Genomic DNA, 42,133 nt, shown 5'->3' on the forward strand with positions numbered 1-42,133 from the left:
ATGTCACATGTGCCGCTTCAAACAAGAAAACCAATCGCAACAGTGGCCACACCCATGCTCGACTTTACTGGTTTGGGTATTTTGCAAGAAGCTCTCTTATTACCCGTCTTTCCTCGCCCATGTCGGCAAAGGCATTTCTGCTGACGCCAGATTTTTTAAGCGTTTATACAGCAGACAGGTTTCTAATAGATTGCTGATGCGTAGCAGAGTTTCTATCAGATCAAAGGGTTTGGTCAGAAAGTCTTTTGCGCCTAGCGACAAGGCGCGGCACTTGGCCTCTTGCGTGACATCTGCGCTTAACACCATCACGGGGCGAAATTCATCTGGTGGCGTACGTTTGGCCAATTGCTCCAGCACCGCAAAGCCGTCTAAGTCCGGCATCATCAAGTCGAGTAATATCAGATCGGGATCGAAAGCGGTAACCAGATCCAGGGTTCTGCGTGAGTCGGTAGTGCTGACGACATTACTAAATCCTTCGCGTGCCAGCATGTCTTCCAAGACGTTGATATTTTCTATTTTGTCGTCAACGATGAGGATGCGCATTACGAGTAAATCGGTAATATTCATGACAGTAATCGATCCAGAGTCGAAAAAAATAAGCTGACATCAAGTGGTTTAGTTAAGTACGCATTGGCGCCTACGGACATCATGTGCGTTATCGTTGAGGGTAATGCATCTGCGCTCAATATCACTATGGGTGTTCCCTGCATCGCTGGTGTTGCGCGGACAGAGGCGAGTACTTGTTCGCCGTCCATATCTGGCAAATGCAGATCGAGTAAGATCAGATCGGGACGGTGTGATATCACCAATGCCAGGCCTGCAGAACCGGATGAGGCGCTGATCAATGTGATGTTGCTGCGACGTGATAGCAGAATTTCGACCAGTGCCAGATTGGACGATTGGTCTTCTATATATAGCACCGTGCAGCTGCGTAGCAATCTCGGTTGAATAGGAGCCGGTGTTAAGGTCACCGGGTTGATGGCAATGTTGTCTGCGGCCGGTAAATCAATCCAGAACGTGCTGCCCTTTCCGGGGCTGCTGTTCATCTCAATGTCGCCACCCATTGCCCGTACAATTTGGCGCGATACCGCCAAGCCAAGTCCAGTACCTTCGCTGGAACGATGTTCTGCGCCAAGACGGTCAAATGGCGTGAATAAACGTTCTTGTAATTCGGCGGGAATACCTTTGCCCGTATCGCTGACTTGTATCCGTGCTCTGCGTCCTTGGACCAGGACGTGCAGGCTGACACTGCCATTGGGCTCGTTGTACTTGACTGCATTTGACAGCAAGTTGAGCATCACTTGCAACAAGCGTTTGCGGTCGGCCAGAACATAGATTTTTTTAGGCTGGTCTGCTGGATTTATTGGATTTGCTGTGTCGATGTCTTGGTTGAGCTTGATGCTAATGTTGATGCTGGTTTGATCGGCGATCGGTGTGATCAGCGCGACCGCTTCTCGCAGCAAGTTGTCCACCTCAACGGCTTGCAGGTCGATATCAATTAGCCCCGTTTCAATACGGGCGATGTCCAGCACTTCATTGATGAGTGCCAGTAAGTGCCGGCCACCTTTCAGAATATGCGCCACGCTGTCACGCGCTGCTGGTTCTTGCAGATCACGTTCCAATAATTGAGCAAAGCCTAGAATCGCGTTCAATGGCGTGCGTAATTCATGACTGGTGCGCGACAGAAACTCCGTTTTTGCGTGGTTGGCCTGCTCCGCTTCACGATAAGCTTTTTCTGCCTCGGCACTGCGTGTGGCTAGCAAATGACTCGCATGATCCAGTCTGCTAGCGAGTTGTCCAAGCTCATCTGTGGCAGGTTCTGCCGGTACCAGCGGCGCACCACGGGCCAGTCGCTCGGCGTTGTCGGCCAGACGATGCACCCGGCGGACGATACCGGTTGAAAATAACAGCACCGCTAGCAGCGCACCTAACGCTCCGGCGATACCTGCAATGGCAGTGGCAATCATCGCACGCTGATGAACTTGCTCTGCATATTCTTCACGTTGTTGTAGCAACAGCTCCTCGCGCGTACGCATGATGTCGATACTACGACGTAGTTCGTCCAGTACCATTTTGTTTGATACAAGGATAGGAATCAGGGTGGACGAGGGAGTATTGCTGCCTAGCTCAACCAGATGGTGGAGCCCTTCGCTTTTTTTGCGGCTAACGCTGCGACACGTTCAAGCAAAACGACTTGTTGTGGATCACGGATCTGTAGTCGCAGGCGTTGCAGCGGTTTTGGCAGATCGGTTTCTGCGATCCGGTAGGGCTCCAGAAAATTACTTTGCGCCGTCAGCAAATAACCCCGGACACCGGTTGCTGCCTCGGCCAGCAACGTATGCACCTCCTGAATATCATGCTGAATTTGCAGCGTGCGGTGTATGCCTTGTTGCGCTTGCCGGCTTTCAAGACTCATGACATAACCGGATACCAGCGCCGCCAGCAGCACCAGCACCGGTACCGCAATCACCACTAAACCTTTTAAGCGTAGCGGTTGATTTGACCACCACTGTGACATCTTGATTTGTATGCTGTGTTTCATGTCGCTCCCGAATTGCCAAAGCCAAGTTCTACTACACGTGCTGCCACTTGGGTGCGGTCGTTGAGTCCTAATTTATGAATAATTCTCTCGACATGCACCTTGACCGTGCCCGTCGCAATCCCCAGCCGTAAGCCGATGTCGGCATTTGTCAGTCCGTGAGGCAGCAGCACCAGCACTTCACGTTCTCGCGGGGTGAGTTGCTGGGATAAGGCTTTACTCTGCTTGCTACTAGCTTGCAAATTACTTGCTGGTAGAGATTGTGCCGACGATAATGCCAGCGCCAGCATACTGGCCAGCGTAGAGAGTGCTTGTAAGTCAGCCTCAACCGGAACGGGTATGGGTTTGCGATTAACTAATTGCAGAATACCAACCGGGTTGCCCGCAGCACGCAGTGGCAGTAAAAGTTCCAGACTCGCCATCGCTCCGGCGGGCAATAGCATACGGCTCACACTGTTTTGTCGCACCATCAGGTTTGCGTCGGACTTTAGTGCTGCCGCCAGTGTTCCCTGTGCTGAAAAACGCAATCCACCCGGCAGCACATCACCGCGAGACGCCTCAACCCGCAACGCACCATTGTCTGCCACCATGACCGTGCCAGATTCGAACGCACAAAACTCCAGCGCATAGCCCAATATGGCGGGAATAGCTGCGCTATTTGGGGAAGTTGTCAGCACCTGTCCGGCGTCAGATAGCAACCTCAGACGGGCAGTATTGGCTTGCTGATCGCGGTAGTGATTGCGCAAGGCGTGTGCAGTCGGGTGGGGAGTGTTTGGCATACGTAATAGTATATGCCGAGTAGCATACCTTTGCCTATGTCTGCAAGCGGATGTGGCGATTCTATTGCCAAGTCATAGTGTGTCATCGCAATCACAAGCTGCGACACACTTTTAATGACTTTTTGGAGATGTATATGAAATCCCTTGTACTCGCTATTTCACTGTTAGTTGGCTCATCTGCGTTTGCAAAAGACCTACCAAGAGTCTACGGTAACGAGGTAGTCGCGCCTGCCAATGCGGCAGAGCAAGAAATTTCCAAGTTATTTGATCGCTGGAACGCAGCACTCGGTACCGGCAAGCCCGCAGAGGTCGTCAAGCTTTACCACCCGAAGGCTATGTTGCAACCGACCGTATCAAACCAGGTGCGTACTACGCCCGCTGAAATTACTGATTATTTCGAGCATTTTTTGGTGCTCAAGCCAACGGGCGTCATCAACTATCGCCAGATTCGCTTGTTAGATGTAGACTCCGCAATCGATAGCGGCGTCTACACCTTTGATCTGACCAAAGATGGCAAGCACTCCAAAGTACAGGCGCGTTACACCTACGTGTATAAAAAAGTAGGAAACGACTGGCTGATCTTAAATCATCATTCATCCGCCATGCCAGAACAGGTTTCGATAAACTAATCGAAACTAATCAATCAGTTGATGATGCTGATCTGAAAAATCTGGGTTGAACATAACAGGCGTATCAAGGATTACTCCTTCATACGTCTGTTTTTTTCGATGGTTGTAGATGATATGCGGATGATCATGAGCAAACGAGGCGTGCTAACGATGTGATGAAGTCGCAGAAGTATAGCTAGATTCCGCATACCTTAACGGTAGCAAAATGTAATCTCTACAGTTACGATCTTTTGACCTAAAAACAGATTTTCATCTTTGTCAGCAGTGCGGCTGCCCCGGTATTGATGTTGAAGTAAATATACATACTAATAGTTAGTATATTTTAGTTGTCCATGTAATTATTGGTCAATAATGAGATTTCATTAAAAATAATAGGGAGTATATTGTTTTTGTGCCGAATATAGATCGGTAGGCCAAAGAAAACTATCTTCGTTATATCTAGGGGTGATCTGCAAGCATAAGGTTCGCTACAAATCTAGAGAAGTCACCAAAACGATTGCTCCGTTAATGTATTTACCAAGCTCTTTCCGAAAAATATAGTGCGAGCGTCCAACTTTTATAAGTTGTAGTCTCATCATTTGTCGCACTTTACGGTTCGATTTGATTATTAAAAGACATAAGTTATGTCTCATTAGGAAATGACCATGAATAGTGACTTTCAAGAGTCATACAAACAGCATCGCAAAAATGTCGAGGAGTTTTGGGACACGATGAAAGTCGACGAGGAAAGCAAAGCACAATTTATAGCTAATGCGGTTCAAAGTGCGATTGCTAAGAAAGATGAAAACCAAATCGAACTCCTGATCGACGCGACATTTGAGATAAGAAATAGCATTACTCAAGTTGACACGCTTAATCACCTTCTTGTGATAAAGGGGCACCATCGACATCAAGAAATCACCATGGGCATTCAGAAGTTTGCACATCCATCAAGCGTTAGTTTTATAAACGATGTTCTGAATGGCGGTTTCGATCATCTAGATTACAACTGCTCCGACTCAGATGTGATAGCCAAGTGGTTTAGTCATGCTTTGTTTAAAATTGGCACTGAAGAAGCTTTCGACTCAATTAGAAAATTCGCGAATAGCCATGATGAAGGTATTAGGAATGAAATGCAGTATCGTCTCAATAAAATTAAGACATAACAAGGCGATCGATAGGGAATCGCTAATAATGAAAACACTTCCATTTATACCTGTGAAGGCGATCCCTTCATCTCAACGTTAAGCAGTAAACAAATGACCCATGAAAATCCATCTGATGTTCATTTAACGATTACTGCCGATGAGGCTATCGTCCTATTTGAATTTCTCCAACGCTTCAGTAACACAGATAAATTGGTCATCGAAGATCAAGCTGAAGAACGAGCGCTCTGGAACCTTTGCTGTGTTTTCGAAAAAAACTTAGTTGCGCCATTCGATAAAAAATATACAGTGTTGTTGCAGGAAGCACGAGATCGGTTGCGCGATGAATCCTAGTCCTTTGCTTATCATGGCGCTCGACGCAGGAGCTGCGCAATTTGGTCTTTCGATGATCAGAATTTTTTCAACTAATTGCTGTTCGGTTTATGTGCGTCATGCGCAACTCCGTTCAACTCAGCGTTAGGTTTCAACTGAATGCGATCTGGGACACACTTCGAAATTGAGCTAAATGTAGCTAATACTGCCGCTGCGTGTGAAGTAGTTCGCACAAATAATGAAACAGAAGTTTTGTCTTTTGCAAACGAGCACCTTCAACTGAGCACGGAGCTCATTGTCGCTTGTATCGGAGAAGGCGTCGACTTTGGTAATCTAATTATTTGCGTAGATGCGAAAAGTAGCTGTAATTTGCGAGCGCTTGAACATCGTGGCTTCTTCGTTGAAGGAGTGTCAGTAGAGTTGGCGCTGTGTGCATTGGAGTATTGGTTGCCCGCGCAAGCGAGAACACCCAGCCTCGGATGGCAAGACGAATAAAACCTAACATTACAGTCGAAAATGACGCCGTGTTTACATTAACTCTTTGCGCTGGCGGCGATTTGCGGCGCATTTCACTTCTGCGTTAGGATGCATTCCATTCATTCGGGCGAGATGAGTTCAAATGATGAACACGGCTTTAATGAACTCACCGTTATTGCAGGCGGATCGTCACATCAAATATCCATGTACGGCGAATTTCGATCACGTCGTATTGACGCGCCAGGGCAGGCGTGAACGCGGGATAGGGCGCCTGGCTGGCTACGACTTTTCGTATTGCGTCGTCGATAGCGGCGACATCGCTGGAGACGACGAAAGTCACCTTTTCTACGGAGCCATCTGCACGGATTGCTACGGTCACTAATGGCTGGACGTGAGGCTGTTTTACTAATTCACGAACCATATCAAAGGCCATGTTTCTCTCGATTTTCCTGCTCATTGCCTCTGCGTAGAGGACGAGATCGGCGTTTGCATCGGCGCGTCCGAGTAGCCATCCACGACGAAGACTGCTTACTGTGGGCGGCAGCGTGCGTGACGGTTTTTTCAAAGCCGCATCGCGCTGAGCAGCCTCCTCGTTGAGTTGCCGCCCTATGGCGCGCAACCGCTCTTCACGCGTCGCCTCATATTCCGCCCGTTCCTGTTTTGCCTGTTCCTTTTGCAGACTCTCTCGTCGCAAACTCTCTTGCCGGGCAAGTTCCTGACGTTGGGCTGCTGCACCTTCCGTCTCTTTGCGCGCTGCTTCGTTTCTAGCAGTTTGCTCTGTGCGTGCAGCTTCTTGTTGCAGCTGTTCTTGCCGCGCTGTTTCGAGTTGTTTTTGCCTGATCTGATCTTGTCGCTCAGACTCTCTGCGAGCAGTTTCTAGTCGAGCCGCTTCTAGCCGAGCAGTTTCAGCTCGGGCCAGTTCTTTCCGAGCCGCGTCCTGCTGAGCTTGCTCGGTTTGCCTTGCCAATTCTTTTTGTGCTGCTTCTCTTCGCAGTTTTTCTCGCTGTGCAAGTTCGAGACGTTCTGTTTCAAGGCGTTCAGCCTCTTTGCGTGTGGCTTCGTTTCTGGCAGCCTGCTCAGAGCGTGCAGCGTCTTGTCGTAACTGCTCTTGCCGCGCTGCTTCAAGCTGGGCTTGTCTGGTTTGTTCTTGTTGTGCAACTACTTTGCGGCTCGCTTCTAATCTTGATGCATCAGCTCGGGCGAGTTCTTGGCGAACTGCCTCTTGCTGAGCCTGTTCGTTTTTCTTTGTTTGCTCTTTTTGCAGTGTCTCTCGTCGCAATTCCTCCTGCAAGGCAAGTTCCTGACTTTCGACCTTCTGGCGTTCGAGTTCCCGTTGAGCAGCTTCATTTTCAGCGATTTGTGCAGAGCGTGCAGAGTCCTGTCTGACCTGCTCTTGTTGTTTATTTTTTCGCTGAGCGGTCGCTATCAGTTCTGTTTGTTTCAATTGTTCTGTGTTTTGCTCCTCACGCTCAAGTGCTATCCGCTCAGGTTCTCGCTCTTGCGTATCTTGTTTGATCTGTTTTGACGATGCGCTATCCGAATTATCGGGTGAGGGAGTTTTAGTAACTTGAGTCGTCGCAGTTTGCGCTATGGGGGTTATTGGTACTGTAGTTGCTTGCAGATCGGGTTGTTTTTGTGTGGCTATGACCGGCTCCGTATGCGGAGCAGGGACGACTACCGGCGTCATCGCGGGTTCTGGCGGAGGTATCAACACGGGGTTGACCTCGCTATGGTCAACCGCATGATCTGGCATCATGGTTGATGTGGTCGTGCTTGATAAGGCGGGTTTGCCCACATCGGCTGGCGTCGACATGGATAGTTCGTTCGGTGCCGGAGCAGATGTCAATGTTGAGGATTGCGCTGGCTCGAGCAGGATGAGTAAATCATTAGCTCCCAGACGTTTTTCTTTCCAGGGAAAGTTAAAACCGGGAAGCCCGAATGTCTGACCTCCTAAACTAATACTCAACAGCAGGGCGTGAGCTATCAAGGAGAGCAGCAGCGCAGCGCTCAATCGTGAGGGTTCATTCTTAAAGAAAAGATCCGTTCTCAAATGTCAAACCCTTTGCGAAGGCACGGATGAGATTGCTTGGGTTTCTGCCCACTCATATTTGGTTTGTATGAAGCCAACTTATATCGATGTCATGGTCTATGAAAACAGCACTATAGGACTTTGGAGGATAAGGTTCCTGAATCTAGATTCAGGAACCTTTTTGATTACTTAGTTGTTGTCCCTCCAACTGGCATTAAATATTTATCCAAAAACTGCAGAATCTTTTCGCTGGATTCTGCCTGATTTTTCTTTTTGCTAAAACCGTGGCCTTCATCGGCGAAGACGACATACTCCACAGGCACCTTATTCTTTTTCACGGCATCAACGATTTCATCGCTTTCTGCTTTGAGCACACGAGGGTCATTTGCACCTTGAACGACCATGAGTGGTTTGCGGATTTCGTTAGCGTGGAATAGCGGTGAGGTGGCGATCAGAAAATCTTTATCTTTGACCGGATCACCGATTTCGTCATACAAGGCTTTACGCTGTTCTTCCCAGTACGGTGGAATACTTTCTAAAGTGCGTAACCAGTTGCTGACACCAAAAATATCGACCCCGACTTTGAAGGCTTCTGGGCGGAATGCCAGCGCGGCAAGCGTCATATAACCGCCGTAACTGCCGCCCATGATGCCGATGCGTGCCGGGTCGATATAGCCCAGACTAGCGAGGTAGGTTTTGGCTTCGACACAATCCCACAATGGCTCGCGTCCGTGCTTGCGATCGTCGGCGGTATTAAAGCTTTTGCCATAGCCAGAGCTGCCGCGATTGTTGATGCCGAGGACGGCATAACCGTGGTTGACCAGATACTGGATTTGCGAGCTGTAACCGCGCCGGGTCTGGCCGCCAGGGCCGCCGTGTACATACACAATGGCTGGGACTTTGGCATTGGCAGAGGCGCCTTTAGGTTTGTAAAAAATCGAAGGGATGACGGTGCCATCGAAGGACGTAAAGCGAACGACTTCGGCCTCGACGAGATCATCCGGGTTGATTTCTTTATTCAGGCTTTGTGTCAGCTGACGGGTTTGCTTGGTTTTAAAATCATGGACGTATAAGTTATTTGGCGACCGGTCGCCATTCACATAAAACGCCATGAGATTGCCGCTGGCAGAGAACGTCGTGCCGCGCATTTCACCACCTGGTAATTTAGGCAGAGCGACAGGTTTTTCTGCCGCGCCTTCGACTACGCGGATGACGGTACTACCATCTTGATTGACGACACTAATCCGGAAACGTCCGTCTTGTGAAAAGCTGGTACCGGTGATGTCCCAATCTGCTTTTTCATGTTCTTTCGTGATGCCGCTCGTTAGATCATACGTGCGGATAGAGGTAAATTCGCCACCGGCATTGGAGGCATAGAACAGCCGTTTTGATGCGGGATCAAAATTGGCGATGTAATGACCGGCAGCGCCTTGGTGTGGCGTAATCAGTTTAGTCTCACGCGTGACGGTATTGTATAAATAGATATCGCTGTCGGAGGTAGTATTTGTTTTGCCAAGCGCAATCCATTTACCGTCGTCGCTGATGCTATCTGGATTCATGCCAGTTTCCGATTTATAGATCAGGGTACGGGCGTAGGTTTTTGCATCGTATTTATACATGTCGAAGTACTTGGGGTCGCGCTCATTGCTGACAAGATAAAAACCGCTACCGTCATTGATCCATCCAGCAAATTCCGCTTTGAGTTTATCGCCGGGTGTCAGATCTTTTTCCGAACCATCTAACTCGCGTACGTACACATGGTTGTTTTCGTCACCGCCTTTGTCACGGGTGAACAGAATACGGTTGTCGGTATAAAAATAGCTAATCGCGTAGGTGCTGTCGGTGCTCGACTTAGTCAATGCTACCGGTTTGCCGCCTTGCACCGCGATGGTGTATGCATTAAAAATACCGGATTCATTGCTGTTGAATAGTATTTGTTTTTCATCCTTGCTAAACGATGCGCCGTTGATACTGGTGGTCGCCATAAACTGTTCTATCGAGTAGCGCTTATAGTTCTGCGTAGCTTGCCTGGCTTGTTTGCTTGGTTTTTGATCTTTACTGTCTTTGCTATCCTTGCTGGTATCGGCCGCGACCGGTGCTGCATGCAGAGCACTAAAGCCGAAAGCGGCACTGAGCAAAATGCTGAGGGTAGATATTTTTATGGCGTGGCGCATCAATTTCATACGATCTCCTGATTAAGTAGTGTGGACATGTGGTTCAGTAGAATCTGGACAAATTCTTTACTGCGATAGCACTGTAAATGCTGCTTGAAGATTTTTTGGTGATGATGCGACCAACTGCAAAATTCGATGATCGGACAACAAGTATGCAAGGATAGCCAGTGGCTTTCAAGCGATAAGTGATGCTAGTTGATAAATAATAAATTAACAACAGCAGGTTTGGAACATAAAGTTAAGTCAATCCAGTGTGTTCTGCGACTAGGTTCGAGCGGTTTTAATATTCTTAATAGATATCTCTGGTGTGTGTCGTCGAAAGGGCATCGGTTGATTGCTATCTGCTGATAAAACCTAGCATTTAATATACTCCCCTTAATTTTTTATAAATATGCTTAATTGTCCAGATATTGTATGGACAAATTAAATATACTGATAAGGAGTATATTTATATTGCAGGATGTGCTGAACATGTGAAATGCGCTAAAGCCGGCTAATCACATCGTGTAATGGGTGCCATAATTTATGGGCGGGATGTGCAAACATACTCATCAAAACAAAAATACTTTTTGCCGCAAGATATTAGCTGGCTTAAGTTTAAGTCCTACGTGTTGACCTTTAGAATGCTGACCCGTAGTTTTTTGATTCCAGAATAGCCCGCGATTATTCGAGAAATAAATTGTTACGTTTCGGTTCGCAATTGCGCAAAGTTTGAAAGAGGTTTCGTGTATATTGTGTCAATTCACGCAGTCTTTTTTTGCATTTGCTGCGCCGCGTGGTGATGGTATGAATTGTCTTCCGATTGATCCTTTTTATAGTCAAGCACATGATCCAATTTAGAATTTTTCCTTTAGTTAAAAGTCGCACGGTCAGAAGTCGCCTGATGACGGTTTCTGCTGCCTTATCAATTGCGCTTGTGCTGAGTCCGGCGATCAGCAGTTCTGCTTTTGCAGCGGGAGCAGATGTACCGGGTGCTGGAACTGCGCCCATCTCAACCACGCCAACAATCGTTGCGCCAGTAAAGTCGCCTGCTGTGCAATCAGCGGCGCCGTCTACTTTGCCGTCCACGACGGTATTGCCAGCGATGTTGGAGAATTCAGTAGTAAAGATTTTTTCTACGCTGCGTGGACCTGATCCATTTAAGCCATGGAGCAAAGCCGCACCGCAAGAGGTCACCGGATCTGGTGTCGTAATTGAAGGCAAGCGGATTCTGACCAATGCGCATGTAGTTGGCTATGCCAGTCAGGTACAAATCCAGGCGAATCAGTCTGGTGACAAAGTATCTGCCACGGTAGTCGCAATCGCGCGCGGGATTGATCTGGCGATCTTGAAGCTAGATGATGAATCGTTTTTTGATACTCATGCACCCGCAGCGCGTGCTAGCGTTTTACCCGATGTCCGTGATGCCGTATTAGCGTACGGTTATCCGATCGGTGGTAGTTCGCTGTCGATCACTAAAGGCATTGTGTCGCGGATTGAGTTTGTTAATTATGGTTATTCCACAGCAGGTTTGCGCATTCAGATTGATGCTGCAATTAATCCGGGTAACAGCGGTGGTCCGGTCATGGCAGGCGACAAAATGGTAGGGCTGGCATTTAGCGGTATCAATGGTGCGCAAAATATTGGTTACATCATTCCTAACGAAGAGATCGATTTGTTTTTAGCCGACATTGGTGATGGCGTTTATGACGGCAAACCAGCAATGCATGATGATATTCAAACTCTGGAAAATCCAGCGATGCGGATTTTTCTGAAATTAGATAAAACGGTAGAGGGCGCGATTGTGCATCGTCCTGCGCAAAGCGATGCATCTTATCCTTTGAAGGAGTTTGATGTTATTACGCACATCGGCGATTCACCGATTGATAATCAGGCGATGGTTAAACTAGGACCTAATTTGCGGGTGCAATTTCAGTATCGGGTGCAACAACTGGCAAAAAATGGCAAGGTGCCGTTGACAGTCATGCGTAGTGGCAAGCAGCTGAAGATTCAATTGCCCGTAGTTGCTTCGCGCCCATTGCTGATCCCCGATTTAAACGGCGGCTATCCGTCTTATTTTATTTATGGTCCGATTGCATTCTCGCGCGCTACTGCTGAGTTTCTGACATTTATCAGTTCTAATGCAAATGGGTTGAATGCGTTTGCGTTCAATGCAAGCCCATTGGTGACACGTCGGGGTGATGAGCCTGATGCTGCGCGTGAAGAATTAGTCGTCGTTACCGCGCCATTTTTTCCACACAAATTAACGTCGGGTTACAGCAACCGTTTTGGTGCCGTGGTGTATTCCATTAATAACGTGCCAGTGCGCAGCTTGCGTCATTTGGTGACTTTATTACGCGATTTAAAAGATGAGTTTGTGACGATCCACTTTGATCAGCGCGCTGGCGAGACCATGGTGTTGCCTCGTAAAGCTATGGTGGATTCGACAGAATCTATTCTGACAGACAGCGGCATCCGCGCTCAGGCATCGCCGGATATGCTGGCGGTGTGGCAGGGTAAATCGGGTAAATAAATAGACGTCATCGATACGGTCATCTTTTGCTAAGGCATCGCTGTTGCCATTGGAGTAGATGATCGTATCGCTCGTTCTGCTATATTGCAGAGAGTCAGCGCCGTTAGCGTAGTGCAGTTTGTTTAGGATTTTATTAGCGATTGTTGTGGCGTTAGCAGGCGATTACCTGACGAAATGATATAGCGCCATCCACCCGGCTAATAATGCTACGCTGAGTAAAAATAATCCCATTGCGCCGTTCGGTCGCAATACCCCAAGATAAGAAATGGCCACCGTCGCCACGCTTTTTTTTGCACGCCTCATGCCGCGCCAGCGCTGCAAGCCTTTTAAGCCGGACAGCACCAGCGTAAATGTCGCACACGACAGCAAAGTGACGCGGAACACGTTCAGCAAATTGAGTTCGCCCAGCGAGATTTTTTTATAGATCAAACCGATGATCGCCATGCAAATCGCAGCACCGATGGAGATCGCTACGTTCACATACATGGTCTTACGACTGGTGATTGCAGCATCTTCCAGCTCTGCTTTTAGCATCTCCACTTTTTCATTGATCAAGGTGGAAGTCTCATGCTTGATGGCGAGGATGCGCTGATCTAATGCGGCGCCAATTTGTTCGGTAGAATAATCAATCAAGGCTTTAATATCGTCCTTGGTCATGCTGCGCTGGTTGTGAATTTCTTCTGAGAGTACAGCAATATTACGATCAATCTGCGCGCCGGCTTGCTGGATAACTTGGGATAATTCCGTACTCACTTGCTGTATTGAGCGCTCAACTAAAGGCGCTACATTTTGATCAATCAAACGCTCCATCGATTTCTCAAAATCATTGGACGCTTGTTTTAAATTGAGTAAATCTAGGCCCATGGAGTTTCCTTAGTGACTAAGCATTCGCAATGCACATAAATAGCATTGAGTATCTTAAGCCGATTCTGAATTTTTCAAGCTTCAACTCAAGCTGCAACTCTGATGCAATCTCGTTAAATTTCGTCAGTGAGATCATGATTCAGATGTTCAATCTCACCCCATGAGATCAATTGCAAACCGTTTGCCAGCGTCGGGTCGTATCGAAAGCGGTTAATACTGGCGTTATATAAAGTGACTTCGCGCGGCGCATCTAGTGGCAGATTTTTAGCGGCGCGATAGGCGCATTCGAGTACGCCACCATGCGCCACCAAAGCGATTTTTTGTCCTTCAAATTGTTTCGCATAATGCAGGATATGTATCATGACCCGCGTGTGGAACTGACGTATGGTTTCTCCCTGATTTTCTCCGGGTGGAAACGGTGCATCAGGATCACGTGCTTGCCAGACCGCGTAAGCCTCCGGAAAGCGCAGTGGCAGATCGCTGTACAACAAACCTTCAAAGCCGCCAAAGCAGCGTTCGCGCAGACCAGCATCAATACGTGTGCTGATACCTTGCAGACGAGCGATTTCTCCGGCGGTTTGCACTGCACGTTGCAGATCGCTGGAAATAATGGCATCCAGTTTTTCATTTTGTAATTCCGCAGCAAGAGCTTTTGCCTGCCGCGTACCCTCTGCATTGACCGGAACGTCTAAGTGGCCTTGTAGTTTGCGGATCGCATTCCAGGCGGTTTCGCCGTGGCGGATCAAGAGAATATCGGTCATAAATAACGCTTCTGAATGTTGACTATACAGCGGGCTTCTTGGTTTGCAGCCAGAAAGTGACAGGGCCATCATTGGTCAGCGAGACCTTCATATCGGCGCCGAACTGTCCGGTAGCGACTTTGGCAATCTGGCTATGTTTGGTGCTGGCTTGAGTGACAAAGTAGTCAAATAATCTGCGACCATCTTCTGGCGATGCGGCCGGAGTAAACGAGGGGCGCGTACCAGAATAGGTATCGGCCGCTAATGTAAATTGTGGCACCAGCAGCAAGTCCCCTGCGGTATCGGTCAAGCTTAAATTCATCTTGCCAGCAGTATCTGAAAACACACGGTAGGCCAGTAATTTTTTAAGCAAGGCATCGGCTTGTGCTTCGCTGTCACCGCGTTCTGCGCACAACAACACCAGCAAACCTGCGCCAATCGAGCCTATGGTGTTGCCATCAACGACAACACTGGCATGACTAACGCGTTGTAGCAATGCGATCATGTTGTCGTTTTTTGATAGATGCGGTGAAGATGCCGGAAGTAATCAATACCGCAGATCATGCCGACAAAGTGATTTTGGCAAATTTACGTTTACCCACCTGCAGCACAAAGGTACCCGCCTCAATTTTGACGGCTTTGTCGCTGACAACTGCGCCATCCAGACGCACGCCGCCCTGATCTATCATACGCATCGCATCGGAGGTGGAGGGGCAGAGATTCGCTTGCTTCAATAGTTGTGCGATCGCAATCGGTGCGCCGCTGAGTGCGATTTCTGGCACATCGTCGGGAATGCCACCTTTGGAGCGGTTGACGAAGTCCGTCAGCGCGTCGTCTGCGGCCTGCTTATTATGGAAGCGCGCGACAATTTCTTGCGCAATCGCGACTTTAATATCGCGTGGGTTTTGTCCCTCGGCGACTGCTTTTTTATGGGCTGCAATTTGCTCCATTGAGCAGAACGACAATAATTCGTAATAGCGCCACATCATGATGTCAGAAATGCTCATGATTTTGGCGAACATCGTGTTGGCAGGTTCGGTGATGGCGATGTAATTATTTTTGGATTTCGACATTTTTTCTATGCCATCCAAACCCTCTAATAGAGGCATGGTCAAAATACATTGCTGCTCTTGTCCATAATCTTTTTGCAATTCACGACCAACTAATAAGTTGAATTTTTGGTCAGTGCCACCAAGTTCCAAATCGGAGCGCAACGCCACAGAATCATAACCCTGCATCAGCGGGTATAAAAATTCATGCACCGAAATGGGCGTTCCTGCTTTAAAACGTTTTGTGAAATCGTCACGTTCCATCATCCGCGCTACGGTGTATTTTGATGACAATTCAATCATGCCACGTGCACCTAGCGGATCTGACCATTCAGAGTTGTAACGGATCTCTGTTTTGCTCGCATCCAGCACGAGACTGGCTTGCTTAAAGTAAGTCTGGGCGTTTGCTTCGATTTGTTCACGGGTCAACGGTGGGCGCGTCGCATTGCGTCCAGAAGGGTCGCCGATCATCGACGTAAAATCGCCGATCAAAAATATGACGGTGTGGCCTAAATCTTGCAACTGCCGCATCTTATTCAACACAACAGTATGTCCCAGGTGCAAATCTGGTGCGGTTGGGTCAAGGCCAAGTTTGATGCGTAAAGGCTTGCCAGTTTGTTCACTACGAGCTAATTTTTGCGCAAATTCGGATTCGATTAACAGTTCATCCGCACCGCGCTTAGCAACTGCCAGCGCATGTTGTACGGCATCTGATAGTGGTAAGGCCGTGGATGATGTTGCAGATTTTGAAGAATGAGAGGGAGTTTGTATGGAGGTCATTATGATTTTATCTACATCAGTTTTTTGTAACACCGCTAGCCGATCGAGTGGTCTGCACCCATAATCAGTTTTTTTCGCAAGGTAGCTTTGCTATAATCCAGCGAGATTTTTTCGTGCATTCAGCCTCGGGCACTATACGAAAATGGTATGAAAATGAGACGGAACGATAGTCAGTAATTGGTATTAGGAATTACTTTTTATATCGTTCCGCATTGAACGTTTTATCGTTCCTGCACTCAATTCTTTATATCAATTTATTACTCAATATATTAATTTTAACTTATTGCATGCGTCTATCAGATAAATTCCATCAATTAACTTCTGGCAGCAGGTTGTTATTCGGAACTACGCGTACTTCGCGAATTGTTTCGTTTTGCGGTTTGTTTTTTGCAGTGTGTGCTTTTGGCGCAGTCGGTGTTGCACCGATGGCACCGGATGCCTCCGATTTGCCAGTCAAGAAAATCACTCAGCAATTAGATTTGCCTAAATTAGATGAGCAAGTTGCTGCCCTAGAAGAGAACGAACAGCATTTTATCCGCGAAGAAAAAGTCTTACGTGGTGATAGTTTGGGTTCTTTGTTATTGCGCTTAGGCGTTGAGGATGATGAGGCGACTAAATTCATTAAAACTGACGCGGTTGCCCGTTCTGTGATGCAGTTGCGTACTGGTAAATCTATTCGTGCTCAGACCAATGACGAAGGCGAGCTGGAATGGCTGCAAGCGACCATGGTCGACAGCAACGATAAGCCAGTTCACAACATCACCATCACCCGCGATGCAGCTGGTAAATTGATCTCTATCGATGCGACTGCCAAGTTAGAAAAACGAGTAGAGATGCGCTCTGGCGATATCCGTTCGACCTTGTTTGCCGCCACCGATGATGCACAAATCCCTGACAATATTGCGACCCAAATCGTCAGTATGTTTGAGACCAATGTGGATTTCCGTTACCTGCAACGCGGCGACCATTTTAACGTTGTGTATGAAAGCTTTTGGCAGAATGGTGAGTTCATCCGAACTGGTCGCGTGTTAGCTGGCGAATTCAGCAACTCCGGTAAGTTATTCCAATCCGTCTGGTTTGATGAGGCGGGTGGCGCAGGCGGTTACTATAGTTTTGATGGTAAATCCCTCAAGAAAGCATTCTTAAAATCACCGTTGGAATTTACCCGTATTTCTTCTGGCTTTGCGATGCGCTTGCATCCTATTTCTGGTCAATGGAAAGCGCATAAAGGCGTGGACTTTGCTGCTGTGGTCGGTACACCTGTCCGTGCATCCGGTGACGGCGTAGTGGAGACAGCAGGCATGAGCGGTGGTTACGGTAATTTGGTCGTTATCAAGCACTGGTCTAATTACAGCACGGCGTATGCACACATGAGCCGTTTTGCAGCTGGCATCCATAAAGGTAGCAAAGTCAGTCAAGGTGAAGTGATCGGGTATGTGGGCACCACTGGCTGGTCAACTGGTCCGCATTTGCACTATGAATTCCGGGTGAATAACGAAGCACGTGATCCTATGTCGGTGAGTGTGCCTAACGCACCGCCACTCGCCGGAAACGACTTGCCGCGCTTTAAATCTGTGGCGGACGATATGGCGCATCGCTTTGCCTTGTTGCGCCCACAAGGATCACCAACAACAATGAGACTCGCATCGAAGTAAATCTTCAGGAAGTTGCGAGCAGATCTACAAGTACAATAGAAGGCTGAACTCCATGTTCAGCCTTTTTTTTCAGCCTGATAAATAATCTGCTATAAAGCGTCGGTGTCGATGCCTGAATTTAACTTTGCTCCCCGCCATGAAAAATCTCACTAATAACTTGTATATCGGTTTAATGTCAGGCACCAGTCTGGACGGCGTAGATGGTGTTCTGGTTGTATTGCCAGAACACACAGACCCTGCGCAAGCCAACACCATGCAATTGCTGGCGAGTGCTTATATTCCGTTTGCAGACACCTTACGGGCTGATGTAATGGCATTGCAGCAGTCAGGTGCAGATGAAATTCATCGAGAGGCTTTGGCCGCTAATATGCTGGTCATACAATACGCTGCCTGTGTTAATGCCTTGCTTGAAAAAGTGACGTCAGTTGATCAGCATAGCGTGCGTGCCATCGGCGTGCATGGCCAGACCATACGGCATCGTCCAGAGTTAGGCTATACGCGCCAGACCAATAATCCTGCGTTGCTGGCAGAGTTGTCTGGCATCGATGTGATCGCTGATTTTCGTAGTCGTGATGTCGCGGCGGGAGGGCAGGGCGCACCGTTGGTGCCGGCATTTCATCGCGCGATTTTTGGCCAGGCTGGCGTATGTCGGGTCGTCGCCAATATCGGCGGCATCAGTAATATCAGTATCTTGCGAGCAGATGGTTCGACTACCGGTTTTGACACGGGTCCTGGCAATGTGTTGATGGATGCCTGGATCGCGCAGCATCATGCTAAACCGTATGATGAAAATGGTGCCTGGGCGGCGCAGGGGCAAGTGCATACCGGATTGTTGGCTGCATTGTGCGATGAGGCATTTTTACAGACGGCTCCACCAAAAAGTACGGGGCGTGATTTATTTAGTCCCGACTGGTTGAATCAAAAATTACAGTTGTCAGCGTTTGCGGATATCTCGGCGGTAGACGTACAGACGACGCTGTGTGCGTTCACTGCGACGACTCTGGTTGACGCTATCTTAAATTATGCAGCCGATGTTGCTGGCATCTATATCTGCGGTGGTGGGGCTTATAACCAATGTCTGATGCAACATATTGAGTCGACATTGCGTCGCAAGGGATCGCAGTCAACCGTCGCAAGCACTGAGGATCTGGGAGTTTCGCCACATCATGTTGAAGCCCTGGCCTTTGCTTGGCTGGCACAACAATTTGTTGATCGCTCGGCGGGTAATTTGCCCGAAGTAACTGGCGCAAAAGGTTTGCGGATTCTTGGCGCTTTATATCCCGCTTAGCGCGATTGCTTGGACTTTTGCACTGCCAAATTGCATATACTCCCCCTATTTTTTATAAAAAATGCCTTATTGTCTAAGTATTATATGGACAATAAAATATACATATCGGGAGTATATTTATTCGTTATGTGCGGATAAATTCGAAATGAGACATTTTGCGCTAGCCATTTCCCCTACTTTTTCTGATCGAATAAAAATCATTGCGCGATTCAGAGGCGCTGGTTATGATCGTTCATGAAGCACACGCTTCAACGTCGCTCGGACGGATCCGGGCGCTTACGTGAAAATACATCATGACCATTATTGCTAGCACTACTCCGCCGGGCCGGGGTGATACGACACCAAGCCGCAGTTATACTTTCTCCCGCATTAATCGCCTTCCACCGTATGTCTTCAATATTACCGCCGAGCTAAAAATGGCGGCGCGCCGTCGTGGCGAGGATATTATCGATATGTCGATGGGCAATCCTGATGGCGCGACTCCACCCCACATCGTTGCCAAATTGGTTGAGGTCGCACAACGACCTGATACGCATGGCTATTCCGCTTCCAAAGGTATTCCACGCTTACGTCGCGCGATTGCACATTGGTATAAATCCCGCTATGACGTTGACCTAAATCCTGACACCGAGGCGATTGTCACCATCGGTTCTAAAGAAGGTCTTGCGCATCTGATGCTGGCAACGCTAGACAAGGGTGACACTGTGCTGGTACCCAATCCCAGTTACCCGATTCATATTTATGGCGCGGTGATCGCAGGTGCGGATATCCGTTCAATACGCATGAGTCCGGGCGTGGATTTTTTTGCCGAACTGGAACGTGCTATCCGCGAGAGTTATCCAAAACCGAAAATGATGATCTTTGGCTTCCCTTCCAACCCGACAGCGCAATGCGTAGAGTTGGAATTTTTTGAGCGCGTCGTCAAACTGGCGAAAGAACATAACATCCTGGTGGTCCATGATCTGGCGTATGCCGACATCGTTTTTGATGGATGGAAAGCGCCCTCAATTATGCAGGTGCCGGGTGCGCGTGATGTTGCTGTTGAATTTTTTACGCTATCTAAAAGCTATAACATGGCAGGCTGGCGAATCGGATTTATGGTGGGTAATAAAGAGCTGGTATCGGCTTTGGCAAGGATAAAAAGCTATCACGATTACGGCAGTTTTACGCCGGTACAAGTAGCGGCGATTGCGGCGCTGGAAGGTGATCAAACTTGCGTCAGCGAGATACGCGACAAGTATCAGCGTCGTCGTGATGTCTTGGTAAAAGGCTTGCACGAGCTGGGCTGGATGGTCGATATTCCGAAAGCATCGATGTATATCTGGGCACATATTCCGCCAGCTTATCGTCAACTGGGCTCGCTAGAATTTGCTAAGCAAGTTCTTGAAAAGGCTAAACTTTGCGTGTCACCTGGTATCGGTTTTGGTGAGTATGGCGACGAATATGTACGCTTTGCCCTGATTGAAAATGAAGCACGGATTCGCCAGGCTTTACGTGGTCTGAAGACGATGTTTCGCGATGATGGTGTAGAAGCATAAGCGCAGTATCAAAGCGAGTTCACGCTGGCAAAGAACGTCATTGTTACGTTCTTTGCGTTTCTGAAATAATAGATTCTTTGCGCCGCTGACTGAGTTAGTTTTTGTGGTTGAATAAAGTTCTCCCTTCCCTTTTATTTTTTAAAGATTTTATGTCCACACCACGTATTCGTCTTGCCTCTTCCGGCCCAGAGTTTTCTCGTATTGCACTAGGTTTATGGCGTCTGGCAGATTGGGCGATGACGCCACAGCAAAGACTGCGCTTTATTGAGCAGGCTCTGGAATCAGGAATTACCACCACCGACCATGCCGATATTTATGGCAATTATCAATGCGAACAATTATTCGGTGAGGCGCTGGCATTGGCACCGCAGTTACGTCATAAAATCGAGATCGTCAGCAAGTGCGGCATCAAGCTGGTGTCTGATCAGCGGCCTGCGCATCAACTTCAGCATTACGACACCAGCCGTGAACACATCATTGCGTCGGCCGAGAATTCCTTACGCAACATGAGGATTGATTATCTGGATTTGCTGCTGATACACAGACCCGATCCTTTGATGAATGTAGATGAAATGGCGGAAGCGTTTCAGCAATTGCAGCAGAGTGGTAAGGTCAAATATTTTGGTGTGTCCAACTTCACGCCATCGCAATTTGAATTGCTGGCATCCCGTTTTCCGCTGGTGACTAACCAAGTGGAGTTGTCGGCCCTGCATTTGCCGCCATTACACGATGGTACGCTGGACCAGTGTCAGCGCTTAGGGATTGCGCCGATGATCTGGTCCGCACTAGCGGGAGGTCGTTTATTGCAAGATGATAGCGAGCGTGGTTTGAGGGTAAGCGCGGCGCTGAAAGTCATCGCGGATCAGTTGGATGTATCGATGTCTACTGTCGCAATTGCCTGGATTTTGCGACATCCGTCTAAGCCTGTTGTATTAACTGGCACGGGACGTATTGCCGCCGTGCGTGAAGCTGTTGCTGCTTGTAGTATCATTTTAAGCCGCGAGCAATGGTTTTCTGTGTGGTGTGCATCTGCGGGTAAAAACGTTGATTGATTGCGACATCCTTGTTCTACGCAAATTTTGTAGGGTGCGACAGTTGCTTGTTGGTGGCCTTTAATTCGTAGCCTTTAATTGCTAGCCTTAATCGATAGCAACCGATACCAAGCCCTAGTCAGAAAGCATGATCTTCAGAAATTTATGGCGTCAGAACAAACACGACCGTAATGTAAATTCTGGCTAAAGATGGAAGTGTTAAGTTTTTAAGAGTATAAATAACAACTTACTTATCAGTTTTCTTGAAAATAGTCTTTACCCTTTTTTAATCGGATGGGCAGCTTGACGACTTTCTTCCAATGGATACGCCGTAATATACATAAGCCTAAACTGGGGCAGGCTGACATACAACAATGGCGGGCAGAAGTGTTATCTGCCATTTTGTTTATGGGGCTTGTGCTGGGATCTGTTACGGCTATTCCCAGTATGGCTCTTGCGATTAAGCAAGGTCTCTGGTCGGTCGTCAGCATTGATCTTATTGCTTTGACCTGGCTCGGTTGTTTGTGGCGCTTGCCACAACTACCTTTCAAATTTCGCGCCTGGAACTTACTCATACTGCTGTATCTGTTGGGCGTTTGGTTCTTGATTAAAGTAGGGCCCGTCAGCCAGATTTATTTGACAGCTTTCCCTGTCATGACGGCGTTGCTGATTGGTTTTCGTCCTGCAATCATTGCTTTGGTCGTTAATGCAGTGACTTTGCTTGGGCTCGGTTATCTTGCCAACGCCAGCATTCACATTGATCATTTAAGCGACCAGCCATTAATACAATGGATTGTCATCACACTCAATTTCACATTTATCAGTTCCATCATTACGGTGTCGTGCGGTGTACTTTTGCAACGCCTGGAACAGTCTTTGATCGAGCAACTTGCGATAGCGACTTCGCTGACGGAGCAGCAAGCTAGTTTACATACCGCGAATGAAGCTCTGAGGCTAAACGCTGTTGCATTAGCACGTCTGAATGACATAGTGCTGATTTTGGAAGTTGTTTCTGACTCAAGCAGTCAGAACCAGATTGTTTTTGCGAACGATGCTTTTGAGCGAAAAACTGGTTATCACTTGTCGGAAATAATGGGTAAAACTACGCAAATGTTGCATGGTGTGAATACTCAATTTGATGAGCTTGATCGCATCACCGCAGCACTTGATCGTGGTGAGACTGTGCATACAGAGCTGATTAACTATACGAAATTGGGTGGAGAATTTTGGGTCGAGATTGATATTGTTCCAATCTCAGATGAACGGAAAAAAATCACCCATTGGGTTGCTGTTGAGCGAGATATCACTGATCGGAAAAATGCAGAAGAACATATTTATCGGCTCGCCTATTTTGATGTACTGACAGGTCTGCCGAATCGTCGTTTGCTGGTGGATCGTCTGGATATTTTGTTAGCGACCGCACGCCGCACCGGGTTGAATAGCGCAGTGTTATTTATTGATCTGGATCATTTTAAAAACATCAACGATGCCCGCGGACATGCGGTTGGTGATTCATTATTGTTGCATGTGACGCAGCGTCTTAAAACCTTATTACGCGAGGTCGATACTGTCGCGCGTATCGGTGGCGACGAATTTGTTGTACTGATTTCGAATATTTCAAATGATATTAATGTCGGTGCATTATCTGCCTTGGCCGTTGCCGAAAAAATCCGCAGTGCGATCGCCTTACCGTTTGAGATCGACGGGCAAACTTATAACTCTGGTTGCAGTATCGGCGTGACGTTGCTTCCAAAACCAGATCAAGACACTAACGACTTATTGCGCGAAGCAGATACCGCAATGCATCGTGCTAAAGCGGGCGGACGTAATCAGATTGCCTTTTTCGAATCCGCTATGCAGGCAGAAGTTGAGCAGCGTTTAATCTTAGAACACGATCTGGTTCTAGCATTAAGCGAGGGGCAGTTACAGATGGTCATGCAAGCACAAGTCAATCATCAGGGGCAGCCAGAGGGGGCAGAATTGCTGATGCGTTGGACGCATCCGCAGCGTGGTCCGATTTCTCCTGCGGTATTTATTCCCGTTGCTGAAGAATGCGGCATGATCGTGCAATTGGGTGACTGGGCGTTGCGGCAGGGTTGCCTCGCTTTAATCCGATTAGAGCAAGCAGGATGGCCGCTTTCTCTCTCGATTAACGTCAGTCCAAAACAATTCCGGCAAGCTAATTTTGTTGAAAAGGTCGCGTCGGTCTTAATGCAGACCGGTGCGCCAGCATCACGTTTAATTCTAGAAGTAACAGAAGGTTTGCTGATCAATAATATGCAAGAAACCATAGAGCGTATGCACGCCCTGACTAAGATGGGCATCCGTTTTTCTATTGACGATTTTGGTACCGGTTATTCCAGTCTTGCTTATCTCAAAAAAATGCCTTTGTATGAGCTGAAAATTGATCGTAGCTTTGTACAAGACATGCCCGCCGATCCGAACGACACTGCGATTGTGCAATCGATTTTGTCGATGGCAAATCACTTGGGTTTGCGGGTGGTGGCGGAGGGTGTGGAGACCAAAGAACAGGCCGACTTTTTAATCGCTAGCGGTTGTGCAACCTTGCAAGGATTTTTATACAGCCGCCCGACTGCAATTGAGACCTGGCTGACGCAGCAAGAAGAGAAAGCACAGGGCGAACTGAAGGCATTGAACGCACCGAATCTACCCAATGCACCTTAAGCATCCGCATATACGAGTAAATCTAGGGATGTCAGTATTTATATCGTATTCAAATAGGTCTGCTGCATCCAGTCGATAAATACTTGCACTTCCGGCCGCATAATTGCCTGTGCTTCATGCACCAGATAATACGCATGCGGTGGCGTCGCTAGTTGCGTGTCGAACAGGCGCACGACTTCTCCCTGCTCGATTAATTCCTGCGCAAAATGCTGACGCGTCAGGCCTACACCGTGACCATGTTTAATCGCTTCTAACAGCAGACCAAGATCGTCAATGCGCAAGCCTGTGGTAGGTTCCGCCCAATCTAGCTTTGCTACTTCAAACCATGGTTGCCAAGGTTCTAATGCTGAACGTAATAAGCTCGCGTGACGCAAATCGCTGGGTTGCAACAGCGGCGGTATGGTTTGCAGATAAGCTGGGCTGGCGACGGCAAACGATGGCTCGACGAATAATTTTTTAGTCACGAGATTCGGATATTCGCCCGCACCAAACCGTATTTCAACATCGCTCTCTGACAAGCTTAAATCGTATAGTGGTACAAATAAAAAAATCTCAATTTCAATTTCGGGATGCGCTTTGGTAAAGCTGGCTAAACGCGGCATAAACATGTAGCGCGCAAACGTCGGCGGCAAGGTGATTTTGACGCGTAACTGATTCTGCGTTGTTTTATTCGGTAATGGGAAGTCGGACAAAGTACGCAAAGCGACCCGCACCACATCCAGATAACGCCGGCCAAATTCGGTCAGTGTGACACTCCGTCCTTCACGCACAAAAACTCGTTCACATAAATGTTCTTCCAGCAAACGAATGCGGTGCGATAAAGCCGAAGGGGTAATACAAAGCTCTTCGGCAGCAACTGCAAATGAGGCATGACGAGCGGCTGCCTCAAAAGCAGACAGAGCGTGTACTGGAGGTAATCTTGTTGCCATTGTTTTTCCGAATTGTATGCATTGGCAGGCGAGAAATTCTCCTGCCTGAGGAGATAGGCTAGCTTTGCTTCATCATGATCCCAGATTTTCCATTAGACCGCTATCACTCCTTATCAATGCAGGTGTGGTATGAGGCGTTTAGGGAAATAACAACACTGCGATATGAGTGCAAGCGCTACAACGACAATTGCACCTTTGGCGAACTGCCTGGCGTTGTTGCTCCTCCTAGCAAGATGCAGCTTGCGTCGTCGTCACGTCTAGCCAGGCAGTCCGCCAAAGGCACACTTGTCGCTGTTCTAACGGAAAATCTGGGATGATGCGTTCTTTGATTTTTTGCCGTATCCTCCTGACATCATTCACTTAATAAATTTTTTGCTATGGGTAATCGACTTTCAAAAATTGCCACCCGCACGGGTGACGCTGGTACGACAGGTTTGGGCGATGGTAGCCGTGTTGATAAGGACGCTTTACGCGTACATGCGATGGGCGATGTGGACGAGCTTAATTCGCAAATTGGTGTGTTGTTGTGCGAAGATATTCCGCCGCAAATGCAGCGTGAATTGGTGTCGATCCAACATGATCTGTTTGATATGGGAGGGGAGCTATGTATCCCCGGTTACACCATGATCACCGATGCACAAGTAGCGCGCTTAGATACCTTATTGGCGCACTACAATGCCGATCTGGAGCCGCTGAAGGATTTTATTTTGCCAGGTGGATCACGTGCCGCAGCGGTTGCGCATGTTTGCCGCACCGTGTGCCGCCGCGCTGAGCGAGCTATTGTTAGTGTTGGTAAAGCCGAGGCAATTAATGATCAACCACGACAATATATGAATCGTCTGTCTGATCTGATGTTCGTTTTGTCGCGTGTGTTAAATCGGTATGCTGGCGGTAGTGATGTGTTGTGGGAGAAAGAGCGCGAGCGTTGATCAAGCTCGGTTTAAGTGTTTTGACTGCGGCTGTGTAAGTATTAATTGCCCTCCGTCCAAATTGAAAAACACCCGAGGTTAATAAAAACCTCGGGTGTTTTTTATGCGTTATGAATCGTGCATGAATTGTGCATGAATTATGCATTAATCGTGCACTAATCATATGTGATGTATCTCAATAAGGTCCGTTCGGTGCTTTTAATGCAGCGCAATCAGCGGGAGCGACGCAACTTTGATTATTTTCCCAGCCCCAACCACTGCTGGTATTTTTGCATAGCGCATAAGTTTTTCCATACCAGTTGCATTGGGTGGGAGCTTTGACCACGCCATAGGGCGATGGCAGAGCAGTGCAGCTAGAGCGGCCGACACAACTGGTATTGTTTTCCCAGCCCCAGCCATTGTTCGAGTTATTACAAATCGGGTACTTGGTGCCGTACCAGTTACATTGGTCAACAGTGGTGGTGCCGCCAGAAGAATTGCCGCCAAAGTTACTGGCTAATTTGGATGTCGCCTTAATACCGTTGCTACTGTTCACCAGAAAATTACCCCAAGTCGTGTATGAGCTAGCGACGAAATTATTGACGATATCGAGTTTTGTACAGCAGCTTCCGTTGCCACTCCAGCTCCAGCCCAAGTAGCCAATGCCATAGTCACGCGCGTATTGCATGATGGAGGTTTCATCAACATTGGCGCCGTTATTTTCTGTGCCAAACTCGCCAATAACCAGGGCATATCCTTTGGATTGGAAGCTGGATAAATATTGTTGAATGCGTGATGCATTGTTATACACCTCATACATATGCACAGAGAACACCAATCGATGCAGGGTATCTGCATTGTACAAAGTTGGCGCATTATCCCGCATGTAGTAAGAAGGATCTTGCCCCCAGCCTGGACCGTCGATCATGATCAAATGAGTCAGGCCAGCGTTGCGTAATTTTTTAATCGCGTTGGATGTGTCATTGACGAAGGTGGAGGCAGAGACATTGCCACCAAACGGTTCGTTAGCGATGTTTACAATCACATAATTCTCTTGTCCGACGATCGCGGATTTGATGTCGGAGCTGACCCAGTAATCAGCTGCTTGCGAAATGGTAGTCGCGTTAGCATTGTCACCCCAGCCAGTGGCTTCGTGTACTTCTAAAATACAGACCAATTTGTTGGCTTTGCATTGACTGATGATATTACTGATATCCGATCCACTGCTGCGCGTGCCGCCTTGCGTACCATTTTGTAAAACAATACGTGCCGAATTGGCGCCGGTTGCTGCAATGTCTTTTAAGCCTTGCGTGGTCTTGGATGTGAACCAGGCGTAAGGAAAATTAACACCGCGGAAAATGAAATTCGATCCGTTGGGATCGATAACCTGAGTGCCGCTGACACTCCAGCCAGCAAACGCTTGTGTTGCTATAAGGCTGGAGGCGAGCACTACCCCTGCGGTTTTTAGCATGCCTGATACAATTTTTTTGCAAAATGTCATTATCTTTACCTGGTTAGATGGCGGGAAAAAATCCTGGGATTGAAAATTAATATGTCATGTTAAATAAGCAAATGTTGATTAATTTTCATCAGTGTATTGATAATGATAGGCTTGTGCAAGTATCAAGTTTTGTTGGCATATGATTCGTTGAGATATAGTCAGTTTACTTTATAAAATTAACCGCCTAAACAATATACTCCCCATAAAATTATTTAAAATAGTCGATTTGTCCAAAAATTATCTGGACGATTAAAATATACCCTATTGGAGTATATTTATCGGGCGCTCTGGTAGCGTGCGTAATGTCACAAAAAAGCCACGCTGACCAAAAGGCAGCGTGGCTTTTATTTACATGTTTTTAACATTGTTCTGACTTAGGTCAGACGGGCTGTTTATTTGGCCGGGAAAGTCATACCCAGTTGGTCAAACAAAAATGCATACACGTCGGCAGTCTGGTTGGCTTTAATTGACAAAGAACTGCCGATGCCATGACCGGCATGTGAGTTGATGCTGAGGTAGACCGGTTTACCCGCAGTCGCTGCTTGCAAACGAGCGATCATTTTGCGCGAATGCATAGGGTTAACGCGGCCATCGGTTTCGCCAGTTGCCATGAAAATTGCCGGGTAGGTCGTTCTATCCTGAACATGGTGGTATGGCGAATAGGCGTATAAGGCTTTCAACTGATCTGGATTTTTGACGCTGCCAAATTCCGTGGTATTGAAGGCGCCATTGGGGTCTAGTTCTACCCGCAACATGTCGTAGATGCCGACTTGCGATACCACAGCTTTAAACAAATCCGGGTGTTGGGTAAACACCGCACCCATCAGCAGACCACCATTGCTACCGCCGATGCTGGCCATATGTTCGCTAGTGGTGTACTTTTGAGCGATCAGGTATTGTGCCGCTGCCGTAAAATCATCAAACACATTTTGCTTATTGGTCAGCGCGCCTTTGCTGTGCCATTCCTCACCAAACTCACCACCGCCACGCAGATTAGCGATCACGAACACACCACCCGCATTCAGCCACAGACGTGTAGCGGGACTTAAAAAGCGCGGCGTTTGATTGACGCTATAACCGCCGTAGCCATTAAGCAAAACAGGATTAGTCCCATCCAATTTAATACCTTTGCGGCGGACTATATTTAATGGGATTTTGGTGCCGTCTTTGGATGTTGCAAATTCTCTGACAACTTCTGTGTCGTCATAAGAAGTGGCGCTAGTTTGTGCTAATTTGGTGGCTTCTGACTTACCGGATTTCTCATCGTAACGAGAATAGTAGGGTGGTGTCAGATAGGTTTTAACTGAGTACAGTAATGAGCCGTCACTTAAGGTATCGATCTCATCCACGGTCGCTACATCTGGCAATGGCAGATTGCCTAAGGATTTTCCGTCATGATCATAGATCGCAACACGTGATGGTCCGCCGATAATTTCGCGCAGGTATAAAGCATTTTTTGTGACGATGACAGGGGAGCCGCCAAACTCTCCACCAGGTTGGATTACTGCCTCAGATTCCGGCACCAGCACTTTGGCGTGCGTCAGATCTAAATCGTTCAAGGCTAACTTCAAGAGCTTTCCGCGTGGTGCGTCTTTGCGGGAGACTAGATATATGGCGTTGTCCGAGCCAATAGTGGCTGCAACAATCTTGTCTTCAAACCGGCTGACTTGCTTGATCTTGCCATCCTGGCTGATCACGTAGTGCGCAAACTCGCCGCCATCACCGTTGGCAACTGAGGCGACTACATAATTGGGATTTTGATGGCTGTCGAGCGCGATTTCTGCCACTTTAGGAAAGTCTTTTCCTAAGACATACGCGTCTTTTGAAGGATCACTACCAATTTTATGGAAGTAAATCTGCTGGTAAAAATGCTGGCGATTCGCAGCCTGATCTTTGCCCGGATAGCGGGTGTACCAGAAGCCGGTACCATCGGCTTTCCACGCAACGCTACCGCCGCCAGTCGGGTACTGTACTAGAGGAATCAGCTTGTCGATTTGTTTGCCGGTAGCGACGTCAATGATGTGCACAGAGCCATCTTCGCTACCATTTTCAGACATCGATACAGCGACTTTAGAGCCATCGTGCGATGGCACAAACCAGTCAATTGCAGTCGTGCCTTTGGTATTGATGAGGTTTGGATCGAGGACAATTTTAGCTTGTGCAGGATCCGCCGCATTCGTCAGCACTGCAATCATAGGCTGCTGTTTTGGCGGCTGGTTATACATCGCAAACACTTTGTCGCCAGCGGTATGCAAATCATAGTAAGAGCTGGATGTGGCGGAGATTTGCGCCATTAGATTCTCAAATATGGGTTTGCGAAATGGCAGGCTGTCGAAATATTGTCGTGTGCGTTTATCTTGTGCCACGCTCCACTGATGTACCGCAGGATCGCTTTGTTTTTCTAACCAGCGATAGGGATCTTTCACGGTGATATCGCCATAAGTGTCAGTGACTTCAGCGACTCGCGTTGGCGGCGCAGTTTTATCTGCGGCAATTGCCGAGCCAGCAGAGATCAATAAACTCAAACCAGCAACTGCAAACGCAACATCAACCGCATTGATTTTTAATGAACATAAATTTTTTTTCGACATAAATTATTTCTCCCTTATTTAATACGCAAAAATTGTTGAGCTTGGTTTGACTGATTTGGACTTAATTTAATTGGAATAGTTTCAGACTAAAGAGTTTCATCTATCAGAAATAAAAAAGCGAAGCTTGTTGGCTTCGCTTTTTTATTTCGTTTCATTACTGATTATTTGCTACTAGCTTCAGTGCTTCTGCTCCGAAGCGTTTTTTGATTGAGGCCTCGATTCCCGCTGCATCCAGACCACAGCTTGCGAGCAGTAATGCCGGATCACCATGATCGACAAATTGATCTGGTAATCCGAGTATCAGCAATGGTTTGGTAATTCCTGCTTCTGCCATTGCTTCTGCGACTGCGGAGCCTGCGCCACCCATCACAGTGCCTTCTTCTATCGTGACTAACACGTCGTGGGTGTTGGCCAGTTCTGCCAGTAATGCCGTATCTAGCGGTTTGACAAAACGCATATTTGCCAGTGTGGCATCCAGATTTTCTGCAGCTTTTAATCCCGGCTGCACCATGGAGCCAAATGCCAAAATGGCGATGCTCTTGCCTTTACGTTTGATTTCGCCTTTGCCAATCGGCAGGGTGCTGAGTTTTAAATTGATGGCTGCACCAATCCCGGCGCCGCGTGGATAACGGATAGCCGCCGGGCCTGGATAATGGAAGCCAGTCGACAACATTTGACGGCATTCATTCTCATCCGAGGCGGCCATCACGACCATATTAGGGATGCAGCGCAGATAAGCCAGATCATAATTGCCGGCATGGGTTGCACCATCAGCACCGACCAGTCCCGCTCGGTCCAGGGCGAAAGTAACGTCCAGATTTTGCAACGCGACATCGTGAATTAACTGATCATAAGCACGTTGTAAAAAAGTGGAGTAAATCGCAACGACAGGTTTGAGCCCCTCGCATGCCATGCCACCGGCAAACGTAACAGAATGCTGTTCTGCAATGCCAACATCGTAATAACGGTCAGGGAATTTTTGCTCAAATTCCACCATGCCAGAACCTTCGCGCATCGCTGGCGTAATGCCAATCAAGCGTTGATCAGCGGCAGCCATATCGCATAACCAATTACCAAAGACTTGCGTATAAGTTTGTTTGGCAGGCGTAGTAGAGGGCTTAATGCCTTCAGCAGGATTGAATTTGCCAGGGCCGTGATAAAGAATTGGATCGGCTTCTGCTAATTTATAGCCCTGGCCTTTTTTGGTGACTACGTGCAGGAATTGGGGACCTTTGAGATTCTTTAAATTTTGTAGCGTCGGTACCAGAGAGTCCAGATCATGACCATCAATCGGGCCAATATAATTAAAACCAAATTCTTCAAACATCGTCGCCGGTACGATCATGCCTTTTGCATGCTCTTCAAACCGTTTGGCTAATTCCAATACTGGCGTTGGCAGTACCGATTTACCGACATTTCGTGCTGCTGCATAGAATTTACCAGACATCAGACGTGCCAGATAACGGTTAAGTGCACCGACTGGAGGCGAGATCGACATATCGTTGTCGTTCAGGATCACCAGTAAATTGATATCGTCGTAGACACCCGCATTATTCAAGGCTTCAAACGCCATGCCGGCGGTCATCGAGCCATCGCCAATGATGGCAACAGAATGGCGATCCTCGCCTTTGGTTTTTGCCGCCAAAGCCATCCCTAACGCAGCAGAAATCGATGTCGATGAATGCGCTGTACCAAACGTGTCGTATTCGCTCTCAACCCGGCGCGGGAAACCAGAGATACCATTTAACTGGCGCAAGGTATGCATGCGATCACGACGACCCGTTAGAATTTTATGTGGATACGTTTGATGACCCACATCCCAGACCAGACGATCTTCCGGTGTCTGAAATACATAGTGCAGCGCGATGGTGAGTTCAACAGTGCCTAAATTAGACGATAAATGACCGCCCGTTTTAGACACAGAATCAATCACAAAATGACGCAACTCGTCGGCCAGCGGTTTTAATTGGGCACGTGTCAGCTTGCGTAAATCGGCTGGAGAATTAATGCTGTCTAACAGAGTATTTGTATTATTAGTTGTGGTCATAAATTACGCCTTCCTCTGCACAATCAAATCTGCCAGGTTGCGCAGGATGTGTGCTTTTTCTCCAAAGGGCAACAACGCAGCATGGGCGTCGTCGCATAGTTTTTTTGCCAGCGCTTGTGACGCTTCCAGACCTAGCAAGGATACGTAGGTCGGCTTGTTATCTGCGGCATCTTTGCCAGCAGTTTTACCTAAGGTGGCAGAATCTGCGGTGGCATCCAGCACATCATCTACTACCTGAAATGCAAGTCCAATTGCGCTGGCGTATGCATCAAGCGCAGCGACTTCCGCCGCAGATAAAGTCTTGCCACACATCGCGCCCATGATGACTGAAGCACGCAGCAATGCGCCTGTTTTTAGGCGGTGCATCTGTTCTAGCTGGCCTACTGTTAAGGCGACACCGACGCTGGCTAAATCAATCGCCTGACCGCCGCACATACCGGTTGACCCAGCGGCTTGTGCCAGCAAACGTAGCATGGCAACTTGCCGTGAGGATTCACTCTGTGCTTCTGCCAAGACCAAAAAAGCTTGTGCTTGCAGCGCATCACCAACCAACAGGGCAGTTGCTTCGTCATATTTGACATGCACAGTCGGTTTGCCTCTACGCAGAGCATCATCATCCATACAGGGCATGTCGTCATGCACTAATGAATAAGCGTGAATCATTTCTAATGCGGCGGCGGCACGCGCCAATAAATCTGCTGGGGCATTAAACATAAAACCGGCGGCATACACTAACAAAGGGCGCACGCGTTTGCCGCCATCTAAAGCTGCGTAACGCATAGCCTCATGCAATTTTGCTGGTATAGCATCGGTGCTTGGTAGAAAACTAGCTAATAAGACTTCAAATTGCTGCTGAGTGGATTTCATCCAATCCTGAAAATGCGCGCTCATGCATCGGCCTCGCCAGAATTATCTGCAACGAAAGGTTTCAGCATGCCAGCTTCCAGTACTTTGACCTGCTGTTCTACTTTGTCGAGTTGGCCTGCGCAGTATTTAATTAATTCAGAACCACGTTGATAAGCCGTGACGGAAGCTTCTAAAGGCAGCTCACCAGCTTCCATCTGGGCGACCAGTTCTGATAATTCCGACATCGCTGCTTCGAAAGAAGTTGGCTGATCGTTCTGACCGGGTTGTCCGATGGAGGGTAATTTTTTTGGCATAGGTAGTCTTGAAGAGCAAATTGAGTCTAACCCTGCATTTTAGTGCAAACCCAGTTGATAATCAGCTTAGTTGGCATAATTAGCAGCTTTTTTAGAGCTATCCTTTCTGTATCGGGATTATTCACTTTTATGCGCTTATTGAATTTGTTTTTTTGATATCGCAAAAAAGAGAATTTACTTAAAAAAGCAGCTAAAATTGCGATTCAAACATTTCCACATGGAAATTAATCGTATATAGTCAATGTGCAGTCAAACAAATTGTAGTGTTTGTGTGATGCAAGTTTGTGCACAGACTACTCACAAAGCATTACACTACTTCATTCTTTCAAAGCAACTTCTGAGTATTTTATTTAGTTGGCTTATCGATCAGACTTCGGTTGCAGACGGTAATTCTTTACTAATAATTTATCTTAACAACGTGTTTTAACAACGAGTTCCATGTCATCACAGTCGCCCGATCATCGGCAGTCTCAGAAAGCACCATTAGCGCGTGCGGAGATTTTGCGTGCGCTGATTCCGCAGGCGACGCATTTGGTAGTCGCGCAATTAGATGCATTTGCCGCACGCTTGGCGAACGCTTTTTTTGCAGCATCCGAGCAAGTCAGTGATGCTCGTGAGGCTAATCTCAGTTTTAACTCTGGTCAGTTGTTAAAGAACAATGGCTATGCTTTTTATTACTTATGTTCGGCTGATATTGAGATCGCTTTCCGTAATGAAATTCAAGCTTTGTCTTTGGCAAATAAGCCTAAACAAGAACATTTTGAGCAACAAGATATCGCTCTGACACTAGTGTCATACGAAGAGATGGACAAAAAGCTAGCATTTGGGCGTGCTAGCCGTGCATTAGAGCTGGCGAGCGCTGAGCAACTAGCCGCATTAGGTATGCGTTTGGCATGTGTCACAGAGACCGATACTCTAAGCGTTGCGCAAAATCCATTCAGGCCGGAAGTATTTTTACGCGTGATCCATGCAGCGTGGTCTAAATTTAATCCTGATCCACATACGCATCCGTTAATTTTGCCGTTACTGCGGGCAGATATTCTGTTTGATCTGTCGCCAATTCTGCAGGCCTTAAATGAGTTTTTGGTACGTCAGGGCATTTTGACTGAATTGCATGAATCTTATCGGATTAAAAAGACCGAAAATATTCAATCTGCGATTGCGCCTGCGCAAGTTGATAAAAAAGATTTAAGTCAAAAACTGAAGAAGATTTTTTCAGAAAAAAATTCTTCTGATCCATCAGCTAATCAAAATGAAGACGATCAAAAAACTGATTTAAATCAGCCGCAATATCGCCAGCAGTTTTCTGCTAGCGCTCAAGCCAGCCAGCCAGAAACCGATACCCGACTTTTCCATTATCTGGAAAATTTACAGAAGACGATGGCGATTCGCCAGTTGGTGGCTGGTGCGCAAGACATGATGCGTCTGTCGCAAATGCGCGAGCAAATGCCGGAACTGACGAGTAACAACAGCGTAGAAAAAACTACTCTCGATTTGCTGTCTAAAATATTTGATACGGTTTTTCATAACCCATCAATACCGGGACAGATTAAAGAGCTGATTGGCGTCTTGCAAATCCCGGTGCTTAAAGCTGCGTTGATGGATAAAGAATTTTTCTTTCAAGAAGCGCATCCAGCACGCCGCATGATCGATCTGCTCACGCAGCAGAGCGTGGCTTGGGATCAAAGCAAAGGACAAGCTGATCCGCTGTTCCAGGCAATGCAGCACAATGTGAGCCGGGTACAAAACGAGTTTGACCATAAAATAGGCTTGTTTGACGAAGTGGTTTCTGATTTAGAAAACTTTGTCGCAAAAAAAGAAGAAGCCAGCGCAAAAGCTTTACAAGAGCCGATCAAACGTGCGCTGCAAAAAGAGAAATTCAAACAGGCCAATATAGCCGCCAATAATGAAGTTGCTTTGCGAGTCGGTACTGGCGAGGTAGTCGCTTTTGTTGAAAGCTTTTTAGAAAACCGCTGGACTAAAGTACTAACACTGGCGTACAGCGTGCAAGAAGACAAACCACATGCTGTGACGGACGCTATCAAAACGATGGATGACTTAATCTGGAGCGTTAAGCCTAAGATTACTTTGCCACAACGCCAAGAATTATTGAACCGACTGCCGGCGATTTTAGCCAGGCTAAATAAGTGGCTGAGTCTGATTAAATGGGAAGATGCTGACCGTGCTCTATTTTTTGCGGATCTCGCAGAATGCCATGCGTCGATAGTTCGTGCTCCTTTAGAGTTGTCTCCAGAAAAGCAGTTAGAAATAGCAGTCGAAGCTGCGCAGTTAGCCGCTGAGCGTCGCCTGGAAAAACGTAATCAGGCAGAAGCTCAGGAGGCACAAGAGTTACAGAAGCTGCACGCGGAAGATGTCTCTGCTGATAATGCCGCCGAAGTAGTCGCAAATCTGGAGCGCGGCATTTGGTTGCAATTTACGAAGAAGAGCGGAGATACTCACAAAGCCAGACTCGCCTGGGTTAGTCCTATGCGCAGTCTGTACATCTTTACCGCCAGTCAAAAAGAGAAATCTTTCTCCTTATCTGCACAAGAGCTGGAACAGACTTTTCGCGAACAACGTGCACAAATTTTGGTACTCGATAAATTAGTTGATCGCGCTCTCAGCGAAGCCTTGGAAGAGGTTGCTGAGCGAGAAAACGAGCTGGCGAATTAGTTTATTTAAAATGCTAAACGTTGGGATGAGTGAATCATTATTCCAGATTTCCAGATTTTTTGGGCAGAATTTTTCTTTAATTTGCTCTTATCTGTTCTCCCCAGCCATCTTCAGTAAACGTATCGATTCACTCATAAGCCCCCAAGCGTTTCTGCTCATTCACATCAAATAATTGATTGCGAATTTGCTGTAATGCCGTCATTTGTTCCGCGTCGTTTTTTCCATTGCTGATGATTTTATTTCGCTCCGCCTGATAAGTAGCAATCCGGTTTTTCCAATCTGTATCTTCTCTATCCAGATCAGCCAATCGTGCGGCGGCTTCTGGTGTGGTTGCTGCTGCTCGCATACGATAAATATCGTCGTCGCTTGCACCTTGCGCGCGCATTTTTGCGACGTTTTCTTCCATACGTATAATTTGATAAGGCGCTTCTTTTTCTGCCCGCAGTGCTGCTGGCATGGCCGCGTCCAGCGCTTGTAGTTTTTGTTGCTTTTGTACGTTGTTCAGATTTTTATCTTGTGCGATTTCCAGTCGCGTAATCGCGTCGGTGTCGTAGGCATCGTCAAAGCCAAAGAATGCAGTATTTTCGTTTTGATCGAAATAACGCTGCCTTAAAGTTTGCATGCCTGCTAGCCGTGCTTTGATTGCAGATGTCATTTTATTGCTGTCATAGCCGGCATTTGTAGGATTCACTAGTTGAGGATTTTTTTCTATTTCTGCCAGCGCTAGTTTGTAATCCAGATAGCGACTTAGCAGATCTTTAGCTTGTGCTGCCGCTTTGGGGCCTAATTTTTTACTTAGTTCTTTTTCTATTTCTGCACGGATTTCCGGCAAAGTTTTTTCGCCTGTCGCCGCTAAGTAATAGTCGAACATGCGGCGCAATCCGGCATCGACAATTAAGACATCGGTGCTTGCTTGTTGTAACTGACCGTCAACTTGAGTGCCATCCATAGAGCGCACAAATGCGAACGAATCTTTATCACTCAATACCTGCTCTGAGTGCGTTTTTGTAGTCGGGGCGGTACGTAGTTGCAGCATCGTGAATACAGCGATGACGATGGATGCGATAGTGATGGTGGCGTAGCTTTTTTGTATTCTCATTATCTCGATCAACATTCTGATGTGGTCATTCCTGCTTCCGTAAAAATTACGGAGATGGAGAAGTCAATTAGCGGCTAACAAGTTGCGTACATCAAATAACAACTCATGGTCGTATTTGATGCACGCTATCCGCCTTAGATGTTTAAAATTGTAGAAGCAATAGAATTTAGTTAATTTTATAGCCCTAAATTTTTTAAGCGATTGGCGTGTTGTCGATACAGCGTCACCGGATTGGTCTCAAAAATATTCACTAGGCCGACTGTTTGGTTCACTTCATCCAGATGGTTCATCGCGTAATCGTCACGGATCACTTTGCCTAAATGTGCGGAGCAGCTTGCGACTAATCCGTCATTTTTTGCGCCCGCAAAGGCCAGCGAAGTTAAGGCTAATGCCGGATCGATTGGATCGAGTACATTGGTATAGGCCTTGGCACCGCTCCAGGAGAAATACGACACGCCGTTGACCTGGTAGGCACCTTCACCGCAGGCGCTGGTTGGTACGCCCTCTGGGTGGGAGGCATTGAACTTGAGTGATCCTGCCGTACTCAATGATTTTGCTGCTGCCAGTGAATCCTGAGTTAAACCTTTGCCGCCAGAGAGGAAGTTAATGATGTTTGCCAGGCCATTGGTGATCGACACAACTACTGCGTTTGATAGCGAGCCATCAGGTGCGATTCCCAGCAGCAGATCAGCCACTTTGGAGCCGCGATTGACGCCGCCTACGGTGGTCACCGATGCCACCAGATCAGGTCGGACGGATGCCACATAACGTGCGGTCGGGCCGCCGTGGCTATGTCCAATCAGATTGACTTTGCCGGTGCCAGTGACCGCAATGATTTGTTTGACCTGAGTCAGTAATTGCTCGCCCCGTACCTCGGTACTATTCGCAGCGGAGACTTGGGTTGCATACACTTTGGCGCCGTCAGAGCGTAAAGCGGATGGAATACCATACCAATATTCCACAGGGCCGATGTTATCGAAGCCAAACAAACCATGTGCCAGCACGATGGGATATTTTGTTTCTGTGTAACCAGAAGCCCATGATGCTGTAGGAAGCATTGCCAATCCAACTAGCAATGCCCCAATTTTTTTCAATCTTTTTTTGTTCATTTTTTTTGTCTCTTAAATTATTTTTTTTCAAATAGCCAAAATGAAACCGGACAATGTCATTTGTCCTTTACTGCCGCTCCTTTTAAAAAATGGGATTTTCAGACTAGGTTTTGCCTAATCAATAAGCAAGGCGCAGCGCAGCATAAAAATCGCGCCGAAATGCAAATTTAATGAAGTCAGCCCATTTTTGATTGAACATTGATGAGATGAATTAATCGATGGCGAATGAAAGCTTATTGATGCTTGCTGGATCGTTTTTAGGCACTTTGCGACTAAAAATATAGGGCGATGGCTGGTGTTTTTGTTTACGCCTGTTTGCTTAAGCTAGGTTTTAAACCTGATTATCTTGCCGATAAGTAAAAATTAGAAGATTGTCACTAAAGTTGATTGATCCGTCGTTTTGCTGCTTGCAACGTCGGTTTGTCACAACAAACAACGCTAACTTTTTGATTTCTTTTTGCTTATTTTGAAATCAAAAAAAGTCTAATTTGCCGCAGAGCACCCCGATAAAGCCGATTCAGGTATAATCCGCGGTCTTGTCCAAAATTTCCTCTTCATTCTTTTTGTGTGAGCTTTTCGCTGGAGATCGTCGTTTTCTTAATCACGATCAGCAGTTAAAAGCAGGTTTTTGTGGATTCTTTCTCCTTTAGGTTGGTGCAAATTAATTTGGGGGGTAGGGATGTCCGATCTGGCTTCTTTTTCCAAACTCGCGCGCTCCAACGCGCAACTTCCTGTTCATGTGTATTTTGATCAATCGCTGTTGCAACGCGAGATCAAACAACTCTTCCAGTCTGGCCCACGCTATGTCGGTCATGAACTGATGGTGCCCAATGTCGGCGATTTTGCTACGCTCGTCGCTGAGAATGAAGGCCGCATGCTGGTGCGTCATGCCGACGGCGCTAACGGAATTGAGCTGATGTCCAATGTCTGCCGCCACCGGCAAGCACTGATGTTCAATGGTCGCGGCAACAGCAACAATATCGTATGCCCTTTACACCGCTGGACCTATGACTTAAAAGGTGAGCTGATTGGCGCACCGCATTTTGAGGACACGCCTTGCCTTAATCTGTCACGCACGCCGCTGCAAAACTGGAACGGTTTATTGTTCGAGCAAAACGGCTACAACGTGATGGAAAAAATGGGGCAGCTCAGCGTCACCAAAGACCTCAATTTCATCGACTACATGCTAGACCATGTAGAAGTGCATGAATGTGATTACAACTGGAAGACTTTTATTGAAGTTTATCTGGAAGACTATCATGTCGAACCATTTCATCCGGGCTTGGGGAGTTTTGTCACTTGTGATGATTTAAGCTGGGAGTTTGGTGAGGACTACAGCGTACAAACGGTCGGCGTGAATAATGGCCTGCTCAAATCAGGTTCTGCTAAATACCAGGCGTGGCAAGAGCAAATCCTCAAGTTTCGTAACGGTGAAACACCAAAATACGGTGCGATCTGGTTAACGTTATACCCGAACATCATGGTCGAATGGTATCCGCATGTGCTGGTGGTATCGACTTTATGGCCGACCGCGACTGGTAAAACACGCAATGTAGTGGAATTTTATTATCCCGAAGAGATCGTCCTGTTTGAGCGTGAATTTATCGAGGCTGAACGCGCTGCTTATATGGAAACCTGTATTGAGGATGATGAGATTGCTTTGCGCATGGATGCGGGGCGCAAAATTTTGCTAGACCGTGGTGTCAGCGAAGTTGGTCCTTATCAATCACCGATGGAAGATGGCATGCAGCATTTTCATGAGTGGTATCGACGCAAAATACAGTTTTAAAAAAATGAAGGGGAAGCCGCAGCTTCCCCTTCATTTTTTGTTACTCCTTTTTAGGCTGTCGATTACTACATCAATTATCAGACCGATTAAAAGAGTGAAAAAGAACCGGGATCAAATAAATGCAATCTTTGTGGATGCTTGTAGCCAGCTTTCTATTCTCCATCATGGGCGTATGCGTCAAGCTCGCCTCGGATACATATTCAACTTCTGAAATCGTTGCTTATCGCGGCTTGGTCGGAATGGTGATGATTTATTTGCTAGTGAGGATGCAAGGCTATAGTTTGCGCACTCGCATGGCAGGTCATCATTTGTGGCGCGGTACGGTAGGCGTGATCGCTTTGTGGCTATGGTTTTATTCGATCAGTCGTTTGTCGTTAGCGATGGCGGTGACGCTCAATTACATGTCACCGATCTGGATTGCCGCGATCTTGTTTGGTGGGGCATGGTTAAAGGGAAAACAGCGGATTGAATGGGGTTTGCTTGCAGCCATTGCCTTGGGATTTATCGGCGTTTTATTGTTGCTACGTCCCAGCATGCATGCAGATCAGATGGTCGGTGGGATCGTGGCGCTCATCTCTGGAATGCTCGCTGCGCTGGCTTACATGCAAGTGCGTCAGATGGGTTTGATGGGCGAGCCAGAATATCGTGTGGTATTTTATTTTTCACTCACCTGCGCCATTGCCGGTTTGTTCGGCACAATGATTAATGGACTGACTTACGGGTTGGACTACGGGCTTGGTCAGGATGCCGGCAGTAGCAACTTAGCTGCACATTCGTTGACGGCTGGCTGGCATGCGCATCATATCAAAGGCTTTTTGCTGCTGATTACCATAGGCTTGACTGCGGCCTCAGCCCAATTTGCGATGACACGCGCCTATCGCCTTGGCAATACTTTGGTCACCGCCAATTTACAATATGTCGGCATCGTATTCTCCAGCATTTGGGATCTGTTATTGTGGAACGATGCATTAAGTTGGATGAGCTGGTTAGGCATTGCTGTGATCTTAAGTAGTGGATTGATTGCGACGTTCTATAATGCCAGAAACAAACCAGTAATCGCCATCGACCCTATCGCGACTGAATAAAAGGAGTACGCATGCATACCACACTGATTTCTGCCACGGACTTATCCGCCCAGATTGACAATCCACATTGGGTCATTTTAGATTGCCGGCATGATTTGCTGGACGCCAGCGCGGGTAAAAAAGCTTATGATGCGGCGCATATCCCGCGTGCTAAATTCGCCAGCCTGGATAACCAATTGTCGGGCCCTAAATTATCTTCCAATGGCGTTTTTCATGGGCGGCATCCATTACCGGAAAAAGAAGATTTCATCCGCATCTTGCGTGCCTGGGGAATTGATAATTCTACGCAAGTCATTGCCTATGATGCACACGGCGGTATGTTTGCCGCCCGTCTCTGGTGGATGTTGCGCTGGGTTGGACATAAAGCGGTTGCGGTATTGGATGGCGGCTTGCCCGCGTGGCAGGCGCAAGGTTTGCCAACTACGGATAAAGCGCCAGAGGCAGCGCGTGGCAGCATTAGCTTAGGTGCTAGTCTGGTCAGCAGCGTCAACGTCGGTGACGTGCTGGTTAACCTTGCTACTGCCTCGCGTACGCTGGTGGATGCCCGCGCGGCAGACCGTTTTCGCGGTGAGAATGAAACCATGGACCCGATTGGCGGTCATATTCCCGGCGCAAAAAATCGTTTTTTTAAAGATAATCTGCAAGCGGACGGGTGCTTCAAATCACCGCAAGAATTACAGGCCGAATGGAGTGCAATTGTGCCAGATGCCAGCAAGGCGATTATGCAATGCGGATCAGGCGTGACGGCCTGCCACAATTTGTTAGCTTTGGAAATCGCGGGTTTGCCGGGCGCTGCTTTATATCCGGGATCGTGGAGCGAATGGTGTGCAGAGCCTGCGCGGCCGTATGTTACCGGTGACGCAGGATAAGTATTTTTAGGATGATATATAAGATACTCCCCTAAAAATTATTTAAAAATACCGGCGGATTCAAGTACGAAGAGCAACATTGAATAAAAAGTCAAAGGGTCAGATGCGATAGCATTCTGCCTTTTGACCAGCCAGTCGAAAGTTGCC

General features: G+C 47.5%; 32 protein-coding genes. 14 read left to right on the forward strand and 18 right to left on the reverse strand.

From position 1 onward, the window contains the following. Positions 1 to 99 precede the first annotated feature (99 nt). The 4 genes from AAKU61_RS17075 to AAKU61_RS17090 are packed head-to-tail and all read right to left on the reverse strand — an operon-like array spanning position 100 to position 3,318. A complete protein-coding gene (locus AAKU61_RS17075; protein ID WP_354334202.1) occupies positions 100 to 567 on the reverse strand; it encodes a response regulator in 468 nt (155 codons plus the stop codon). Further along, complete coding sequence (locus tag AAKU61_RS17080) at positions 564 to 2,072, reverse strand: hybrid sensor histidine kinase/response regulator (RefSeq protein ID WP_354334204.1); 1,509 nt, start codon at positions 2,070 to 2,072, stop codon at positions 564 to 566. The genes AAKU61_RS17075 and AAKU61_RS17080 overlap by 4 nt, the downstream gene beginning before the upstream one ends. 50 nt (positions 2,073 to 2,122) lie before the next feature. Continuing rightward, on the reverse strand, positions 2,123 to 2,542 hold the full coding sequence (locus AAKU61_RS17085) for a CHASE3 domain-containing protein (protein ID WP_354334205.1): 420 nt from the start codon (positions 2,540 to 2,542) through the stop codon (positions 2,123 to 2,125). Continuing rightward, positions 2,539 to 3,318 (reverse strand): helix-turn-helix transcriptional regulator, encoded by a 780-nt coding sequence (locus tag AAKU61_RS17090; RefSeq protein ID WP_354334207.1) that lies wholly within the window; start codon positions 3,316 to 3,318, stop codon positions 2,539 to 2,541. Before AAKU61_RS17090 ends, AAKU61_RS17085 begins: the two co-directional genes overlap by 4 nt. Before the next feature lie 134 nt (positions 3,319 to 3,452). Here AAKU61_RS17090 and AAKU61_RS17095 point away from each other — a divergent pair, with 134 nt between their 5' ends. From AAKU61_RS17095 to AAKU61_RS17105, 3 genes are all read left to right on the forward strand, one after another. Next, positions 3,453 to 3,947 carry an SgcJ/EcaC family oxidoreductase gene (locus AAKU61_RS17095; RefSeq protein WP_354334209.1) on the forward strand — a complete coding sequence of 165 codons (495 nt, stop codon included), beginning with the start codon at positions 3,453 to 3,455 and terminating at the stop codon, positions 3,945 to 3,947. Between the two features lie 644 nt (positions 3,948 to 4,591). Continuing rightward, a complete protein-coding gene (locus AAKU61_RS17100; protein ID WP_354334211.1) occupies positions 4,592 to 5,092 on the forward strand; it encodes a hypothetical protein in 501 nt (166 codons plus the stop codon). 93 nt (positions 5,093 to 5,185) lie between these two features. Then, a complete protein-coding gene (locus AAKU61_RS17105; RefSeq protein WP_354334213.1) occupies positions 5,186 to 5,425 on the forward strand; it encodes a hypothetical protein in 240 nt (79 codons plus the stop codon). A gap of 628 nt (positions 5,426 to 6,053) precedes the next feature. Here the strand turns inward: AAKU61_RS17105 and AAKU61_RS17110 are convergent. Further along, positions 6,054 to 7,892, reverse strand: coding sequence for a TonB C-terminal domain-containing protein (locus tag AAKU61_RS17110; protein ID WP_354334215.1), 1,839 nt, complete (start codon positions 7,890 to 7,892; stop codon positions 6,054 to 6,056). A 203-nt stretch (positions 7,893 to 8,095) separates the two neighbouring features. Further along, positions 8,096 to 10,093 carry a S9 family peptidase gene (locus AAKU61_RS17115; protein ID WP_354334217.1) on the reverse strand — a complete coding sequence of 666 codons (1,998 nt, stop codon included), beginning with the start codon at positions 10,091 to 10,093 and terminating at the stop codon, positions 8,096 to 8,098. Positions 10,094 to 10,910: 817 nt separating this feature from the next. On the opposite strand from AAKU61_RS17115, the gene AAKU61_RS17120 reads away from it, so the two are divergent. Then, a complete protein-coding gene (locus tag AAKU61_RS17120) occupies positions 10,911 to 12,596 on the forward strand; it encodes a S1C family serine protease (protein ID WP_354334219.1) in 1,686 nt (561 codons plus the stop codon). 162 nt (positions 12,597 to 12,758) lie between these two features. Here AAKU61_RS17120 and AAKU61_RS17125 read toward each other — a convergent pair whose 3' ends face one another. From AAKU61_RS17125 to tyrS, 4 genes are all read right to left on the reverse strand, one after another. After that, on the reverse strand, positions 12,759 to 13,460 hold the full coding sequence (locus AAKU61_RS17125; protein WP_354334221.1) for a hypothetical protein: 702 nt from the start codon (positions 13,458 to 13,460) through the stop codon (positions 12,759 to 12,761). Between the two features lie 113 nt (positions 13,461 to 13,573). Further along, complete coding sequence (locus tag AAKU61_RS17130) at positions 13,574 to 14,221, reverse strand: histidine phosphatase family protein (RefSeq protein ID WP_354334222.1); 648 nt, start codon at positions 14,219 to 14,221, stop codon at positions 13,574 to 13,576. Between the two features lie 22 nt (positions 14,222 to 14,243). Continuing rightward, entirely contained in the window at positions 14,244 to 14,705 is a 462-nt protein-coding gene (gene dtd / locus AAKU61_RS17135) for a D-aminoacyl-tRNA deacylase (protein ID WP_354334224.1), read from the reverse strand. A gap of 55 nt (positions 14,706 to 14,760) precedes the next feature. Further along, complete coding sequence (gene tyrS, locus AAKU61_RS17140) at positions 14,761 to 16,029, reverse strand: tyrosine--tRNA ligase (RefSeq protein WP_354334226.1); 1,269 nt, start codon at positions 16,027 to 16,029, stop codon at positions 14,761 to 14,763. 287 nt (positions 16,030 to 16,316) lie between these two features. On the opposite strand from tyrS, the gene AAKU61_RS17145 reads away from it, so the two are divergent. From AAKU61_RS17145 to AAKU61_RS17165, 5 genes are all read left to right on the forward strand, one after another. Next, on the forward strand, positions 16,317 to 17,684 hold the full coding sequence (locus AAKU61_RS17145; RefSeq protein ID WP_354334227.1) for a peptidoglycan DD-metalloendopeptidase family protein: 1,368 nt from the start codon (positions 16,317 to 16,319) through the stop codon (positions 17,682 to 17,684). Between the two features lie 136 nt (positions 17,685 to 17,820). Further along, positions 17,821 to 18,972: an anhydro-N-acetylmuramic acid kinase gene (locus AAKU61_RS17150; protein WP_354334229.1), complete on the forward strand. Its 1,152-nt coding sequence runs from the start codon at positions 17,821 to 17,823 to the stop codon at positions 18,970 to 18,972. 293 nt (positions 18,973 to 19,265) lie between these two features. Then, positions 19,266 to 20,510, forward strand: coding sequence for an alanine transaminase (gene alaC / locus AAKU61_RS17155; protein ID WP_354334231.1), 1,245 nt, complete (start codon positions 19,266 to 19,268; stop codon positions 20,508 to 20,510). A gap of 149 nt (positions 20,511 to 20,659) precedes the next feature. Beyond that, positions 20,660 to 21,562, forward strand: a complete 903-nt coding sequence (locus AAKU61_RS17160; RefSeq protein ID WP_354334233.1) for an aldo/keto reductase — start codon at positions 20,660 to 20,662, stop codon at positions 21,560 to 21,562. Between the two features lie 282 nt (positions 21,563 to 21,844). Then, the gene (locus AAKU61_RS17165; protein ID WP_354334235.1) at positions 21,845 to 24,226 is read left to right on the forward strand and encodes a putative bifunctional diguanylate cyclase/phosphodiesterase; all 2,382 of its coding nucleotides are present in this window, start codon (positions 21,845 to 21,847) and stop codon (positions 24,224 to 24,226) included. A gap of 38 nt (positions 24,227 to 24,264) precedes the next feature. Here the strand turns inward: AAKU61_RS17165 and AAKU61_RS17170 are convergent, their stop codons facing one another. Next, on the reverse strand, positions 24,265 to 25,155 hold the full coding sequence (locus tag AAKU61_RS17170) for a LysR substrate-binding domain-containing protein (protein WP_354334237.1): 891 nt from the start codon (positions 25,153 to 25,155) through the stop codon (positions 24,265 to 24,267). Positions 25,156 to 25,532: 377 nt separating this feature from the next. On the opposite strand from AAKU61_RS17170, the gene AAKU61_RS17175 reads away from it, so the two are divergent. Next, positions 25,533 to 26,084 carry a cob(I)yrinic acid a,c-diamide adenosyltransferase gene (locus tag AAKU61_RS17175; RefSeq protein ID WP_354334239.1) on the forward strand — a complete coding sequence of 184 codons (552 nt, stop codon included), beginning with the start codon at positions 25,533 to 25,535 and terminating at the stop codon, positions 26,082 to 26,084. Between the two features lie 175 nt (positions 26,085 to 26,259). Here the strand turns inward: AAKU61_RS17175 and AAKU61_RS17180 are convergent, their stop codons facing one another. From AAKU61_RS17180 to AAKU61_RS17200, 5 genes are all read right to left on the reverse strand, one after another. Further along, positions 26,260 to 27,564, reverse strand: coding sequence for a cellulase family glycosylhydrolase (locus AAKU61_RS17180; RefSeq protein WP_354334241.1), 1,305 nt, complete (start codon positions 27,562 to 27,564; stop codon positions 26,260 to 26,262). Positions 27,565 to 27,956: 392 nt separating this feature from the next. Continuing rightward, complete coding sequence (locus AAKU61_RS17185) at positions 27,957 to 30,155, reverse strand: prolyl oligopeptidase family serine peptidase (RefSeq protein WP_354334243.1); 2,199 nt, start codon at positions 30,153 to 30,155, stop codon at positions 27,957 to 27,959. 154 nt (positions 30,156 to 30,309) lie between these two features. After that, positions 30,310 to 32,202 carry a 1-deoxy-D-xylulose-5-phosphate synthase gene (dxs, locus tag AAKU61_RS17190; protein WP_354334244.1) on the reverse strand — a complete coding sequence of 631 codons (1,893 nt, stop codon included), beginning with the start codon at positions 32,200 to 32,202 and terminating at the stop codon, positions 30,310 to 30,312. Between the two features lie 3 nt (positions 32,203 to 32,205). After that, on the reverse strand, positions 32,206 to 33,093 hold the full coding sequence (locus tag AAKU61_RS17195) for a polyprenyl synthetase family protein (RefSeq protein WP_354334246.1): 888 nt from the start codon (positions 33,091 to 33,093) through the stop codon (positions 32,206 to 32,208). Then, a complete protein-coding gene (locus tag AAKU61_RS17200; protein ID WP_354334248.1) occupies positions 33,090 to 33,362 on the reverse strand; it encodes an exodeoxyribonuclease VII small subunit in 273 nt (90 codons plus the stop codon). Before AAKU61_RS17200 ends, AAKU61_RS17195 begins: the two co-directional genes overlap by 4 nt. 438 nt (positions 33,363 to 33,800) lie before the next feature. On the opposite strand from AAKU61_RS17200, the gene AAKU61_RS17205 reads away from it, so the two are divergent. Further along, positions 33,801 to 36,035: a DUF1631 family protein gene (locus AAKU61_RS17205; RefSeq protein WP_354334249.1), complete on the forward strand. Its 2,235-nt coding sequence runs from the start codon at positions 33,801 to 33,803 to the stop codon at positions 36,033 to 36,035. Between the two features lie 127 nt (positions 36,036 to 36,162). On the opposite strand, the gene AAKU61_RS17210 is transcribed toward AAKU61_RS17205, so the two are convergent. Together AAKU61_RS17210 and AAKU61_RS17215 are read right to left on the reverse strand one after the other, a co-directional pair. Beyond that, complete coding sequence (locus AAKU61_RS17210; RefSeq protein WP_354334251.1) at positions 36,163 to 37,134, reverse strand: lipase secretion chaperone; 972 nt, start codon at positions 37,132 to 37,134, stop codon at positions 36,163 to 36,165. 176 nt (positions 37,135 to 37,310) lie between these two features. Next, on the reverse strand, positions 37,311 to 38,243 hold the full coding sequence (locus AAKU61_RS17215; protein ID WP_354334253.1) for a lipase family alpha/beta hydrolase: 933 nt from the start codon (positions 38,241 to 38,243) through the stop codon (positions 37,311 to 37,313). 679 nt (positions 38,244 to 38,922) lie between these two features. On the opposite strand from AAKU61_RS17215, the gene AAKU61_RS17220 reads away from it, so the two are divergent. The 3 genes from AAKU61_RS17220 to AAKU61_RS17230 all read left to right on the forward strand — a co-directional run bounded on the left by AAKU61_RS17220 (position 38,923) and on the right by AAKU61_RS17230 (position 41,986). Beyond that, positions 38,923 to 40,032, forward strand: coding sequence for an aromatic ring-hydroxylating oxygenase subunit alpha (locus tag AAKU61_RS17220; protein WP_354334255.1), 1,110 nt, complete (start codon positions 38,923 to 38,925; stop codon positions 40,030 to 40,032). Between the two features lie 119 nt (positions 40,033 to 40,151). After that, on the forward strand, positions 40,152 to 41,117 hold the full coding sequence (locus AAKU61_RS17225) for a DMT family transporter (RefSeq protein ID WP_354334257.1): 966 nt from the start codon (positions 40,152 to 40,154) through the stop codon (positions 41,115 to 41,117). Between the two features lie 11 nt (positions 41,118 to 41,128). After that, positions 41,129 to 41,986: a sulfurtransferase gene (locus AAKU61_RS17230; protein ID WP_354334259.1), complete on the forward strand. Its 858-nt coding sequence runs from the start codon at positions 41,129 to 41,131 to the stop codon at positions 41,984 to 41,986. Positions 41,987 to 42,133: the final 147 nt, after the last annotated feature.

Origin of the sequence: Undibacterium sp. GrIS 1.2 (assembly GCF_040544435.1) — a bacterium.
Taxonomy (GTDB): domain Bacteria; phylum Pseudomonadota; class Gammaproteobacteria; order Burkholderiales; family Burkholderiaceae_D; genus Undibacterium.

What these genes read in the sequence shown, in the direction of transcription:
- AAKU61_RS17170 (WP_354334237.1), bottom strand. Translation starts at nt 25,155, where the DNA reads ATGGCAACAAGATTACCTCCAGTACACGCTCTGTCTGCTTTTGAGGCA.
- AAKU61_RS17100 (WP_354334211.1), top strand. Translation starts at nt 4,592, where the DNA reads ATGAATAGTGACTTTCAAGAGTCATACAAACAGCATCGCAAAAATGTC.
- dtd (WP_354334224.1), bottom strand. Translation starts at nt 14,705, where the DNA reads ATGATCGCATTGCTACAACGCGTTAGTCATGCCAGTGTTGTCGTTGAT.
- AAKU61_RS17075 (WP_354334202.1), bottom strand. Translation starts at nt 567, where the DNA reads ATGAATATTACCGATTTACTCGTAATGCGCATCCTCATCGTTGACGAC.
- tyrS (WP_354334226.1), bottom strand. Translation starts at nt 16,029, where the DNA reads ATGACCTCCATACAAACTCCCTCTCATTCTTCAAAATCTGCAACATCA.
- AAKU61_RS17115 (WP_354334217.1), bottom strand. Translation starts at nt 10,093, where the DNA reads ATGAAATTGATGCGCCACGCCATAAAAATATCTACCCTCAGCATTTTG.
- AAKU61_RS17105 (WP_354334213.1), top strand. Translation starts at nt 5,186, where the DNA reads ATGACCCATGAAAATCCATCTGATGTTCATTTAACGATTACTGCCGAT.
- AAKU61_RS17120 (WP_354334219.1), top strand. Translation starts at nt 10,911, where the DNA reads ATGATCCAATTTAGAATTTTTCCTTTAGTTAAAAGTCGCACGGTCAGA.
- dxs (WP_354334244.1), bottom strand. Translation starts at nt 32,202, where the DNA reads ATGACCACAACTAATAATACAAATACTCTGTTAGACAGCATTAATTCT.
- AAKU61_RS17160 (WP_354334233.1), top strand. Translation starts at nt 20,660, where the DNA reads ATGTCCACACCACGTATTCGTCTTGCCTCTTCCGGCCCAGAGTTTTCT.
- AAKU61_RS17145 (WP_354334227.1), top strand. Translation starts at nt 16,317, where the DNA reads ATGCGTCTATCAGATAAATTCCATCAATTAACTTCTGGCAGCAGGTTG.
- AAKU61_RS17085 (WP_354334205.1), bottom strand. Translation starts at nt 2,542, where the DNA reads ATGAAACACAGCATACAAATCAAGATGTCACAGTGGTGGTCAAATCAA.
- AAKU61_RS17130 (WP_354334222.1), bottom strand. Translation starts at nt 14,221, where the DNA reads ATGACCGATATTCTCTTGATCCGCCACGGCGAAACCGCCTGGAATGCG.
- AAKU61_RS17195 (WP_354334246.1), bottom strand. Translation starts at nt 33,093, where the DNA reads ATGAGCGCGCATTTTCAGGATTGGATGAAATCCACTCAGCAGCAATTT.
- AAKU61_RS17175 (WP_354334239.1), top strand. Translation starts at nt 25,533, where the DNA reads ATGGGTAATCGACTTTCAAAAATTGCCACCCGCACGGGTGACGCTGGT.
- alaC (WP_354334231.1), top strand. Translation starts at nt 19,266, where the DNA reads ATGACCATTATTGCTAGCACTACTCCGCCGGGCCGGGGTGATACGACA.
- AAKU61_RS17150 (WP_354334229.1), top strand. Translation starts at nt 17,821, where the DNA reads ATGAAAAATCTCACTAATAACTTGTATATCGGTTTAATGTCAGGCACC.
- AAKU61_RS17210 (WP_354334251.1), bottom strand. Translation starts at nt 37,134, where the DNA reads ATGAGAATACAAAAAAGCTACGCCACCATCACTATCGCATCCATCGTC.
- AAKU61_RS17125 (WP_354334221.1), bottom strand. Translation starts at nt 13,460, where the DNA reads ATGGGCCTAGATTTACTCAATTTAAAACAAGCGTCCAATGATTTTGAG.
- AAKU61_RS17200 (WP_354334248.1), bottom strand. Translation starts at nt 33,362, where the DNA reads ATGCCAAAAAAATTACCCTCCATCGGACAACCCGGTCAGAACGATCAG.
- AAKU61_RS17220 (WP_354334255.1), top strand. Translation starts at nt 38,923, where the DNA reads ATGTCCGATCTGGCTTCTTTTTCCAAACTCGCGCGCTCCAACGCGCAA.
- AAKU61_RS17180 (WP_354334241.1), bottom strand. Translation starts at nt 27,564, where the DNA reads ATGACATTTTGCAAAAAAATTGTATCAGGCATGCTAAAAACCGCAGGG.
- AAKU61_RS17225 (WP_354334257.1), top strand. Translation starts at nt 40,152, where the DNA reads ATGCAATCTTTGTGGATGCTTGTAGCCAGCTTTCTATTCTCCATCATG.
- AAKU61_RS17185 (WP_354334243.1), bottom strand. Translation starts at nt 30,155, where the DNA reads ATGTCGAAAAAAAATTTATGTTCATTAAAAATCAATGCGGTTGATGTT.
- AAKU61_RS17080 (WP_354334204.1), bottom strand. Translation starts at nt 2,072, where the DNA reads ATGGTACTGGACGAACTACGTCGTAGTATCGACATCATGCGTACGCGC.
- AAKU61_RS17230 (WP_354334259.1), top strand. Translation starts at nt 41,129, where the DNA reads ATGCATACCACACTGATTTCTGCCACGGACTTATCCGCCCAGATTGAC.
- AAKU61_RS17095 (WP_354334209.1), top strand. Translation starts at nt 3,453, where the DNA reads ATGAAATCCCTTGTACTCGCTATTTCACTGTTAGTTGGCTCATCTGCG.
- AAKU61_RS17205 (WP_354334249.1), top strand. Translation starts at nt 33,801, where the DNA reads ATGTCATCACAGTCGCCCGATCATCGGCAGTCTCAGAAAGCACCATTA.
- AAKU61_RS17215 (WP_354334253.1), bottom strand. Translation starts at nt 38,243, where the DNA reads ATGAACAAAAAAAGATTGAAAAAAATTGGGGCATTGCTAGTTGGATTG.
- AAKU61_RS17090 (WP_354334207.1), bottom strand. Translation starts at nt 3,318, where the DNA reads ATGCCAAACACTCCCCACCCGACTGCACACGCCTTGCGCAATCACTAC.